The following is a 44122-nucleotide window of genomic DNA, read 5'->3' on the forward strand; positions in this document are numbered from 1 at the left end:
CCGGGGGCCCCGGGCCCCCGCGGCGGTGGTCCTGGCCGGGGCCTCCCCATCGACCGTCGGTTAACCACCCCCCTTGTGGGCCCCCCCCGCGGTCCCCCCGGGGGGCGCCGCCACCATGACCGTCGACCTGCCCTGCCGACGGACCGCCCCGCCGGCCACCTGACTGCCCCGCCAACGGCCCGCCCCGCCGACCGACGACCGGACCGGAGGCGAAGGCAGGCATCACGGCCGCGCCATCACACCGAGGGCCCCTCGAGTTCGCGCCGCCTGGCGGCCAGTGCCTTCGCGAGCACCTTGTCCCGGAACGGGTTCCCCGGGCTCAGGGCCCGCGCCACCGCCACCGCCTCGTCCAGCAGCGCCATCCGCTGCTCCGGCATGTCCCGCACCAGAGACGAGGCGCTCGCCTCCACCAGGACGTACGCCAGCTTCGACCCGTACGCCTCCGGCTCGACCCGCGTCAGGGTCCGGTAGATCCACAGCCCTTCGACGCCCCGCACCACCCGCCGGTTGGCGCTCAGCAGCATGACCCTCGCCCGCATGACGATGTCCTGATCCATCGATCCCCCTTCGCTCCGCCACCCTCCGGCCCGCCCCGTCACCCCGACGGGACAGCACGACGAACGCGCCGGCAGCCCGAATCGGGTGCCGGCACGCATGCCGGTGAGTGGATGACGACGAGTCTGCGGGCAGGGCACGGCCCGTGCCAAGGTCGAACGGACGTGGGCTCCGTCCTACCGCGAACGGCCCCCGAGCAGGCATGATGGACCTGACACTCTCCCAGGCCCCGCCCCGCGACGCGGACTTCGCCGCCCGGTCATGTCCGGCCTGCTCTCCGTCCGTACCCCTGCGCTCCGGCCGGGTGACGACGTCACGCCGGAATTCCGGGGCCTTGTGCGCTTCGGGAGAGCCGCACGCCCGGGCCGACCCCCGCCCGGCAGTGACGCCGTCCCGTCCCGTCGGGACAATAGGAGTATGGGATTCCTCGTCTTCATGACCTTGCCCGGACTGGTCATCCTGCTGACCGCGCTGTCGTTCGTCGATCAGCTCCTGCTGCGTGCGAGCAAGGCCGGCATCCTGCCCTGGCGCAACTCGGCCCGGCAGGGTCAGATCTCGGCGACCGGGTTCGAGCAACTGCACGCGAGCCTTTCGCCGGGCAAGCAGACGGAGCTCAAGGAACGCCAGTCCGCCCTGCTGCTGCGCGACGACGAGGAGGACGGGGCGCCGCCGAACCGGACGACGGTGGATCTCGACGGAGGAACCGCGGTCGTCCGGATACCGAGCGCCTCCCGCCGGTAGCCCCGCTCATGTTCCAGAGGCCGTCGAACCGACGGCCTGCCGCCGCGCGTGCATAGGATCGCCGTCATGGCGCTGCGACCCGTTCACGTGATCGTCAAGGCTCTCGACAGCTCGGCGGTCGGCCGGTTCTGGGCGGAAGCGCTCGGGTGGACCGCCTACAGCCCGGGCCTGGCCACGTACGTCGGACCTGCCGGCGGCCTCGTCTGGCCGCATCCGGTCGCCCTCGGCATCGACGTCGTTCCGGTCCCCGATCCCAAGCCGACCACGAAGAACCGTGTTCACCTCGATCTCGCCACCACCTCGGCGGCCCATCGGACGGAGCTGGTCGAGCGCCTGAGGACCCTCGGAGCGACGCCCGTCGACGTGGGCCAGGGCGACGTGCCGTGGACGGTCCTCGCCGACCCGGAGGGCAACGAGTTCTGCGTGCTGGAACCGCGGGAGGTCTACCGGGACACCGGTCCGATCGCCGCGGTGGTGGTCGACTGCGCCGATCCGCGGGCCACGGCCCGGTTCTGGGGTGAGGCGATGGACTGGACCCTGCACGAGGTGGCCGACGATCATGCGACGTTCCGCCGCGCCGACGGGGTCGGCCCGTATCTCGAGTTCCTCCGCACGCCCGACGCGAAGACCGTGCCGGACCGCGTCCACCTCGACCTGCTGCCGTACCCCGGCGACGACAAGGAGGCGGAGGTGACCCGACTGCGGGCACTCGGCGCCACCGACCTCGACGTCGGCCAGGGCGACGTGCCGTGGACGTGCCTGACCGACCCGGAGGGCCACGAGTTCTGCGTCCTCGCCCCGCACTGACCGACCGAGCTCCGCCTTCCGGCCCCTGGGTCCGGCCAGGATCAGCGGGTCAGGTGAACCGCCGAGGCCGAACACCGAGCTCATCGGCGGTGACAGCGCGGACTCCCATCGGTGCTTGGCTAAGGTGGGCGGTTCCCGGGGCGACGCTCGCCCCTGTCCGGCGGACGGTGCCGGCACGTCGTCGGGCCGGGAAACGCCCGATGTCTTGGTGAGAGCACAGGGACTGGTGTGAACGAGGTGTCACCCGCGATTCCCGCCTCGGGAGAGGAACGGCACGCCACCTGGCTGGAGCTGTTCTTCGACCTGGTCGCCGTGGCCGGCGTGGCCCAGATCGCCCATCTGCTGCACGGTGAACCCGGCGCCGCCGATCTCGGGCTGTACGTACTGCTGTTCCTGGCGTTCTGGACCGCGTGGGTCTGCTTCACGCTGTACGGGAACGTGGCGGGCGAAGGCACGCACGTCCGCACGGTGCTGGCCGCGATGTTCGGCATGGCCGTCATGGCGGCCGCCGTACCAGGCGTCCACGCGGGTGAGAACAGTCAGGCCAGGGCCCTGGCGCTCGCCTACGTGGTGATCCGGATTCTCGCCAACAGGGTCTGGCGGCACCGCCGGGAGATCCTCGTCGACTGGCCCGCCGCCCAGATGTCCCTCGGCGTGATCCCGTGGATCGTCTCGCTGTGGGCACACGAGCCCGTCCGGTACTGGCTCTGGGCGCTGGGCATCGCCCTCGACCTGTACGTCACGTTCACCGTCTCCGCGCGCGACATCATCGAGAACCGGCGGGCCCAGGACCAGGGGGAGAAAACGCCCTCGCGGCTCCGCGAGGCCGTGCTGCCCGTATCGGTGGCCGCGCCGGACGCCGGCCATCTGAGCGAACGGCTCGGCCTGTTCGTGATCATCGTGCTCGGCGAGGGTGTCGCCCAGGTGGTCGAGGCCGCGTCCGAAGCCCCCTGGAACAGACGGCTCTACGGCCTCGCCGCCGCCGCGTTCTTCCTCCTGGTCGCCCTGTGGTCGCTGTCCTTCCGACACGGTTACGCAGGGGTTCCGTACCTCACCGCGCGGTCGCTGCCGGCCCGGGCGGCGCTCCCGCTGCACTGCTTCCTGTCCGGCTGCCTGGCGGCCCTCGCGGCCGGACTGGGCGCGGCGGCCGAACACCTGGACACCCTGCCCGACAGCACACGATGGCTGTTGTGTTCGTCGCTCGCCGGGTATTTCCTGCTCACCGGGATCGCCGCGCTGCGGCAGCCCCTCGGCGCCCGCCGTTGGCTGCTGTCCGTCGTTCTGCCCTGCGGCACGGTGCCCCTGCTGATCGCGGGGGCCGGTGCCGGACTGGGGACCGTGGCCGTGGTCTGGCTGCTCGTGGCGGTCACGCTGTGGCCGACGTTCTACGAGAGCCGACGCGCGAAGCGCCTCGGGGCAAACGCCCGGCCGGGGACATGACCTCCGTGCCCGCCCTGCGAGAGCGGAGGCCAGGACGTGACCGACGCTGCGGTCGACGTCGTGCAGGGCGTTGAGGCAGAAGTTCGGGCCGTCGTACCAGTGCTCGTCGGAGGCGACGGGACCGAAGACGGTGTCGAGCATGCGCGGGGAGGAGCAGACGTCCTGGGTGCCGGGCGGAAGCGTCCCCGCGGGCGGGCCGGCGCTTGCTCACCGCGCGCATCGGCGGCGGGGCGACCCGCCGCCGGTACGAGCGGACCCGGGTCCGGCGCCGGTGATCGCCGGGGAGCCCGGGGCCCGCTCGCGTCCGCCTCCTGCCGCCGTTCGGACGACGGAGAGCGCCGGTCGGTACGACCGCGGCTCCCGCCGCGCGTCACCGGGCCGGATGCGGGAGACGACGCCTCACCAGGTGTGCGCGACGTCGATCACCAGGCGGCCGGAGAGCTGGGTCACCCGGAACGGCAGGCGGGCCCGCACCCCGAGTCCCACCTGGGTGACGCCCTCGAAGCTGGCTCCGAATTTCGCGTCCCGGAAGGTTCGGTAGCCGGTCAGGTCCACGCCCGGAAGAGGCTGTCCGCCGTGACCGGGGTAGGTCGCGACGTTGGTCTCCGGGTCGTACGAGGGAGCGGACACCAGGATCTCGATGATCGCTCCGCCGGAGACCGGTATGCGGATGCCGGACGGGTCCTGGTAGAAGGCGTCGACGTAGTGGACGGTGTACCCGATCCCCGAGGTGCCCGCGGTGGGCACGTCGAGGACCATGCGGTCGTAGCAGTCGTGCTGACCGGTCCTGATGTCGGTCAGCGACCCGTCGTCGGTGTCCGCCGCGGTCTTCGGCAGGCTGCCCCAGCCGGTCGGGCACGTGACCGCCGTCGTGGCCGCGCCCGCCGGTGTGGGCGCGGCCACGACCACGCCCACACCGGCCATCGTCAGGGCGGCCAGCACCGCCATGGATCGTCTCGTACGCATCGTTCCCCCTTGCACTCGCGGCTCTCGGTTGCCTGCCATGTACGACATGACGGTCACGGAATTGGTTGTACGGACCGCCCCGAAACGCGCTTGCCGGCTACGCGGCCCGCCTCGGCCGGTTGCTCAGAACGCCGAGTTGTCGAACCAGAGGTTCAGCAGTTCCTCGTCCCCGTCGTGGGTGACGGCCTCCGCGTCACGGCGAAGGCGGCCGTAGACGAGGAGCAACAGGTCGGCCGCGGTTCCCCGGACCGTCGCGTCGGCGGGCTCGGTCGCCGCGGCGGCCGGGTCGAGCCCGAAGCCGTCGGGGCGCAGGCGGACCAGCCAGTCACCGTCACCGTCGGTCGCCCGGAAGCGGACGGTCAGGTCGGGACCGCGCAGGTTGGCGACTCGGGGTGCGAAGGAGGTGGCGAACGGCAGGTTGACGAGGAACTCGTCGATTCCGTCGACCGCCGTCGCGCGGTCGATCGTGGGCCGCAGTCCGAGCGCCAGATCGGCGTCGACCCGGTGCAGCAGGGTCTCGAACAGCATCCGGCGCGCCCAGAAGCGGGCGTGCTGGTCGACGCCCCACGCCCACATCGGGAGGTCCGGGTCGGTGGCCGCGAAGGCCTCCGCGGCCACCGTGGCGCTCTCGGCCATCCAGTCGGCGTAACCGTCCCACCGGTCAGGAAGTCGCAGGTCCACGTCCCGAGTTCGCGGGGGCTCCTGGACACGCGCGTGCAAGAGGGCCGAGAACCAGCGCTGGACGCTGCCGGTGTGCCTGACCAGGTCCTCCAGCGTCCAGCCGGGGCAGCTCGGCACCGCGGTCGCCGCGTCGGCGTTCTCGAGCGCCGCGACGAGTCGGGCGGTCTCCACCGCGATCGCCGCACGGTGGTCGACCGGAGTCGCTTCGCCTGCGTGGCCGTCCGGGGAAATCATCACTGAGGTGCCTTTCTACGAGGGTTGGTCAGGGTGTCGAACGACTGGTCCCGCGATCGCGAGGACGCCGGAACAGGCTGATGCGCCCCGGGTGTCGGGCGGGCCTGCGCCCGACGCTCTCGGGAACCCGCCGACCGCCGAGGAGGCCGACCCCGCGCGTCCGAACCCCCTTGGCCTGCTCGGGAGTTCGGGCGAGCGGACCGATCACACGGACGTGGACTCGGTCTCGACCGACGCGAGTTCGGCGGTGTCGGGCGTGACGGACTTGCGCACCACGGGAGTACGAGGCGCGTGCGCCGCCTTGAGTCCGACGAGGGCGACGACCGCGACCAGGACGAACGCCCCTCCGGCGATGGCGAAGCTCAGCGTGAACTGGCTCTCCTGCGGGAGGGCGGGCATGCCGGCGGGCAGCGGCACGGACTTCGACGCCAGCAGCGATGTGATCACCGCGCTCGCGACGGCGCTGCCGACGGAGCGGGAGATGGAGTTGATGCCGTTGGCGATGCCGGTCTGGTGGGCCGGGACGCCGGCGACGATGAGAGCGGGCATGGCGGCGTAGCCGAAGCTGATCGCCAGACCGATGAGCATGCCCGCGCTGATGACGGAGGCGCTGGTGTCATGGGCGGCGGTCAGCCAGGTGAAGCCGAGCACTCCGAAGCAGGCACCGGCGGCCAGGGTGACGCGTGCGCCGAGCCTGCGCACCAGCACCCCGCCGAACTGGGCACCCACGAGGGAGACGAGCGTGGTCGGCAGCAGGTAGACGACGGAGGCGGCGAGCACCGAGGCGCCGAAGCCGTACCCGACGAGCTTCTCCGGCATCTGCACGAGGTACGAGACGCCGATGAACTGGGTGAACATCGCGAAGCCGAGCAGGAGTCCGGCCAGGTTGGTGAACAGAACGGGCCGGTGGACGAACATCTTCATGTCCACCATCGGTTCCTTGACCCGGCTCTCGGTGAGGACCCACACGCCCGTCATGACGAGCGCTCCGGCGAAGGCGCCGAGCGTACGGCCAGACGTCCAGCCCCACTCGTGTCCCTGCGAGATGGGCAGCAGGAGGAGCACCAGCAGCATCCCGAGGGTCAGCGCGCCCAGCCAGTCCGTCCGGCCGCCCGTCTTCGTCCGGGAGGCGGGCACCGCGAACAGGACACCCACCAGGGCGACCACGGCGAGCACGACCGCCAGCCAGAAGGGCCGGTGGTAGTCGGGGTGGGAACCCTGGGTGAGAAGGCCCGCGCCGACCAGGGCGAGTCCGCTGCCGAACGCGAGCGTGCCGCTGACCAGGGCCATCGCTCCGTGCAGCTTCTCCGGCGCGATCTCCTCGCGCAGGACGGAGAGGGCGAGCGGGAAGATCGCGGTCGCCGCCCCCTGCATCACCCGCCCGACGATCAGCCAGGTCAGCGAGGTGGTGGTGGCGGCGAGCACCGACCCGGCGATCATCACGACCAGCACACCCACGAGCGTGGGCTTCTTGCCGTGCTGGTCACCGAACCGGCCGAGCAGCGGGGTGAACACGGCGGCGGACAGCAGTGTGGCGGTGGTCACCCAGCTGACGCTCGCCGTGCTGGCCTTCAGATCGCTCTGGATCATCCCCAGGATCGGGACGACCAGGGTCTGCATCATCGAGACGACCATGGCGGCGAGCCCGAGCACCAGGACGATCCTGGTGTGCCCGGAGGGCTTCACCGACGCCGTTTGCTGTGTGTGAGACACGGAAAGTCTGCCCTAACTACTTAACAACCTCGATGCTTGAGAACTTCAAGCAATAGCTGACCGTAGCCGTCGATATTTGAGATGGTCAAACTTCCTGGCGTAGGGTGAGTCACATGACAGGAACCAGCGGTGTGGACACGGACCGGCTCATGGAGCTCCTGTCGGTCTCGCTCGGTGCCTACTACGGCGATTTCACGGTGGCCGCGGCGAGCGAGAACCTCACCGCGAGCCAGGGCAAGACGCTCAATGTGCTGCGCCGGGGACCGGCCGCGATGCGCGCCCTCGCCACCATCCTGACCTGCGACGCCTCCAACATGACGGGGATCATCGACCGGCTGGAGAAGCGCGGCCTGGTACGGCGCGAGCCGAGCCCCACCGACCGGCGCGTCAAGAACGTCGTCCTCACCGACGAAGGTGAACGCGTCATCGACGTGATCCGCGCGAAGATGCACGCCACCCGCGCCGGCCTGGACAGGCTCAGCGACGAGGAGCAGGACACCCTCTACACCCTCCTGGAACGCGCCTTCACCTCGCGGCCCGCCACTCTGCGGCCGAGCGCCTGAGCACTTCGGCACCTGAGCACCTGAGCACCTGAGCACCTGAGCACCTGAGTGTTCGCATACGGTCCATCAAGAGCAGGCCCGTACGTCGGCAGCCGTCTCCGGCCGCCGCACGGCAGGCCGCCGCCAGGGACTCGCCCCCGGGACCCGCCCCCCCGGGCGGAAAGCTCGAACTGTCGGACACGCGTGCGGCGATCAGACTCTATGATCACTCCGCCCAGCGACCGCCGCGTCCACGCACGCCTCCGAGACAGGCCGAGAAAAACATGGCGAGCACCGCCCGCAAAGCCCCCGGAACACTCGCCCGTTGCGCACAGACGGCGATAGGGGTGGCCGCCGTTGCGGACGTGTTCCGCGCGACGGCACTACGGAACCACAGACTGCATCCCTTCGATCCGTCTCTGGAATCGGGCGACGTCTCCAGGGTCTCCGCCAATCTGATGATTCTCGCGATCGTGCTGTTCCTCGTGTGGCTCGCCGCAGCCCGGAACAACGCCCAACTGCTGTCCCCCCGGAGCCCGGTCCCGACTCGGGGCTGGACGATCGGCACCTGGTTCGTCCCGGTGGTCAACCTCTTCGCACCTCGCCGGTTGGTCCTCGACATCGGGCGCGCGAGTTCCCCGTCGTGGGAGGAGAAGCGAGGCACCACGCTGGTCAACCTGTGGTGGGCCGCCTGGATCACGCATGCGCTGGTGGCCACGGGGGCGGCCCTGGTAGCCCCGAAATCGCTTGCCCTGCTCGTAGTGACCGAGGCGCTCATGATCGCGGCGGCCGTGCTGCTGGGACTCGTCATCGAGCGCATCACGGCGCTGCAGAGCGCCGCGCTCGGTACCACCGTCGTCGTCGAGCCCCTCGCCAGGACATGAGGCGAACCCTCCCGCACCCGTCGGTGGCGAGCCCGGCGGAAGCGCCGTTCCTGATGTCGGTAGAAGACGTCTTTCTCCCACAGCGGGGCAGGTTTCGCTCCCAACGGGGCGGGCTGGTCATGGCGGCGGGCCGGATCGAACGCGGCCGTGTCCGCAAGGGTGACCGGGTGGAGATCGTCGGCCCAGCCACCGGCCTGACCGCCGTCGTCGCGGACATCGAGCACTGCCGCGTGCGCATCGCGGAGGCGCGTGCGGACATGAACGTGGCCGTGCTGCTGCCAGGCAGCGTCTCGGGTGCCCTGGATCGCGGGCAGGTCCTCGCGACACCGGGTTCGATCAGCGCCCGGGTCGGCTTCACCGCCGACATCGACGTGCTGTCCGAGGAACACGGCGGCACGGAGATCGGCTCAGGCGATCGTCTCCAGTTCCACGTACGGGCCGCCGCCGTCCTGGGCACCGTCACCCTGCCCGAGGGTGCCGACGTCGTCCGGCCGCTTCACCGGGGCGAGGTGGCGGTGACGCTCGACCAGTCCGTCGCACTGGAGGAGGGCCAGTCCTTCGCGTTCCGTCACCACGGTCGCGCGGCGGGCTCCGGCGCCGTGACGCGTCTCGCCCGCTGAACTTCGCATGGCCGGCGGCGACACGAGCGCCGCCGTGAACCCCGCCCCACCCCTCCGAGGCCGGACTGCGCGGACCGTCGAGAACGGAGTGCGCCCGGCGGTCGAAATCGGAGTGCGTCGGCGGTCGCGGCCCGTGCAGACTCCCCCGCATGACCGCCGATATCGCCGTCGCCCCGTCGCAGGAGAGGGCGATGCGCCATGTCGCGGCTTCGTCCAGGGGGAACCCCCTTGCCCCCGACTTACGGGTGACGATGCACTTCCACCCTGATCGGAGCACGGGCGGCCGTCCCGTCCTGACCCGGATGGCCGACGACGGTGTCTACCGCTCGCAGTTCGTCACGGGTACCGGCAACGGTGGACTGACCGCCCACCGGGGCGGGGACCGGTGGCGCTGGGAGAGCCGCATCTTCGCCGCCGCATACGACGACGCGGCACCCGAACTGCGCCCCGTCTACGGCGCGTTGAACTACCGCCGCACCCCGGCAGGCGGCGCTCCGCGCTTCGGGTCCTCGTACTTCAGGCTGACCGCCGAGACCCTTGCGCGCACCACGTTCTGCCATCCGGACAGTTCCGCCGAGCCGTCCGCCTTCGGCGTCGCCGACCGGTGTGCGCTCGTCGGCCTCGCCGAGGCGGCGGGCCTGGACGCCCTGGACGGCCATGTCGAGGCGCACGTCCATGGGCCCGTCAGGTTCGACCGTGACGTCGAGGCCCTGGTGCTGGACCCCAGCTATCGCGGTACCGAGGTGCACGACGCGGCGCGCCGACTGCCGTGCCCCGTCGAATGGCATCCCGGCTTCCGGCTCGGCGTGGCCGAACTGCGGCGCCATCCGCACTACCGGGGCCCGGAGTACGTGGAGTTGGGGACCGAGATCGCCGTCGACGGACGGCTCACTCCCCGGGTCATCGGAGACGCCGCCCGCACCGGCCGGTACGAGCCGCAGGATCTCAAGAAGGTCTGGCACTGCCTGGCCCGGTTCGGGAACCTCGGCACCAGCTGATCCGGCGGCCACGGGCTCGATCGAGCACTTCTCCGGGTCGAGAACCACCGCCGACCAGAGATCGGCGTCACCCGTCCAGCCCAACTACGCAGGCGGGCAAGGTGGTTGAACACCTGGCGGTGCAAAACTCTTTTTCGCCAATGATTCGGTCCCCGATTGGTCTACACCTTGACTGGTACAGACCAAAGCGGTTGAGTGTGGCTCCACACCCCCCACGGCCGCCCAGGGCTGCGTGGCACCGACCCGCCGTCGGCGCGCACACGAGCCGTACAAGGCACAGCCCTGCCTCCGTCGCGGCCACGTTCCACGAAGGACTGATCCTTTGTCACAACGTCGCATGTCTTCCGTTCTGGCCGCGCTGCTCATCGCAAGCGCCGCACCGGTACTCCTGCCCGCCACCGACGCGTCCGCCGCCTCCTGCGCGAGTTACCCAGACTGGGTGGCCGGCAGGTCCTACGCCACCGGGAACGTCGTCCGGTACACGGACGGCAAGACCTACATAGCCGAGCACGACAACCCGGGCTACGACCCCACCATCAGCACCTGGTACTGGGACCCCTACTCCTGCGACAGCGGCCCGGTGAACCCGCCCGGCGGTTCCTGCCCGACCTACCCTGACTGGGTGGCCGGCAGGTCCTACGTGACCGGCAACGTCGTCCGGTACACGGACGGCAAGACCTACATAGCCGAGCACGACAACCCGGGCTACGACCCCACCATCAGCACCTGGTTCTGGGACCCGTACACCTGTGACGGCGGCGGCTCGACCAACCCCTCCGACGGCTTCGTCGTCAGCGAGGCGCAGTTCAACCAGATGTTCCCGAACCGGAACTCCTTCTACACCTACAACGGCCTGAAAGCCGCCCTGAGTTCGTTCCCCGGCTTCGCCAACACCGGCAGTGACACCGTCAAGAAGCAGGAGGCGGCGGCGTTCCTCGCCAACGTCAACCACGAGACCGGCGGCCTGGTCTACGTGGTGGAGCAGAACACCGCCAACTACTCGCACTACTGCGACTGGAGCCAGCCGTACGGCTGCCCGGCCGGCCAGTCGGCGTACTACGGACGCGGGCCGATCCAGCTCAGCTGGAACTTCAACTACAAGGCCGCGGGTGACGCGCTCGGCATCGACCTGCTGGGCAACCCCAACCTCGTCCAGACCGACGCGGCCGTCGCCTGGAAGACCGGCCTCTGGTACTGGAACACCCAGTCGGGCCCCGGCACCATGACTCCCCACAACGCGATGGTCAACAGTGCCGGATTCGGCCAGACCATCCGCAGCATCAACGGCTCGCTGGAGTGCGACGGCAGGAACCCGGCCCAGGTGCAGAGCCGCGTCGACGCCTACCAGCGCTTCACCTCGATCCTCGGCGTCACGCCGGGAGCCAACCTCTCCTGCTGAACCGGCCGAACGCCGGTCCCGGAACCGAAGGCGCGCCCCTCCCCCGGCGCGCCTTCGGCACGCGTGGAGAGCGCCCGGTCCAGGCCCCCGCGCCACACGGGCGGCGGGTGGGAGAGTGCCGTCGGGCCGGGTAGTCGTTGGGTATGAACGCATACGATTCCGACATCTCACCGGACGCACGGGCGACCTTCGGCTCGGGCACCGTCTCGACTCGATGGCTGGCCGGTCTGGGCCGCATCGAGCGGTCGACGGCCGCGGACCCCGTGATCCGGACGCTGCAGCGGGGCATCCGCTCGCTGCCGCTGGGCGGGGCCCGTGATCTGCTGCGCGGCCGGCCGCTGGGCCATCCGGCGCATCCCGTCCTGGTGCAGGTTCCGATCGGCTGCTGGCTGTCGGCCGCCGTCATGGACGTCACGCCGGCGGGGCAGCGCGCCGCGACGACCCTGACGGCCGTCGGACTGGCCGGAGTCGCCCCGGCCGCGATCGCGGGGTGGGTCGACTGGGCCGACCTGCCGCCCGAGCAGGCACGCGTCGGACTGGTCCACGCCGTCGCGAACGTGGCCGCGGTCGCGTTCTTCGCCGCGTCCCTCACGGCACGGCTCCACCACCACCCGGCCAAGGCAAGGCTGCGGTCCCTGGGCGGTCTGGCAGCGGTCGGCGTCACCGGCGCCCTGGGCGGCCACGTGGCCTACCGCCGGTCGGTGGGAGCCTGGCCGGCCACCTAGGGAGCCTGCCACCGCGGGTCCGTCACGCCGTGGCGGTGTACGCGGTGCGGCCGATGTCAGGGTGAATCAGCCTTCCGGGCGGCGTAGGCGCGGGCCGCGCGCACGCGATTGCCGCACTTGGTCGTGCACCAGCGACGGGCGCCGTGGGAGCGCAGGAACCAGCGCGGGCAGCCGTCGGCGGCGCACCCGGTGAGCAGGGCCGCGTCGGCCCCGGTGAGCAACTCGGTGGCGTCGTCGGCGAGCAGGGAGAGCGCGGCGGCGGCAGGGTTGCCGCGGTCGGGGACGTCCGCCCGGCGGGGGCCGTCGGCCGCCCAGGCGAGGCGCGGGGTGGGCGGGGCGGCGGCGAGAGCGGCGTTGAGGATGTCGAGCGCGGTGGCAGGTGGCAGTGTCCCGGCCCCGTGGGCCTCGTACAGCGCCCGCAGCCCTTCGCGCAGAGCACGCAGCCTGCCGGACTGCCGTCCGTTGAACGGGATCCGGTCGGGAAGCAGTTCGTGCCGGACGAGCCACAGATGGGCGGCCTCGGCGTCCTCCAGCAGGTCGACCTGGCCATGACTGACCGCGAACCGGGTGTTGACCAGAGCCAGCGAGAGGTAACGGTCCTCACCCGGAACGGAGGGCTGGTGCAGGAAGACGGAGCTCTCACGATCCACCTCCTCATGGTAACCCTTGCAGTTTTCCGTGAGGAAGACATACCGTTCCTCACGGAAAACATGAAGGTATTCCGTGAGAGACCGTGAGGGGTGAGGTCGCGTGACCTTGGATGTGGACGCGCTGCGCAGGGACTTCCCGATCCTGGGGCGGACACTGGACGGCGGCGCCCCGCTGGTCTACCTCGACTCCGGGGCGACCACGCAGAAGCCGCTCCAAGTCCTCGACGCCGAGCGGGACTTCTACCTCACCCGCAACGCGGCCGTACACCGCGGGGCGCACCAGCTCGCGGGTGAGGCGACCGAGGCGTACGAGGAGGCCCGGAGCACTGTCGCCCGGTTCATCGGCGCCGCCGACCACGAGGTGGTGTTCACCAAGAACACCACCGAGGGCATCAATCTCGTCGCCCACACCCTCGGCCACGCCGGCCGGATCGGTCCCGGCGACCGGATCGTGGTGACGGAGATGGAACACCACGCCAATCTGGTGCCCTGGCAGCAGCTCGCGGAACGAACCGGGGCCACGCTCGACTGGTTCGGGCTCACCGACGACGGCCGCCTCGACCTCACCCGGTCCGACGAACTGCTGGACGAACGCACCAAGGTGGTCGCCCTCACCCACCAGTCCAACGTCCTCGGCACGGTCAACCCGGTACGCGAACTGGCCGCCCGCGCCCACGCGTTCGGCGCGCTGGTCGTCGTGGACGGCGCCCAGTCCGTGCCCCACCGGCCGGTCGACGTAAGCACCCTGGGCGCGGACTTCCTGGCCTTCTCCGGGCACAAGATGCTCGGTCCGAGCGGTGTCGGCGTGCTGTGGGGCCGCGCGGATCTGCTCGCCGCGCTGCCGCCGTTCCTCACCGGCGGCTCGATGATCGAGATCGTGGAGATGGACCGCACCACGTTCCTGCCCCCGCCGCAGCGCTTCGAGGCCGGCGTGCCGATGACGGCACAGGCGGTCGGGCTGGCGGCGGCGGTCGGCTACCTCCAGGCGCTGGACATGGCGGAGGTGTCGGCGTACGAGCACACGCTCACCGCCCGCGCCCTGCTTCTGCTCGGCGAGGTACCCGGCGTACGGATCATCGGCCCGCGCGACCTCACCGACCGCGGGTCGACGGTCTCCTTCACCGTGGACGGCATCCACGCGCACGACGTGGGCCAGGTACTGGACGAGCGCGGGGTGGCGGTACGTGTCGGCCACCACTGCGCCCGGCCTCTCGCGAAGCGGTACGGCGTCGCGGCGACCACCCGGGCGAGCTTCTACGTCTACAACACACCGGCCGAGGTCGACGCCCTGGTCGAGGGTGTCCGCGCGGCTCAGAAGTACTTCGGCGACTGACCGGCGAGCACGCCCGCCCGGGCTCCGTCTCCGGCCGCGTCCGCCAGCACCTCCTCGCGCAGGGCGGCGCAACAGCCGCTGAGCAGGCGGGAGACGTGCATCTGCGAGACGCCGAGCCGCTCCGCGATGCGGCTCTGCGTCATGTCGCGGAAGAACCGCAGGTAGAGGATCGTCCGCTCGCGCTCGGGCAGCCTGGCCAGGGCGGGCTTCAGCGCCTCCCGGTCCACCACGAGGTCGAACCCGGCATCCGGTTCCCCGAGCGCGTCCGCCAGGGAGTATCCGTCGTCACCGTCGGTGAGCCGGGCGTCCAGGGACAGGGTCGTGAAGCTGTCCAGGGCCTCCAGGCCCACGCGTACGTCGTCCTCGCTCAGCTGCGCGTACTCGGCTATCTCGGCGACGCCGGGCTGCCGGTCCGCGTTCACCGGCGTCAGGTCCTTCACGGCGCCGCGTACCCGGTTGCGGGCCTCCTGGACCCGGCGGGGCACGTGCACGGCCCACATGTGGTCGCGGAAGTGGCGCTTGATCTCACCGACGATGGTCGGGACCGCGTAGCTCTCGAAGGCGTTGCCCCGGCCGGGGTCGTACCGGTCGACGGCCTTCACCAGCCCCAGAGCGGCGACCTGGGTCAGATCCTCGACGGATTCGCCCCTGCCGCGGTACTTGCCGGCGATACGCTCCGCCATCGGTATCCAGGCCTCGACGATCTCCTCGCGCAGGGCCTGCCGCTCGGGCCCGTCGGGAAGCGCCGCCAGGCGCGAGAAGGCCGCGTCGGTGTCGGGGGCGTCGTCGTGCCGACGGCGCTGCGCGGCAGTGGCAGTGGCAGTGGCAGTGGCAGTGGCAGTGGCAGTGGCAACGGTGCAGGTCATGTGCTGACAGCTCCCTCAGGGGGTTGCCGACCGGACAGAAACACCGTGGGGCGCACACACTTTTGGGACACACCCGCGGACGCTCTCACGGACGTGCCTTTTATCCGAAGCACTTGTTCTTGGAGTCCCCACCCTTTCGAACAATAAACACATACCGGCATAAAGCGACGCCGAGGAGCCGACCGGTCATGGAGCGTGACGCGAACCGGGCTTCGGCAGCCCCTGTCGTCGCGCGCACATTCCGGATCGGCCCGGGAACTGGACGGCTCCCCCGTCCGACTGCTTCACCGCACGGCCGACAGCAGGCCGTCGGAAGGACGCCGCAGCTCGGTCGTCAGCCGGGCGCCCGCCGCCTCGGACCGGGGAGCGGCGTCGCGCGCAGCCAACACAGAACGAGGTGGGACCGATGTCCGTCAACTCCGATGCCCCCGACCTGCCCGCCCCAGATGAGGCGGTCACCGACACGGACAAGGAAAGGGACGCGGACAAGGACACAGACACCGCGGCCGCGGCCGCGGCGCCCGGACCGGCGCGACAGCCCTCGGGTTTCGGGCCGTTGATGGCGCGACTGCATTTCTACGCCGGAGTCCTGGTGGCGCCGTTCCTGCTCGTCGCGGCGGTGACCGGTCTGCTCTACACCTTCACTCCCCAACTGGACGCGTTCGTCTACGACAAGGAACTCACCGTCGCGCACCCGGCCGGCACCGCCCGGCCGCTGGCCGAACAGGTGGACGCCGCGCGGGCCAGTCACCCGAAGGGCGCGCTCGTCGCCGTCCGCCCGGGAAGCGGGGAGGACACGACGCAGGTGGACTTCGCGCTGCCCGCACCGGACGAGCGGGCACACACCGTCTACGTCGACCCGTACACGGGCAAGGTCACCGGGCAGCTGACCACTTGGTACGGATCCACGCCTCTGAAGACGTGGCTGGACGACCTGCACCGCAATCTGCACCTCGGCACGGCCGGCCGGTACTACTCGGAGATCGCGGCGAGTTGGCTGTGGGTCCTCGTCCTCGGCGGCCTCGTCCTCTGGTGGCGCCGGCAGCGCCGCAACCGGACCGCACGACGCCTGCTGCTGCCCGATCTCGCCGCGAAGAAGGGCGTGCGCCGCACACGTGGTTGGCACGCGGCGACGGGCGTATGGCTCGCGATCGGCCTGCTGGCTCTCTCCGCGACCGGTCTGACCTGGTCCCGCTTCGCGGGCAGCCACTTCGGTGAGGCGCTGGACGCGCTGCGTTCGGGCACGCCAGGTGTGTCCACCGCACTGCCGGGCGCGTCCGCCGATGCGCAGGGCGGCCACCACCACGGCGGCGGAACCGCCTCCCACACCGCGCGGGGCGCGGACCCGAAGGCCATCGACGGGGTCCTCGACGTGGCCCGGCACGACGGCCTGTCGGGCCCCGTCTCCATCAGCGTGCCTCAGGACGGGGCCACCGCCTGGACGGTGTCGCAGACGCGCAATCTCTGGCCGGTCGGACGCGACAGCGTCGCCGTCGACGCCTCACGCGACAAGGTGGTCGACCGGGTGGACTTCGCCGACTGGCCCGTCCTGGCCAAGCTGACGCGTTGGGGCATCAACGCCCACATGGGCACCCTGTTCGGCCTGGTCAACCAGATTCTGCTGGCCGTGCTGGCGATCGGCCTGATCTGCGTGATCGTCTGGGGCTATCGCATGGGGTGGCAGCGGCGCCCCACCCGTGCCGGCCGCAGCGCCCTCCTCGGTACTCCGCCCGCCCGCGGTGCCTGGCGCGGCATTCCGTACGGGGCCCTGGCGGCCGGTGCCGTCACCGTCGTCGCGCTCGGCTGGGCGCTCCCCCTCTTCGGCCTCCCGCTCGCCGGGTTCCTGGCGGTCGACCTGGTCGTAGGTGCCGTGCGGCGCCGTCGTCCAGCGACACCGACGGCCGGACCCGGCTCCGCCGGCTGACCCGTACACCAGCCCCCGGGCAAGGCACTCGGCGGGGCCGCCACCTCAAGCGGCCCCGCTCACGGCCGAGTTGTCACCGGGGCCGGTCCACCCGCGCACAACCTGCTGAGGTCGCCGTGCCCTCGGCGGCACGCCAGGCCCTCTCGAACTCGGCGGCCGGATACGGCGTCCGCTTGCTCTCGCCGAGGAGACGACGGGCGAACTCCCCCATGGCCAAGGCAGCCCGAGCGTTCCGGTCGACGATCCCGGCGATCGCGCACGGTACGCCCTCGGGACGGTGCCCGGAGATCCACTCGCGCAGGAACACCTCGTACTCCGTGTCGCCGCCGGGACCCGCGGGCAGGTGGTGGCGCAGCAGATGGCGGGCGGTGTGACTGCGGTCGTAGAGGTGGTGCGCCGAGAGGAACTCCCCCTCGTTCTGCGTCAGTTCGAAGGCTGCGCTGAGCGCGAGCCCGAAGTCCGCGAAGTAGAGCTGCCGGCCGTCGGTCAGGACATTGGCGAAGTGGGCGTCGAAGTGGACGAATCCGCGCGAGCTCATGAAGGCGGTGCCGCGCGCCAGGGCCTCCTCCGCCCAGAGGTACGGCGAGCCGTCCCCGCCCTCCGGGGCGGCTGTACGGTGCTCGTGCAGCCGGTCGGCGAGGGTCCACGGGATGTGTTCCAGGAAGAGGACCAGGCAGGCCGAGGCCCGGCCGATGGCCTCCAGACGCTCCCGCACGGCGGGCGAGCCCTCCCAGTGCTCGACCGCCCCGTCGATGCCCCCGAACTCGTCGGTGAACCCTCCGGGGGGCGAGTCGGGCAGGACGCGCCAGTGGTACATCAGCGGAAAACCCTCGTACTCGTCGCCGAGCACCCAGCCGGTCGTCATGATGTGCGCGGCCAGCTCGCGCCAGGCCCCGAACCCCGCGGAGCCGACCCCGTACTGGTAGAACATCGGCAGTCCGAAGAGGTTCGCCGTGGACCGCGCGTTCTCGGGCCGCATCTCGATGTCCGTCAGCGGAACCTTCTTGACGAACACGCGTATGCCGTCGATGTCCAGTTCGGCGGACCTGCCGCCGATGCCGGACCCGAGCGGGGAGGCGGCGGCCACGGCCTCGCCGAGTCGTCGGTCGCTCAGCAGGGACAGGCGCGTGGCCACCCTCCTGTACGTGGCGAGCCGGGCGGCACGGCGCGGTTCCGGCGTGCGCATCGACGGCTCCTCGGTGCCCGGGACCAGGGCTGCGGGAATCTCTCGGACGCGGTCGAGCCTATCCGCCGGAACCGTCGCGGGATCGGGCACCTCGAAGGGGCGGGTGTCCACCTCCGGCGTCGGGCAGCGCCGCGTGGCACGTCTCCGGCAGACGGTGCCCGGGCGACTCGCAGAGTCGGCCACGTCACCCGCTGTCAAGGGCGATACTGAAGGCCCGGCAGCGGTTGCTCCTTTCCGGCCACGGGAAGTGGGCCCATCGGGAGCGGGAGGTCTGTCGTTGCCGTCCGTCAATCGTCTTGACGTCTGCGAGAGGACTGCGGGAGCGAACTGTGACAAGGACGGGAGAGCCGGCTGAGGTCGTGACCGGTGGACGGCCGGCGGCTTTGCGCGAGACAGGACTGCCGGCTGCGACGGACGCGGGGATGGACCGGTTCGCCCGGCTCGTGGCCGACGTGCTCGGCGTACCCATGGCTCTGGTGTGCCTGGTGGAGTCCTCGCGTCAGGTGTTCCCGGGCATGGTGGGACTCTCCGAGGCCTGGGCGAACGCCCGCCGGACACCGCTGACGCACTCGCTGTGCCGGCACATCGTGACCACCGGCCGGCCGCTCGTACTGACCGATGCCCGCCAGGATCCCCTGACCCGTTCGAACCCGGCCGTCCCCGACCTCGGTGTCATCGGCTACGCGGGGATGCCGCTCACCGACGGCGCCGGCCAGGTGCTGGGGTCGCTGTGCGCGATCGACAGCCGTCCGCGGGAGTGGACCGCACGTGAGCTGGAACTGCTCCAGGACCTGGCGGCGGCGTGCAGTGCGGAGCTGCGGCTGCGGATCGTCTCGCGCCACCATGAGCAGGCTCGCGCCGACGAGGCGAGGGCGCGGGCCGAGGCGGACGACGTGACCAGGCGGCATCGCGCCGCGCTGGAGCATTCCCGGTTGCTGCTGCGGGCCGCGGACGCGCTGGCCGACACCACCGGCCTGGCCGACGTCCGGGAGCAGGTGGGGAACCTGGTCAGCAGCGACCTCAAGCCCGTGTACGTAGGGCTGGTGCTGGTGGAGGGAGATACCAAGAGGCGGCTGCGGCGCATGGTCGACGTGATGGGCAGCACGCCGATGGAGCGCACGTACGAGACGTACACACTCGATGCCTCCTGGCCGACCGCGCGGGCGGCCAGGGAGAACCGGACGATCACCATCACGGACACGGCGCAGTTGAGGCGCGACTACGCGCCTGAGGCGGTCGAGGCGTTCACGACGCTGGGGCTGCAGACCGCGGTGTGCGTGCCGCTGCCGGGTACGGTCCTCCCGCTCGGCACGCTGGTGCTGGGCTGGGACCACCCCCACGAGATCGACATCGTGGAACAGGCGGTGCTCGCCTCGTTGGCCGGGTACACCGCGCGGGCCGTGGAACGGGCGCTGTTCGTGGACAACCGCGTCGACGTGGCCCGGGAGATGCAGAAGGCCCTGCTCACCGATGTGCCCTCGGTGCCGTCTCTGGACCTGGCCTCGCTGTACCGGGCGGCCGCGCGCACGGATCTGGTCGGCGGCGACTGGTACGACGCCTTCCTGTTGCCCGGCGGGGCCCAGGACGGGGAGGACTCCGCCGCACCGGACGTGCTGGTGCTGTCCATCGGCGACATCACCGGCCACGACATGCGGGCGGCCGCCCTGATGGGTCAGGTACGCAGCATGCTCCGTCAGGCCGACCTCGACCACGCGGGCGGTGGGCCCGCGCAGGCGGTCAGCGCGCTGGAACACGCCAATGCCACCCTTGGTCTCGACGCCAGCGGCACCCTCGTCCACGCCCATCTGCGCCCCTGCCGTACAGCCGAGGGGGGCAGCTGGGAGCTGACCTGGACCAACGCCGGACATCCGCCCCCACTCGTCGTACGGCCCGACGGTTCGGTCCACCGGCTGACCCGGCACGACATCATGCTCTTCCCCGGTCTGGACGCGCCGCCCCGCAGTGAGAACCGACTGGTCCTGGCACCCGGCAGCCTGCTCATGCTGTACACCGACGGGCTGGTCGAACACCCCGACGAGGACATGGACCTGACCATCGACGCGGTCGGCCGCATGCTGGCAGCCCACGCCGGCCGCCCCTTGGACGCTCTGCTGAACGAGATCACGGACCGGATGGCCGGTACCGACCCCAAGGACGACATCGCCCTGCTCGCGTTGCGTGTCCCCGCGCTCTGACGAACGACGAGGGCCGGATCCGCACATGACCATGACCCACCGGCTGTTCGGGGACCGGCCCGGCCCCCGTTTCCTCGCTTCCGGCGCAGAGGGCCCGGCCGTGCGGCGCGCAGGGCGATTCCTGCGTGAACCGCGTGTCCTGGTCGCCACGGAGCCGGACCGGACGATCTTCCCGAGTTCCGCGACGCCTTCGCCAGCGAATCGCGACGACCGGGGTCACCGCCTCCTGGAACGGGGTGGAGCGGGCGTAACACCAACGCACCTCCGCGGTTGACGGCCGTCGCGCCCGCGGTGACGGTGGGAAGGTGGAGCCCCGCCACGGCGGGGCTGGACCGCCTACTGCCGCGGGGTGAGTTCCCTGGACGGGGTGGCGACGCGGCGGAACGCGGACCCGTGGGCCTGCCGCGCGGTCTCCCCGCTGCCGCACGTCGCGATCTCGCGCCCCCAGTGCAAGGGAGCACCGCTCATGACCGAGGCCCGGCACGACCGCCCCGGACCGGACCAGCACGCCGCCTCCCGCCCGGAGGGGTCGGTGCCGCGCCACTCGGACAGCCGTCCCACGGCCCGGCCCGGCACCATCCCCGACCTGCGCCGGGTCGGCATCTCGCCCGACCACTGGTATCCGGTGGCGACCTCCCGGAAGGTGCGGCGCAACCGGACGTTCGCGGCCGTGTTCGCCGGTGAGCGGATCGTGCTGTACCGGGGGCGCGGCGGTGTCGTCCACGCGTTGGAGGACCGGTGCGCGCACCGTCAGGTGCCGCTGAGCATGGGTGTGGTCGAGGGTGACGTCCTGCGCTGCTGCTACCACGCGTGGGCCTATCGGGGCGACGGACGCATCTCGCAGATCCCGTACCTGCCCAAGGGCTGCGAGCGGCCGCCGCGCGGGGTGCGCTCGTATCCGGTCCGCGAGGCCTACGGCCTGGTGTTCGTCTTCCCTGGTGACCCGGCGCTGGCCGAGGAGGCGCCGTTCCCCTTCCTGCCCGAGTACCACTCCGCCGGACACCGCACGATGACGTTCTCCCGCACCGTGCGCTGCCACTACTCGTTCATGCACGAGAACCTGCTCGACATGAACCATCAGTTCCTGCACCGGAGCGTGCTCGGCAGGATCCGGCCGGAACTGCTCGGGTACGACACCGGGCCACGGCACGTCGAGGCGCGGTACCTCTTCGTCCCGGCCGGAGGCCGCAAGGACCGGGGTGCGGGGCTGCTGTCCGCGGAGGGGTTCGGGGGCCAGGACCGGCCCGACGTCATCACGATCCGCACCGAGTACCCGTACCAGACGCTCAGGGACGTCCCCGAGGGCAGCGAGCTTCCGGTGTTCTCGCTCTGGGCCGCCTACGTGCCGGAGGACGCCGAGCAGCGGGTCAATCACGCCTACGGCCTGCTGACGATCGCGAAGCCGTCGGTCCCGGGCGCGCTGCATCTCGCCTGGCCGCTCATCCGCCGTTTCACCGAACGTGTCTTCGCCCAGGACCGGATGGCGGTCGAGGCCGAGCAGCGTGCCTGGGACGAGCAGGGCGAGGACCACAACCACGAGGTGTTCCCGCTCATCCTCGACCTCCGCGACGTACTGCGCGCAGGCGGCGTACCGCTGCGGCCGGAGGCGGCGGCCGGATGCGCGCCGTGCGGGATGGCCGCCCCCGGACACCACACCGCCGCGCTCGCGGGCGACGCCGGTACGACGGGCCGCGCCGGACCGGCGCAGTCCGCCGGTCCGGCGGTGGAGGGCGTCGGCAGGCCCGAGTAGGTCCCGCCACGACGACGGCCCAAGCACCTACGCAGCGCACTCCGAACGAAGCCCCGGGCAGACGGGTTGTCGGCCAACGGCAGCCTTCTCCGCCTGGAGCCCCGGGGCATTGCCCACCCGTCCGGGCTGCGCCTGTCCGCTTCCGCGCTGCTGCTGCTGCGGCGGCGGCGGTGGTGGCGGTGGCGGGGGTTGGCCGCTCGGCGACGACTGATCAGTACCCGGCGGCGGCCGGCCTGCAGCCGCCGGGCGCTGACGCCCCTGGCCCACCTGCGCTGCGGTCACACCTTCGCCGAGCGCGCAGCCCGATTCCGCGCGGGCCTGCCCTCAGCCGTACCGCCGCGCGAAGTCAAAAACCAGGCTGCGGAGGAATGTCTGCTCGCACGAGGCGGACTCGCGCGGCTGGTATGCGGCCGGGCAGGTAGAAGAATCCGTTGCCGTTGTCGAGGAGCAACCCCTCATCGACGCCGTCCACGGACCAGAGATCGACCGACCCGCCGGTGTTGTTGATCTGAAGGAAGAACTCTGCTGCCTCCTCGCCCTGACAGACGAAGATCCCCTCCACCTCAGGGCGGCGGCTGCCGGCGATTCCCCGTGCGGCGCCCATCCGGGTCCAATCCAGGCCATGCTGAGCGATCGACCGTCGGTTGAGCACGGACGAAACGTGGAAGAGGTTCGGCGTATCAAACACGTCAGGAGTATAGGAGGCGGTGAGGCTTCCTCCTCAAACCTAGTCGGTCAACTCCAGGGTGAGGACGGCCTTGACGAGGCCGGTGACGCGGGTGGTGCCGCAGCGGAGCTTCCGCAGCAGGCGCCAGGGCTGGAGGGGCGTACGCCGAGGCAAGTCGGAGCCGCACGCAGCGCGGAACTCCCTCGCCCGCATGGCCTTCACGGGCAGCAGGGAAGGGACGACAGGGGAAAGGCGGGAAGCGCGAGGGCGACGCTTCCCGCCATCGCCCGGTCCCACACATGCCCTTCCCGTGTCCCACCTCACCATCCGAATGCCGGTCGCGGTCGGCCGCGCGGGCGAACTGCCCCTAGGCTGGGCGGTGCAGCTGGTTCGCCCCGTCCGCCAGGCGGGATGCGTCGTAAGAGGGAACCCGGTGGGAATCCGGGACTGCCCCGCAGCGGTGAGCGGGAACGACCGCCGTCATACGCACTGGATCCGACGTACGGGTCCGGGAAGCGACGGCCAATAGGTGTCCTCCGGCCGGAGGACGTGCCCGCGAGTCCGAAGACCTGCCCGTTGCCCGTGTGCGGACCGTTCCGCGCGCGGACATCCCGGTGACCTCGTGGGCGGGTCGGCGTACATACCAGGCGGAACGACCGTGCCTCGCCGCGCGGGATCGTGACCGCCCGGTTCGTCACCCCTTCGCGCTCGCGTCCCGTCCCGGGATCTCAGGGATTCATCTCGCGAAGGAGATCTCCGTGACCACCAAGTCCGCAGCCGCGGCAGCACGAGCCACCGTGTACGGCTACCCCCGCCAGGGCCCGAACCGGGAACTCAAGAAGGCGATCGAGGGCTACTGGAAGGACCGCGTCACCGCCGACGCCCTCCGGGACACCGCCGCCGAGCTCCGGCGGAGCAACTGGCGGCAGCTCGCCGACGTCGGCGTCCACGAGGTGCCCACCGGCGACTTCTCGTACTACGACCACGTCCTCGACACCACCGTCATGGTGGGCGCGATCCCGGAACGCCACCGCGCCGCCGTCGAGGCGGACGCCCTGGACGGCTACTTCGCGATGGCCCGCGGTACCCAGGACGTCGCTCCGCTGGAGATGACCAAGTGGTTCGACACCAACTACCACTATCTGGTACCGGAGTTGGGACCTGACACCGTCTTCGCCACGGACTCCACCAAGCAGGTCGCCGAGCTGACGGAAGCCCTCGCCCTGGGACTGACCGCCCGTCCCGTACTGGTCGGCCCCGTCACCTATCTCCTGCTCGCCAAGCCCGCCCCCGGCGTGCCCGCGGACTTCGAGCCGTTGACGCTCCTGGACCGGCTGCTTCCCGTGTACGCCGAGGTTCTCGCCGACCTGCGCGCGGCCGGCGCCGAGTGGGTGCAGCTGGACGAGCCCGCCCTCGTGCAGGATCGCACCCCGGCCGAGCTGAACGCCGCCGAGCGCGCCTACCACGAGCTCGGCGGTCTCGCCGACCGGCCGAAGCTGCTCGTCGCGTCCTACTTCGACCGCCTCGGCGACGCCCTGCCGGTGCTGGCCAAGGCGCCGGTGGACGGGCTGGCGCTGGACTTCACCGAGGCCGCCGCCTCCAACCTGGACGCCTTGGCCGCCGTCGGCGGGCTGCCCGGCAAGCGTCTGATCGCCGGCGTGGTCAACGGCCGCAACATCTGGATCAACGACCTTCAGAAGTCGCTGTCCACCCTCGGCACTCTCCTCGGGCTCGCGGACCGGGTCGATGTCGCCGCCTCCTGCTCCCTGCTGCACGTGCCGCTGGACGCCGCCGCCGAGCGGGACATCGAACCGCAGATCCTGCGCTGGCTGGCCTTCGCCCGGCAGAAGACCGCCGAGATCACCACCCTCGCCAAGGGCCTCGACCTCGGCACCGACGCCATCACCGCCGAACTCGCCGTCAACCGCGCCGAACTCGCCTCCCGCGCGGGCTCGCCGATCACGCGCGATCCGGCCGTGCGAGCCCGCGCCGAGGCCGTGACCGACGCCGACGCCCGCCGCGCCCAGCCCTACGCCGAACGCACCGCGGCCCAACGCGCCCACCTCGGGCTGCCGCTGCTGCCGACCACGACCATCGGCTCCTTCCCGCAGACCACCGAACTGCGCACCGCCCGCGCCGACCTGCGCGCCGGCCGCATCGACACGGCCGGGTACGAGGAGCGCATCAAGGCGGAGATCCAGGAGGTCGTCTCCTTCCAGGAGAAGGCCGGCCTGGACGTCCTGGTGCACGGCGAGCCCGAACGCAACGACATGGTCCAGTACTTCGCCGAGCGGCTCACCGGCTACCTCGCCACGCAGCACGGCTGGGTGCAGTCCTACGGCACGCGGTACGTCCGTCCGCCGATCCTCGCCGGCGACATCTCCCGGCCCGAGCCGATGACCGTGCGCTGGACGTCCTACGCCCAGTCGCTGAGCGACCGCCCGGTCAAGGGGATGCTCACCGGCCCCGTCACCATGCTCGCCTGGTCCTTCGTCCGCGACGACCAGCCCCTCGGCGACACCGCCCGACAGGTCGCCCTCGCCCTGCGCGACGAGGTAGACGACCTGGAGGCGGCGGGCACTTCGGTGATCCAGGTGGACGAGCCCGCACTGCGCGAGACGCTTCCTCTTCGGGCAGCCGACCGCCCGGCGTACCTGGCATGGGCGACCGAGGCGTTCCGGCTCGCCACGGCCGGAGTGCGGCCGGACACCCAGATCCACACGCACATGTGCTACGCCGAGTTCGGCGACATCGTCCAGGCCATCGACGACCTCGACGCCGACGTCATCAGCCTGGAAGCCGCCCGCTCCCACATGCAGGTCGCCCGCGAACTCGCCGCCCACGGCTACCCGCGCGAGGCCGGTCCCGGCGTGTACGACATCCACTCCCCGCGCGTCCCGAGCGCCGAGGAGGCCGCCGGCCTCCTGCGGGCCGGGCTCAAGGCCATCCCCGCCGAACGCCTGTGGGTCAACCCCGACTGCGGCCTGAAGACCCGCGCCTGGTCCGAGACCCGTGCCTCGCTGGAGAACCTGGTCGCCGCCGCGCGCACGGTCCGTGAAGAACTCTCCGCGTCCTGACAGCAGGTCCCATCGCCCGGGGGAGGACGCGGCCGCCGTCCTCCCCCGGCGCCCCGGCATCGGAGGAAGCACCCGCACATGGCTCTCGGTATCCCGAGCACACGGCACGACAGCGCAGTGTCCATTCGCGACCTGCTGGCACGAGGAGGCCGCTCCTTCTCCTTCGAATTCATGCCGCCGCGCACCGCGCAGGCCGAGGCGGGGCTCTGGACGGCGATCCGCCGACTGGAGGCCCTGTCGCCGACGTTCGTCTCGGTGACGTACGGGGCGGGCGGTTCGACGAGGGGCCGGACGGTCGACGTCACGGGCCGGATCGCGCAGGAGACCACACTCACCCCGGTCGCCCACCTCACCGCGGTCGGCCACAGCACTGCCGAACTGCGCAACATCCTCGGCCACTACGCCGACCAGGGCGTACGCAATGTTCTTGCCCTGCGCGGAGACCCGCCGGGAGACCCGCTCGGCTCCTGGACCATGCATCCGCAGGGGGTCCGGTACGCGGCGGACCTGGTCGGTCTGATCAGGGAATCCGGGAACTTCTGCGTCGGCGTCGCCGCTTTCCCCGAGCTGCATCCCCGTTCCCGTGACCGGGACGACGACATCCGCCACTTCGTCGCCAAGTGCCGGGCCGGAGCCGATTTCGCCATCACCCAGATGTTCTTCGACGTCGAGGACTACCTGCGCTTCCGGGACCTGGTGGCCGCGGCCGGCTGCGAGACACCGATCATCCCCGAGATCATGCCGGTCACCACCATCCGCTCGCTCCGGCGTATCCCCACGCTCTCCACCGCCGCCTTCCCGGCCCGGCTGGCCGAGAGCATGCTCGACGCGCAGGAAGACCCGAGAGCCGTCCGAGCACTCGGAATCGATCACGCCACCGCGATGTCCCGCCGCCTGCTCGCCGAAGGCGCTCCGGGACTGCACTTCATGACCATGAATCACTCGACGGTGACGACAGAGATCTATCAGAGCCTTGGGCTCCAGGCCTGAGCCTTCGAACACCGTTCCCGCGGGAATCCGTCGTCCCGCGCCGGTCGGCATCGTCGACATCACCGCGGCCTCGTTCTCGGACGGGAACCGGTTCCTGACCGCGCACGCGGCGGTGGCGCACGCGCGCAAGCTGTGCGCGGAGGGCGCCGACGCCATCGAACTCGGTCTTGCCACGAGTCGTCCGGGGTCACGACAGGTGCCCCCGGACGAGGAGATGAGACGGCCGGCCGATGTCATCGACGAGCTGGTCGCCGAGGGCGTTCCGGTGTCCGTCGACTCCTGTCGGCCCGCGACGCAGCGGTTCACCACCGCCCGGGGCGCCGCGTATCTCGACGACATCCAGAGGTTCGACGATCCCACCCGTTACGAGGAACTCGCCGGTACGGCCTGCCGACTTGTGGTCGTGGACCCCGTATGACGTCATGGTCCTCCGGGACACGCTCACCGTGTTCGAGGCCCTGGATCGGCGGAGCCGAGCGGTTGGTGACCAGGCGGGAGACAGGCATGCGCCGGACCCCGCCTGCTCGAGTGACGTCCGTCGACTCAATCCCGGCTCGGCACAGCGGAGTTCCGCGAGCACCTGCCCCGGCAAGGGGCACCAGGCGCGCCTTCCCTCACTGAACGCCCCCACCGGGTGCGCTCGTTCACCGCGTCTTGCGAGGCGGCGTGAACACATACAGACCGAGAATGTCGGGGCAGGGAGCGATCCCCGGACCGCCGGCGCGCACCCAGGCGACGATGTCCTCGGTCGCGTCGGGGTCGTTGACGAGTCCGAGCCAGACCGGACGGGCGCCGGCGGCCCGCGCGGCGGCCGAGGGCTGGACGACGATCACATTGGCGTGTTCGCACACGCCGAGGCAGTCCGAGACGCGTACGGGGGCGTCCTCCGCGAGCCGCTCGGTCTGACGTTCGTGATCGACTCCGGTCACCTTCGGGGTTCCGCAGCAGCAGTCCCGGCAGACGACGACGCGGCACGGCGCCGGTGTGGCGGGGGTGTTCGGGGTACGGAGCACGGGCATGCCTCGGGGGTCGGGGCTCGTACGCGGAGCCTGGCCTACGGACGTCCGCCGCGCCGGCGGCGCGGCGGTGCCAGCAGGTCTTCGGACTCGGGTTCGTCCGGCCGGGGCGCCTTCCCGGTCTCCCAGTGGCGTCGTGCCCCGCCCGTCCCCCTCACCGCTGCGCGTCAGTTCCGGATTCGCACCGGATTCCCTGGCCTCGGATGTGGCTCGACTGGCCCGACGAGGCTATCAAGCCCGCCGCGCGGTCAGTTCGTGCGCTCGGTCACGGGGAACCGGATACGCGGGCCGGCGTTCCGAGTGCGCGCGATCAACACCTCAGGCCCAACGGAAGGCTCCGACGAGACCGAGGCCAACCCGAAGATCCTCGCGGCGCTGTCGCCGTACGCGGACGGGAACCACTCCTTCTTCAGCCGAAGAAAGTCAGCCACGACGGCGGGATTGCCAACCGATCACGCACGCGTGTGCCTCGCTGCACCCCCACCAGGCTCAGCCACGCCATCGCTCGTCCACCAGTGCATGCCTCGACGGCCGATCCGGGACGACGACGCCTGCCAGCCATCAGCTTGGGAAGCTGCGGGCATTTGCAACCGATTCGTTCGCCGGCCTGGGTGAACAGCCGGGGCGCGCTCTCGTCGGGGCTTGGCTGCTTTCATCGTGATTCCCCGCTGTTCCCCACTCGATCTGGTGCGGTTGTGGTGCGAGCCTCACACAGGCAGAGGTAACGCTCGTGGGGCCTCTTGTCAGTGCTCATGATTAGGGTCTCAGACACGCGGCCGGCTTCCGAGGTGTCCAGCTCTGTAGAGCAGCTGCATCCCCGGCTTTGTATGGGGGCGGCCCGGGTACGACCCGGGACCTAACCAACGGTCGGGCTTCGTCGATGGCCAAGGAGAGACCTGCCGGCGCCGGCCGCGCACCCAGTACGCCAGTGCCGCGGGAGCAGGCACTGCTCTCCAACTGTGTTGGTGGGCTCTTGGACCGGGTGCGAGGGCTTCGGGGTAGCGTGCGAGCTCGGAGGTAATCGTGGCGCTTTTCTATGAGGGCCTGACCTACGAAGATCTCGTCGACTGGGCTGGCGGGCAGGGAGTGACCCGGGCCAAGCGGTCTGCCGTGGGCGACTGGCGGATACCGGACGCGGACAAGGCGGTCCTCATGGAGGTCGGCATTCCCCATACAGAGGACACACCGCTCACCCGAGTGTGTTTCCAGGAAAGCTTCCAGCCGTCACTGCCGACCACTGATGGACGAATGCTCTACCTCGTGGCGGAGAGGCAGCTCTCGGACCTCCCGGACGGTGCCCTGACATCCTCGTGGGCCATAGAGCCGGATACCGGAACCGTCTACTACGTTCAACCGGACGGCGAGCCGTGGTTCGCCAACTCCTCCGTCGTCCTCTGGGTGCAGTGCCTGCACCACTACGGGCTGCGGGTCGACACCTGCGACCTGCTCCTCAACGCCGACGACCATGAGGAAGACGCCGTCCTGGCCGAATTGGAAGAACTGGCGGCCGAACTGGAGGAATGCGACCCCCCGGCGTTCGCGGGGTACCAGGGATACATCTGGGCCGAGTTCCTGGGCCGCTGGCTGTGGTGACGGGGACCAAGCCTGAGGGCGGCACGCCTCACCTCAGCTTGGGAAGCTGAGGTTTCCTGGCGGCGGTTGCTGCGCTGATCTGCGGCGGAGTGGTGCTGGAGCCCGGGTCGTCTCTGGGGTCAGTCCCCGCTGTTCCCCGTGGTTCCCCGCGGGATCTGGCACGCGAATGGCACGGTCTCTTCGCCTCGGACGTCCCTTGGCGAAGCTGTGCGATGGAGCGTCTGAGTCTCAGCCGACGGCAGTCAGCCGCGATGGTGGGTCGGTCGACTGTGTGCCTCCCCGTACCGCTGCCAGCCTGAGCCAGGCTATCCGGCGGTCGACCGGCTCAAGCCTCGACGATAAATGCACATGGGTGGCGCCTTGCACGATGACCTCTTCGTCTCGCGGCAGCTTGACCGACACGGGCGCCTCGGCGAGGCACCCGCTACCTTCACCGACCATCTGCCAACGTTCGTGTTCGCTGCCGGTGTGTCAGTGTTGTCAGGTAGTCGCCGCTTGCCTCCGTGCCCCGGATCCTCCGGTTCGGTCGCGGCACCCGACCGGGTGCGGTCTCGGTGAGGCGCACGAACGTCCAGGCGACCGCCATGGCCCATGGCCGGGGCGGTCGCGCGTCTCCACCGTACCGAATATGACGAACTGTCATAATGCGTCACATTCTGTCAGTCCGGTCGAGAGGATTGCTGTGACTAGCTGTCAAGCCGTGAGGGGGGTGGGCGTGCAGGAGGCCCTCCCGTCGTCGGCGCCGCCTGATCTTCGAGTGCGTCGCTCGTGGTGGGATGGGTTGCTGCGGGCGCTGGGGGCAGGTCTCGTCGTAGTGGCCGGCCTGGCCCTGCCCATGGTGGCCCCGCAGCCCGCCCAGGCCGTGCCGCCCGGCACCTACGCCTACGTCACCAACTTCAACGCCAACACGGTGTCGGTGATCAACAGAGCGACGAACACGGTGGCGGTCACGGTTCCCGTCGGCGCTGCGCCGTGGGAAGTGGCGGTGTCGCCGAACGGCACCCGCGCCTACGTGACCAACCGCGCCGATGACACGGTGTCCGTGATCAACACCGCGACCGACACGGTCGTCGCCACCGTCCCCGTCGGCCTTGAGCCCCTGGGGGTGGCGGTGTCGCCGGACGGCACCCGCGCCTACGTCACCAACTTCAGCGCCGACACGGTGTCCGTGATCAAGACGAACACGAACACGGTCGTCGCCACCATCCCCGTCGGTGACGCTCCCATCGGGGTGGCGGTGTCGCCGAACGGTACCCGCGCCTACGTCACCAATTCCGACGCCAACACGGTGTCCGTGATCAAAACGGCGACGAACACGGTCGTCGCCACCATCCCCGTCGGCGCCTTCCCGTTCGGGGTGGCGGTGTCGCCGAACGGTACCCGCGCCTACGTCACCAATTTCAACGCCGACACGGTGTCCGTGATCAAGACGAACACGAACACGGTCGTCGCCACCATCCCCGTCGGCGATGCGCCCCAGGGGGTGGCGGTGTCGCCGAACGGCACCCGCGCCTACGTCATCAACGCCGACGCCGACACGGTGTCCGTGATCAAAACGGCGACGAACACGGTCGGCGCCACCATCCCTGTCGGCGATGCACCCCGAGAGGTGGCGGTGTCGCCGAACGGCACCCGCGCCTACGTCACCAACGCCAACGCCGACACGGTGTCCGTGATCAACACCGCCACCAACACCGTCGTGGCCACCATCCCCGTCGGCGACCTCCCGTTCGGGGTGGCGATCGGGGTCGTGCCCTGCCCAGGCCACGGCAAGCCGGGTCACGGAAAGTCAGGCCACGACCGGCCAACCACGGCCACCGTCCTGGCCCCCGGTAACTGCACACCGGCATGACGAACGCCCCGGCGCCGGCCGCCCACCCTCGGACCACCGACGCCGGGGCACCCCGTGACCACGCAACCCCACACCACGGCCCGCCGGCCCAAGCCTCCGCCGACCCTTCGCACCCAATCGGACCACCGATCAGACCGCGCTACGTGACTCACTTGCCTGAACGGCCGAACTCGCGCTGACCTGCACGTTCTCTTGGCAACCCCAGATAATCATCGCGCTGCACGGCAAGGTCCCCGGAACGTGATCGACCCGGGGCCTTATCCGATGCGCTCCCGGCAGGATTCGAACCTCGGCACCCGCTTTAGGAGTTCGAGCCAGGCCCGCTCTGGCTGAGGTCGGTGCCCGGTGCGGCGGCCGGACAGAGACGCTGGTGTTCGCCCCTGTCCGGCGTCGTTGATGAAGCTCCTATAGGCGTCAAGCGGTTGGGGTGAGCGGCTTCGGTGGGGTGTGTTGGCAGGTGAGGTACTTGTAGACCTCGCGGGCGATGAAGCGTTTGAGGCAGCGCAGGATGTCCTTCTTGGACATGCCTTCGGCGGTGCGGCGGGCTACGTATGCCTGGGTGCGTTGGTCGTGGCGCATGCGGACCAGCGCGATCATGTGGAGTGCGTGGTTGGCCCGGCGGTCGCCGCCGCGATTGAGGCGGTGTCTGTTGGTGCGGCCCGAGCTGGCCGGGACCGGTGCCGCTGCGCACAGGTGGGCGAAGGACGCTTCCGAGGTGAGCCGTTCGGGGTTGTCACCTGCGGTGATCAGAAGCTGGGCGGCGGTCTCGATCCCCACGCCGGGTAATGCGACCAGCTCAGGTGCTGCTTCGGTCATCAGTGTCTGCAGTTCGGCATCGGCATCGTTGATCTCCGCGGTCAGGTATTGATGACGGCGGGCGAGGCGCCGCAGGGCGACCTTGGCTGCGCAGGCGGGTTCGCTGGTCCGCGTGCCGGGGCGGGAGCGGGCCAGGTGCTTGATCAGCTGGGCAGGAGGCAGGGTGCGCAGCTGTTCGCGGACCTCGCCGGGCGCGGTGATGATGAGGCTGCGGATCTGGTTGATGATCTGGGTGCGGGCCTTGACGGCGGAGCGGCGGACCACGCGCAGGGTGCGTATGGCCTCCACGATGCCGTCGCGGGCCTTGGGGATCCCGCCGGCCCGGCCGGTGAGGACGGCGGTTGCGGCGGCGTAGGCGTCGATGGGGTCGGACTTGCCGCCTGCCCTGCGGGCCCGGCGGTCGGGGCGGTCCACCTCGATGACGGTGATCTGGTTGTCCTGCAGGTACCGGGCGAGTTCGCTGCCGTAGGCCCCGGTTCCCTCGACGCCGACGGCGATCACCTCTCCATAAGAGCAGAGCCAGCCCAGCAGCCGGTGATAGCCGTCGGGGGTGGTGGGAAAGGCCTGGGTGGCAAGGTGCCGGCCGATGGAATCGATCACGGCGGCCTGATGGAAGTCGGTGTGGGTGTCGACGCCGCCGATCACCGCTGTCTCGTCTGCCATGCTGAGGATGCTGTCCTTCCGTGCGGTGCATGAGGGGATGGCACGCGCCGGTCGGGCGGGAGGACAAGACTGTGATGGGACCTTTGGCCGGGCTCCTATGAGGTCACAAACGCCCGACCGGCCGCGTGCAGGGCGGCACCGCCCGAAACGGCCGACAAATCATCAACAGGACAGCAAGCGTCGGTCAGACGGAGGGTCAGACCCCTCGGACGGCACCATTTACATCCTCACAGTCACCCGTGGATGTCAGCCAGTGAGGAGCTTTGGGTACGGGCACGGTTCCAGGCCGCCATAGAGCCCGTCAGACCACCTCCACCAGATGTGCCGGCTGTCGCATGCCGAGACCACGCGGCAGACTCGCTGACCGTCCTCCTCGCGCTTGCTGAGAACCATGGCGCCAACCGTGAGGCAACCATCGCACTGTGGGCAGGACAGCGGTTCTTCGTCCGACATGGCGCGGAGCATACGGGGTTCAAGCCATCAGCTTGGGAAGCTGATGTGACCTCAGGCTTGGTGACGGACTGACCTGGGGCGGAAGGGCGTTCATGCCTGGTGAAGGGTCCTCTGGTTCCCCGGTGTTCCCCTCGGTTCCCCGTGCGATCTGGCACGCGTCTGGCACGGGACCTGTCACTGACCACAGGGCGATGTCGGTGTGGTCGGACACAATGCGCGCCATGAGTGATCACTATGAACTCGTCTTCTCCTCCTTCCTCCGCGACGACACGCCGGCCTCGGTTCTGGCGGCCCTGCGTTGGCATATGGGTATGGACGACGAAGATCCGGAAGACCTGGACCGAAACGATCATCCGTACCCGTTGCTCCTCCCGGGCCAGAGCCCGCTTCCCGGCGGCGACAACGTGTCCCTGCGCCGTTCGGTGCCGGAGTTCACGTCATCGGGGACGCAGTGCGGGTGGGAGCTGTTCGTACGCATCTACTGGGTCGATGACCTCACGCTCCACCTCGACGCGCTGCTCCAGCTGATCGCTCCTCACGTCGCGGGGCGGGGTTACGGCGGCTACATACGCGACGTGCATGACACCGAGGTGGAGACCTTCAAGTTCCATGACGGCACGTACGATCCCGTCGTGATCTAAGACGGTAAATTTCGCCATCAATGGCGAGAAACACCCCATCTTGCCTGACGGCTACCCCTCGGGGGAAACCTGTTCGGCGGGGGCCTTTGACCTGCGGCTCTACGGCTGATCTCGGTGGTCCACCTGTCACGGTCAGTCGCCACCGGTCGTCCTCGGCCCCCTCGGACGGCCCAGGGACGGCCCAGCGCTGGCGCACTCGACCGACTGCGGCACCACCGCTACCTGCAAGGCTGGCCCTGTGCCCCACTTCCTGCGCGGTCGATGAGATCCAGTAGTCTCCCGCTGTCCCGGAGGGGGGCCAATGAATCGCAGGGTGCGGGACGCAGTTCTGTCGGTGGTTGCTGCAGTTGTCCTCCTCGGCTTGGCCTACCAGCAGAAGCTGTTCGTGTCGGCAGAGCCCGCTTCATCAGGCTCCGTGAGTGTCATGGCACTGAGTGGAGGCGGGTTCTCCGACGGCAACGAGTGTGGAGTCAAGGGCTTCCACCACTTCGCGCTGCCCGCAGACGCCTCCTCACCGCCGTCCCCCGACACCCCGCAGGTCGGTCCGCAGCTCGTCCTCGGCGCCTACGGATACCAGCAGATGTCCGACGGCCCGGGTCACTTCACCATCCAGCTTCTCTTCGCACCCCGCGGGAAACAGTCGCTGGTCCTGTCCCGGACGCTAGGGACGGACGGAGTCGCGGTGGAGATCGAGGGTCCGCACGGACTGGTAGGCGGCGCGCACGGGCTGCCGGTCACCTGGAACCATCCCACGGCCACCAATCGCGACAACGCGATGTCCATCGACGCGGTTGGTGGTGGAAGCGCTGAGGTCTCTCTGCCGGTACAGGCCCTGTGCCCCGGCTACCAGGGCGCCAGTGTCATGAAGAAACTTCTGGCACCGATCGACTCCAGGAATACGATCACAGGGCAGCCGGCCTACACCCTGACCGTGTCCGTCTCCGACCCAGGTATCGGAGAGCTACGCAAAACGGCCCGCTCTGCGGTCAGCGGCGACCTGCTCAGCGCCAACAACCTCATGCCGCTCGACAAACCGATCACCCGCCCTTGAGGGAGCCCTCCAGGAAATTGCCGGGCCTCTGGTCTCGGTCTCTGCGTGAGGCGGGTGACGAGAATCGAACTCGCGCTCTCAGCCTGGGAAGCTGCGCGCACTTGCGGTCGATTCGCCTACTGGCCTGGGCGAACATCCAGAACAAAGCACCCTCGGACCGACCTCTCCATACCGTGAGTCCCCGCGGTTCCCCGCCCGATCCGGTGCGCAAGTGGTGCGGCAGCGGGCGGGGCTTCGGTCGCCTGCCTCAGTCGTTCTCGCCTGGCGACTCCGACTCGCTGTCCCCGCCATACAGGTCGCCACGGAGACGAGCCTTAGCTGCTTCGAGTCGTGCGCCGTAGTCGGGCATGAAGAGCTCGCTCAGCGTCTTGTCCAACGTTCCCGAGATCGCATAGACCGGTGACCAGACGGCTCGGTCACGGATGATCCCCGCAAGGTCATCGGACTTGAACATCACCTGGTAGAGCCAGTCAGACAGTACGAACGCTTGATCGCGCGTGAGTCTGATGGTGATCGCGTCCACTTCTTCCACAGTCTCAACTTAGCTGCCTCAGCCAGCCATACCCCTGGTGCAACCGCAGCCGGAGATCAACACGTTCTCCAACTTATGGCTCTCGGCATGACCTCTTCGTCCCGAACTCTCGGCGGGAAGGTCATTGACGGTTCTCGGGCTGCTCAATCAGCCGTGGACGGTTTTTGAGGTGCAGCCTCGGGTGCTGAGGTTGCTGTACTTCCGTGCTGTACAGGTTCGGTTTCCCGGCGGGCGCTGGCGAGGTTGTTGCGGCTGATCAGGGTGGATGGATGGGTGTGGCCCAGGACCTGCTGACGTTGGGCGAGGGTGGTTTCGTACAGGGGAATGGCCCGGTCTAGATCTCCTACTGAGTCGCTGACTGCCGCGAACGGACATTTTGAAAACCGTCGTGGCAGTGGTGGCACCGTGGGTTCAAGTCCCACACTCTCCGCTCAGGTCAACGAATGCGCTGCTCAGAACGGGGTGCCTCGGTCTCGAGGCGCCCCGTTTCTCTTGTGCCTGTCTCAGCTCGTACCGCCGATGCCCCGTTGTGGATCAGCGCATGTGGACCAGGCGTGGACCAAGGAGCCTCGTCCTGCCGTTCACGGCATCGGCCGGCCCTTGGAGCGCATGAGGAGGAGGGCGATGTCGTCGGTCTGTGGGGACGCGAGTCGCACGACCGCGTCGGCGAGGTGGTCCACATCGCTGCATTCCGCGGCCGCGATGTGGCCGGCCAGAGCGGCGGTGGATTCGGCGATGTCGATGCCGGGCTTTTCGACGAGTCCGTCGGTGTAGAAGGCGAGTACGGATTCGGGCGGGAAGGGCACGGTGATCGCCGGGTAGTCGGCGGCCGCGTCGATTCCCAGGAGCAGCCCCGGAGGCACGTCGAGCACTTCTGCGTGTCCTGGGAGTGTCCGCAGGATCGGCGGAGGATGGCCCGCGGAGGCCACCGAGAGCAGCTGCTCGTGCAGGTCGATTTGGGCGTAGACGCAGCTGACGAACAACCCTGGGTCAAGGTCGGTGATCACCTTGTTGGTGCGGGCGAGGACCTCGCCGGGCCGGGGGCCGGCGGTGGCGTGGACCGCTGTGCGGGCCTGGCCCATGAGAGCGGCGGCGGCGACGTTGTGCCCTTGCACGTCGCCGATGACGGCTCCGACGGTGCCGTCGTCGAGGAGGAGTACGTCGTAGAAGTCGCCCCCTGCGTCCATTCCGCGGGTCGCCGGTAGGTACCGGGCGGCGAGGTCCAGGTCGGCTACGTGCGGCAGCGTGGCGGCAGCAGGTTTTCCTGGAGGGTGCGTGCGAGGGTGTGCTCCAGGTCGTACAGGCGGGCCCGGTCGAGGGCGTGCGCCACCAGCCCGGCCAGGGAGACCAGCGCGGCGCGCTCGTCGCCGGGGAACGTTCTGGGGTGTTCGTACCCGAGCACGCAGGAGCCGATGACGGTGCCGGACGCGAGCAGCGGCAGGACGGCCCAGGCGTTGCTGCCTGATGACGATGTGAAACCGGGCGCGATCCGGCGTGCTTCTTCCAGCGAGGAGAGGAAGTGCGGCTGTGTGGACAGCAGGACGTGGGTGATGAGCCGGCTGCTGAAGCCCGTGGAAGTCAGAGCGGTGGTGTCGGATTCCCCGAACACGTCCGGGTCCAACGCGGTGCTGCCGATGAGCCGCAGGCGCTCCCCCTCGGCCAGGAAGAAGGCCACGAAGTCGGCCTCGAAGACCGGCGCGATCTGGCAGCAGACCTGGTCGGCGATGTCACGTGTCCCGCGTGCCTCGGCGAGGGCGGTGGCCAGGTAGAGCATCTGGTGCATACGGCCCGCGCGCGGCGACATCTCCACGGGCTCCGGCAGCGAGCTGGGTGTACTCAGCAGCCCGTCGCAGAGCTCGACCCGCATGGTGGTACTGCCGGCATCGGGGTAGAGCTGGATGCGCAGCAGGGCGTCGGGCGGGCGGCACACCAGCAGGGAGGTCGGCTTCCGGCTCGCCGTTGCGGCTCGGACCTCATCCTCCAGATGAGCTTCCCGCAGCCAGGGCATGGCAGCCCAGAGTGTGGTGCCCAGCAGTTCTGAGGCACTGCTGTCCAGGAACTTCGCCGCCTTCTGGCTCATGAAGGTGATCCGGTCGTCACGATCCAGGCAGACGACTCCCTCGGGCAAGCGTTCGGCCAAGGTTGCTGCGGTCAGGTCTTCGCCATGCGCGGGGGCATGAAGCGGTGGGCGCTGGAGATTCCTGGGCCGCGGGCGGACGGCCCAGGTGAGGTCGGCATCGGCAGCTTTGTCTATGATCCGGCCGAGTTGGCGGCCGGCCGCCTCCAGGCGGTCACGCTGCCCGGCCGCGAGGCGTTTGTGGTCCTGGGTTCCCCAGAAGAGCAGGATGGCGCCCCAGGCTGTCTCGTCGCCCATCAACGGTATGGCGGCCGCCGCGCAATATTGTGGGGCGGTGAGAGCTATCCGTGGGTAGCGGGTGGCCAGCTCTTCCCAGCTGTCCAGCTCAACGGCACAGCCGTTCCTCACCGCGTCCGTGACCGGCATCGGGCTTGGCCGCATGAGCCGGGAACGGTGCGGCACCGCACCCGTCGGCAGTCCGGTCTGCGCGTGCAGACAGAGCGTCCGCTTGTCCGGTGCGAGGACGTACAGCGCCCCTGCGGCTGCTGCAGCCCCTTGAACGGCTTGCAGCAGGCTGTTGTCCAGCTCTTCGAACGCGTCCTTCGGGCTGAGACCAAGCGCGTCCCCGCCATCCGGCCACGATTCCTGCCGAACCGCCGACCATTTATGCCGGTCGCGTCGCCGGGAGCGCCTCGCCGTCACTGTTCAATCGTAGTTCTGCATAACACCGCGTGCCTTCCCCGCGCGCGAGTTGCACGCCGGGAGGTCGACCGGAGTGCGCAGCTGAGGCCGTTGACGAGGTGGGCAGCGGCCTGCGCATATCCGGGGGCGGCCGTGGTGGCGTCTTCAGGCCTTGAGCTGTGGGGAGCCGCGAGCATGAGCCATGTACGACGGTTGTGGGCTGCCCCGGCAGCCGCCGCTGCCAGTCGGCGGTGCTTGGGGATTTACCTCTCGCTGGGCAGGTGCGGGTTGCTAGGTTTTGGCCCAGGCGCAGATGCTGGTCAGGGCAGCTAGTGCTCTGACCGGGAAGGTTCGCCGGGGCCAGCTCGATCAGTCCGATCGTGCTGCTTCCCACCGCCATGAGGTTTGGCGAGGGAGGCCGTCGAGGTCCCTGCGGCCGGTGCACCAGAGAAGTACCTGGGTGGGGTCTCCGGGCGGGGCGGCGGGGAAGAGCCGTTTGAGTACGGCTGCGTTCAGCGATGCTGGTGGTAACCAGTTCACGGACAATCCTTGCGTGATGTCGTGGGTGTGCAGCAGGGTTTCGGCGACGCCCATGGCTGCGAACCCCTCGGGGTCGCACGGACCCCAGTGCCAGGCACGCAAGGTTGGGTCGGCTGCGGCCAACGCGCTGCTGAGTAGCCTGCCGCAGGCGGTGGCGGCTTGGAGCACCTCAGCCGGTGAGGCGGTGGGGCGGATGTTTAGGTCGAAGGGAAGGTAGGCGTCGGCGGGCTGTGCTGCCAACTGTCCTGCGTAGGCCAGCAGGTCATGGCCGATGTGCGCTGCTGTTTGCCAGCAGGTCCATTCGAGCGGCCCCGCCGGCACTGTCCAGTCCTTTGCGGTATGGGGGCTGAGCACCCGCAGCATCTCTGCCACGGCGGCGTCGACGTCCTGATGGTCCATGCGGAGCTCCTTGCGGTTCGTGCTATGCGACTGGGCTGTGCCGGTAGTCGTTCGATCACGCTGCCAGGCACCTGGCACGTCCGCCCCAGCGGATGCCCTTCTCGCTGCGGATGCGGGCGCGTTCTTTGCGCTGGGCGGCGAGGACGTCGGGGTGGCGTGCGTTGGCGTTGCGCCAGCGCAGGTAGCGGTGCAGGGCCCGGGTTTGCGCGGGGTGGCTGCGGTGGTGGGAGTTGGCGAGGGTGAACTGCCGCAGCGGGCTGAAGTGCGCCTCGATCGGGTTGGCCCAGGAGGCGTAGGTCGGGGTGAAGCACAGCTCGACCTTGTTCTTCTTCGCCCAGCGGCGGATGTCCGTGCCGGTGTGGGCGGAGAGATTGTCCAGAATGATGTAGATCGGGGCGCCGTCGGGCCGGGCCTCGCGGATCGACTTCAAGGCGGCGAGGCTGTTGACGGTGCCTTTGCGGCGGCGGTTGACGCCCCACAGCCGGTCGTCGCCGACGGAGTAACAGCCGTGGAAGTAGGTGACGCCGTGGGTGCGGTGGTAGGTCGCCGGCAGGCGGTCGGGCTTGCCCTGCTTCGCCCAGCAGGAGCCTGCGGTGGGCCTGATCCCGAGAGGGCCGAACTCGTCGAAGGCGAAGACCCGGTCCGGGAAGCGGTCCAGCACCTGCTCGATCCGGGCGAGCTTGGCCTCGCGGCCTGGGTCGGGTGATTCCTTCCAGGTCTTGGTGCGCTGGAAGGTGACGCCGCGGCGCCGGAGCAGGCACCGTAAAGCTTCTCGGCCGATGCGGATGACGCGTCCGCGCACGCGGCGCAGGTAGGCGGCGAGTTTACGGATCGACCAGCGGGTGAAGGGCTGGCCGAGCTTGGTGGGGCGGGTGATGGCCGTCTGGATGACGAAGTCCTCGTCGTCATCGCTGAGCAGGCGGGGACGGCCTCCCGCCCATCGAGGGTCCAGGCAGGCCAGGCCGATCTCGTTGAACCGGTGGATGACGTCCCGGACGGTGTCCTCGTCGGCCTGGACCAACTGGGCGATCACCGGAACGCGGTTCCCGCCGGCGGACACCAGCAGCATCATCGCCCGGCGATAGCGCACCGAACTGGTACTGCCCCGCCGCACGATCTGTTGCAGTTTCTGCCCTTCCTGATCGGTCAGTCTGCGCACGCGCACAGGCTCGGCCACTCACGCCTCCCAGCGGTCAGAACGGACGTTGCCGCACATCCAACCGCCCCGACTACCGACCCGGCGAACCTTGCCGGTCAGAGCACTAGCGCCCGCGGTCTGTAAATCTGCCGGCTTCGCCTTCCCAGGTTCGAATCCTGACGCCGCCGCCCTAGCGGGAATCGGCCCCTGACCAGCAAGGGCGCTTTTTAGGGGCCGTTCTCGTTCTCTGCTCACGTCAGTGTCCGCTAGTCCCCGGTGCTTCCCACGCGTTCTGGCACGGTCGTAGCATGCGCCGTGAGCTTGATCATGCAGTCGATTGAGCCTCAGCCCTCTCGATGCGAACTATGGGCACGGAGGTTACTGAAGGCTGACGCGAAGCCCGGACGGGCCGTTGAGGGTATATGCGGTTGGTCCTGGCCGGGGTGGATGCTTGTACTCCCCTGCTGTACTGCTCAGGGGCCTATGGCCACTACCAGGCTCCCTTGCTGATCCGGCGAAGGTGCACGGCTCCGGCAGTCCAGCTTGCGACCAGCAGCGCAGCGGCGGACTCAAGCATGGGGACGTAAGGGTCCCCATCCAGGATCATTCCGGCGAGGTAGAGCGTCGCGTGAAAGCACCCCAGCGCAAAAAGGCACACCGAGGCCCTACCTAGACGGCTGTGGCCTGCTGATTTTGCTCGCGCCTGATCATTCTGCATGCCGCCCATCATGAGCGTGATCAAGTCATATGACTAGATCCCTACAGTTGTCGTGACCTGGGCCGAAGGTAGCTCGCGTGGTCGGAGTGTACTGGTGCGGGTCGGCGGGGCGTCGTTCATAGGTCGGGAAGGCGCCGCACTGGGCACAGGATTTAAACCTGTGGCCTCATCCTTATCAGGTCGATTCCGAGGGCTCGATTGCCTTCGCTTTCCCCTGCCGGCCGCAGGATAAACAGTCGTGAGGGTCCGGTGTTGGCCGTCGAGGTTCGCGCTTGTTGGTGTCAGTCGCTGATGTCAGCCCACCGCGACGGTCTTTACAGGCGGGACTCTCCACCGGTAGGGATCCCCAGTTTGGGCATGGAGCAGCACGGCACTCAAGATTAAATAAGGCGGGTATTATTACCGGTTTCGCCGCCGTTGATCGGCTGCTGAAGAATGGAAACCTGACTCTCATCACTATCTCGAAAGATTCGCTCTACGCGCTCGACAAATTTAGCAAGTCGCACATCCTCATCATTGTACGGTGCTGAGTGAGTACGGTATAGCGTGAGCTCAACTTCGAGGCGTGATCTGAAATCCATTATCGAGAGCATCTGCTCGCGGTAGCCCGTCACCTGCAGCGATCCCTCGATTATCGCGCTAACACCTCCCAAGGCAGCGATTCCCCAGCGTGGTATTGGCGTTGCGGCAGCCACAACCACGCCAGTCGAGAAGGCAAGCGAGCAGATGCGCGAGCGATAGTAGATACGTTCTCGACGGAAGGCTTTCTTTCGAGCCCACGCTAAGGCGGACTCCACTTTTCCCAGAAACCACTGTTCCGGATCTGTCAAGCTCTCTGGTTCTTCCATGACCCCACCCATGATTCGCGTGTGAATGCATGCAGACTGTCGGGATCTTGCGATCTCGTCAACGGTCTCTTGCTGAGGTCTGCGAGCCCACCTCCTCCACCACTCACCCCGGCTCCCACCCCGTCTGCCGTCGCCCCACATACCGTGGAGCGGGCGTGGTTCAGGGCGTCAAGGTGGAGCGCCCTGCCGGATGAACGACTGTGAGGATTGGTCGTGGCTGCTCGGCTCCGCCTGGGTCGACGGCGTACGGGATGGGGGCACCCCACGCACACCGCGACGGACCCGCGGCCCGAAACGGCGCCCCGTCCATCCCGGTGCCGGCCGATCCCCAGCCGGAGGCACAGCCTTGTAAGGGCGGATGTGGTCGGTAGTGAAGGCGCCCAGGTCAGTCCGGCTGTAGCGGCAGTCCAAGCGAACGGCGCATCTCGACCGCAGCAAGCCGTCGTTGACCGTGGTTGACCGCACGATGTGGCACGGCTGTGGCACGGGGACGTCTTCGTCCCAAATTATGGGCGGGCTAGTCGGGTCTGCTGGGCCGGTCACTTGGGCGTCTGGGGTCGATGCCAGTTGGCTCCGGTCACGGGCGTTGCTGGACTCCGCTGCTGTACAGCCACGGGGGTGAGCCGATTCGCATCTGGTCCCTGTGAACCAAGGCATCCGCCAAGCTGATCAGCCCGGTTCGGAGCAGGGCGCTCCCGTCGGGCAGAGGGAGTTCACGGCCTTCGTGAGCGGCTCCGTCATGTCCGTGCCGGGCGGTGAGTACACGATGATCGCGTACGGTGTACCGTCGGCGGCCTGGAAACGGTGGTCGATGGTCCTAGTAGCCCCGTACTGCTTGCTGTCGTAGCGGTAGCTGAACTCCGTCCAGTTGGCACCGGTCCGCCGGCCGAGGTAGTGGTAGCCCTTGAGTCCCTCTGCGATGGACTGAGCCTGTGCGGAGGACTCCGTCGCGGAAATCTCCTTGACCTCGAACACCATCAACCTGTCCAGGCCGTTCGGGGCCGTATAGGTGACAACGGGTTGTAGCTTCCCTTGCGTCTCCTCGCGTGCCCATCCTCGAGGGATGCTGATCACGTAGCCAGCCGGGTCATTAACCTTGTGGTAAACAGCATCGACCGACGTGGCAGGTGTCGCGACCCCCGGAACAGGTGGCAGCAAACGCGAAACGCCGAAACCTACGGCCAATGCGAGCAGGGTCACAAATGCGAGGCCAGCACCACGCCACCAACTCCCGCGGTTCGGTGGAGCGGTCCCGATGTCGACGACTGTCTCCATGTCGTAGAAGATCGTTGACGTCGGTGCTGGTGTCAGGCCCTCGGTCTGTTTCGTCTCTGTGGTGACTCCGCAAGTCACTGGCATGTCAAGCAGGGAAGCCACGTACCTTCGCCACAGCGTCGCGTTCCGCTGCCGCCCATACTCGATCAGCAACTCTGCGGATTCGACGTTGGTATCCGTCAGTGACGCCCAGTACCGTCGTGCCAGCCTGCTCACGGCTCGATCACCTCCGCGCCGCCCGGCGGAACACCGACGTGCTCGGCCGAGGCCTCGACCGGCTCGGGACCGGAGTATCCACCCCCGAACACTGCCTGCACGGTGCGCGCGCTGCCTAACTGGCGCAGCAACGCTGGCGCCGTGGCTCCCACAGCGACTGTGGCCAAGGCTCCCGTTACTTGTGGGGAGAAAATCCATCCGGCCGCGGCGCCGAGGGATAGACGAGTCACGGCTGCCAGCATGTCGGACGGGGGATCGACGTATTTGTCGAGCCGCGGAAGTTGCTTCCGCCGCTTATTCCCTGCCAAGGCGCGATGCCGAGCCGTCTGCCATGCCGCTATCCGGCCATAGAGGACGACGATCTCCACGACAAGGCCACCCAGTGCGCCGTATGTGATGGACATCGTCCACTCCATGGCCGCTCCCCCCCTCGGCGATGGCGCCGTATAGCTCAGTTAAGAATTTCAGACAGGTGGGTCGATCGGGGCGAAGTTGGCATAAGAGCCCCGTGGGCCCTCTGGTGATCTTCAGCGCTGCCCCATGCCAGCGCCATCCCACCCGGGTCGATCACAGGGAGGGTCTGGTGCAGGTTCGGGTGACAGGTTCGGTCACGCGGCCTGGAGGGCCGGTGCGATCATGACGGTCTCGAATTCGACGGGGGTCAGTCGGC

General features: G+C 69.4%; 39 protein-coding genes, 1 pseudogene and 2 riboswitches. Of the genes and pseudogenes, 20 read left to right on the plus strand and 20 right to left on the minus strand.

From position 1 onward, the window contains the following. Nucleotides 1-236 precede the first annotated feature (236 nt). Nucleotides 237-557 (minus strand): hypothetical protein, encoded by a 321-nt coding sequence (locus ACH4S8_RS43280; protein ID WP_398404521.1) that lies wholly within the window; start codon nucleotides 555-557, stop codon nucleotides 237-239. 415 nt (nucleotides 558-972) lie between these two features. Here ACH4S8_RS43280 and ACH4S8_RS43285 point away from each other — a divergent pair, with 415 nt between their 5' ends. The 3 genes from ACH4S8_RS43285 (at nucleotide 973) to ACH4S8_RS43295 (ending at nucleotide 3543) form a co-directional block, all read left to right on the plus strand. Next, a complete protein-coding gene (locus ACH4S8_RS43285) occupies nucleotides 973-1296 on the plus strand; it encodes a DUF6191 domain-containing protein (protein WP_398404522.1) in 324 nt (107 codons plus the stop codon). Between the two features lie 66 nt (nucleotides 1297-1362). Continuing rightward, nucleotides 1363-2103: a VOC family protein gene (locus tag ACH4S8_RS43290; protein WP_398404524.1), complete on the plus strand. Its 741-nt coding sequence runs from the start codon at nucleotides 1363-1365 to the stop codon at nucleotides 2101-2103. A 228-nt stretch (nucleotides 2104-2331) separates the two neighbouring features. Next, entirely contained in the window at nucleotides 2332-3543 is a 1212-nt protein-coding gene (locus tag ACH4S8_RS43295; RefSeq protein WP_398404526.1) for a low temperature requirement protein A, read from the plus strand. 399 nt (nucleotides 3544-3942) lie between these two features. Here the strand turns inward: ACH4S8_RS43295 and ACH4S8_RS43300 are convergent, their stop codons facing one another. The 3 genes from ACH4S8_RS43300 to ACH4S8_RS43310 all read right to left on the minus strand — a co-directional run bounded on the left by ACH4S8_RS43300 (nucleotide 3943) and on the right by ACH4S8_RS43310 (nucleotide 7137). Next, entirely contained in the window at nucleotides 3943-4509 is a 567-nt protein-coding gene (locus ACH4S8_RS43300; protein ID WP_398404528.1) for a hypothetical protein, read from the minus strand. Nucleotides 4510-4632: 123 nt separating this feature from the next. Further along, on the minus strand, nucleotides 4633-5424 hold the full coding sequence (locus tag ACH4S8_RS43305) for a maleylpyruvate isomerase family mycothiol-dependent enzyme (protein WP_398404530.1): 792 nt from the start codon (nucleotides 5422-5424) through the stop codon (nucleotides 4633-4635). Nucleotides 5425-5628: 204 nt separating this feature from the next. Continuing rightward, complete coding sequence (locus ACH4S8_RS43310; RefSeq protein ID WP_398404532.1) at nucleotides 5629-7137, minus strand: MFS transporter; 1509 nt, start codon at nucleotides 7135-7137, stop codon at nucleotides 5629-5631. Nucleotides 7138-7250: 113 nt separating this feature from the next. Between ACH4S8_RS43310 and ACH4S8_RS43315 the strand changes: the two genes are divergently transcribed. The 6 genes from ACH4S8_RS43315 (at nucleotide 7251) to ACH4S8_RS43340 (ending at nucleotide 12305) form a co-directional block, all read left to right on the plus strand. Continuing rightward, complete coding sequence (locus tag ACH4S8_RS43315) at nucleotides 7251-7700, plus strand: MarR family winged helix-turn-helix transcriptional regulator (protein ID WP_398404534.1); 450 nt, start codon at nucleotides 7251-7253, stop codon at nucleotides 7698-7700. Between the two features lie 263 nt (nucleotides 7701-7963). Beyond that, entirely contained in the window at nucleotides 7964-8563 is a 600-nt protein-coding gene (locus ACH4S8_RS43320) for a DUF4328 domain-containing protein (protein WP_398404536.1), read from the plus strand. A 119-nt stretch (nucleotides 8564-8682) separates the two neighbouring features. Continuing rightward, complete coding sequence (locus ACH4S8_RS43325; RefSeq protein WP_398404538.1) at nucleotides 8683-9183, plus strand: hypothetical protein; 501 nt, start codon at nucleotides 8683-8685, stop codon at nucleotides 9181-9183. Nucleotides 9184-9332: 149 nt separating this feature from the next. Further along, complete coding sequence (locus ACH4S8_RS43330; RefSeq protein WP_398404540.1) at nucleotides 9333-10181, plus strand: DUF3626 domain-containing protein; 849 nt, start codon at nucleotides 9333-9335, stop codon at nucleotides 10179-10181. 322 nt (nucleotides 10182-10503) lie between these two features. After that, nucleotides 10504-11580, plus strand: a complete 1077-nt coding sequence (locus tag ACH4S8_RS43335) for a glycoside hydrolase family 19 protein (RefSeq protein ID WP_398404542.1) — start codon at nucleotides 10504-10506, stop codon at nucleotides 11578-11580. Nucleotides 11581-11723: 143 nt separating this feature from the next. Beyond that, nucleotides 11724-12305 (plus strand): DUF2231 domain-containing protein, encoded by a 582-nt coding sequence (locus tag ACH4S8_RS43340; protein WP_398404544.1) that lies wholly within the window; start codon nucleotides 11724-11726, stop codon nucleotides 12303-12305. 56 nt (nucleotides 12306-12361) lie between these two features. Here the strand turns inward: ACH4S8_RS43340 and ACH4S8_RS43345 are convergent, their stop codons facing one another. Continuing rightward, on the minus strand, nucleotides 12362-12955 hold the full coding sequence (locus ACH4S8_RS43345; RefSeq protein ID WP_398404546.1) for an ABATE domain-containing protein: 594 nt from the start codon (nucleotides 12953-12955) through the stop codon (nucleotides 12362-12364). 100 nt (nucleotides 12956-13055) lie between these two features. On the opposite strand from ACH4S8_RS43345, the gene ACH4S8_RS43350 reads away from it, so the two are divergent. Further along, nucleotides 13056-14288 carry a cysteine desulfurase gene (locus tag ACH4S8_RS43350; RefSeq protein ID WP_398404548.1) on the plus strand — a complete coding sequence of 411 codons (1233 nt, stop codon included), beginning with the start codon at nucleotides 13056-13058 and terminating at the stop codon, nucleotides 14286-14288. Here the strand turns inward: ACH4S8_RS43350 and ACH4S8_RS43355 are convergent. Then, entirely contained in the window at nucleotides 14267-15154 is an 888-nt protein-coding gene (locus ACH4S8_RS43355; protein WP_398404550.1) for an RNA polymerase sigma factor SigF, read from the minus strand. The two genes, ACH4S8_RS43350 and ACH4S8_RS43355, sit on opposite strands and share 22 nt — an antisense overlap. Nucleotides 15155-15560: 406 nt before the next feature. Between ACH4S8_RS43355 and ACH4S8_RS43360 the strand changes: the two genes are divergently transcribed. After that, complete coding sequence (locus ACH4S8_RS43360) at nucleotides 15561-17078, plus strand: PepSY-associated TM helix domain-containing protein (RefSeq protein ID WP_398404552.1); 1518 nt, start codon at nucleotides 15561-15563, stop codon at nucleotides 17076-17078. A 73-nt stretch (nucleotides 17079-17151) separates the two neighbouring features. On the opposite strand, the gene ACH4S8_RS43365 is transcribed toward ACH4S8_RS43360, so the two are convergent. Further along, complete coding sequence (locus tag ACH4S8_RS43365) at nucleotides 17152-18264, minus strand: protein kinase family protein (RefSeq protein ID WP_398404554.1); 1113 nt, start codon at nucleotides 18262-18264, stop codon at nucleotides 17152-17154. 422 nt (nucleotides 18265-18686) lie between these two features. Here ACH4S8_RS43365 and ACH4S8_RS43370 point away from each other — a divergent pair, with 422 nt between their 5' ends. Further along, nucleotides 18687-20459 carry a GAF domain-containing SpoIIE family protein phosphatase gene (locus tag ACH4S8_RS43370; RefSeq protein WP_398404556.1) on the plus strand — a complete coding sequence of 591 codons (1773 nt, stop codon included), beginning with the start codon at nucleotides 18687-18689 and terminating at the stop codon, nucleotides 20457-20459. Nucleotides 20460-20925: 466 nt separating this feature from the next. Further along, nucleotides 20926-22209: a Rieske 2Fe-2S domain-containing protein gene (locus tag ACH4S8_RS43375; protein WP_398404596.1), complete on the plus strand. Its 1284-nt coding sequence runs from the start codon at nucleotides 20926-20928 to the stop codon at nucleotides 22207-22209. 346 nt (nucleotides 22210-22555) lie between these two features. On the opposite strand, the gene ACH4S8_RS43380 is transcribed toward ACH4S8_RS43375, so the two are convergent. Together ACH4S8_RS43380 and ACH4S8_RS43385 are read right to left on the minus strand one after the other, a co-directional pair. Beyond that, nucleotides 22556-22897: a hypothetical protein gene (locus tag ACH4S8_RS43380; protein ID WP_398404558.1), complete on the minus strand. Its 342-nt coding sequence runs from the start codon at nucleotides 22895-22897 to the stop codon at nucleotides 22556-22558. Between the two features lie 39 nt (nucleotides 22898-22936). Then, a pseudogene (locus ACH4S8_RS43385) lies at nucleotides 22937-23032 on the minus strand (IS5/IS1182 family transposase); the annotation flags it as partial. A gap of 213 nt (nucleotides 23033-23245) precedes the next feature. After that, a riboswitch (cobalamin riboswitch) is annotated at nucleotides 23246-23468 on the plus strand. 166 nt (nucleotides 23469-23634) lie between these two features. Here ACH4S8_RS43385 and metE point away from each other — a divergent pair. From metE to ACH4S8_RS43400, 3 genes are all read left to right on the plus strand, one after another. Further along, nucleotides 23635-25953, plus strand: coding sequence for a 5-methyltetrahydropteroyltriglutamate--homocysteine S-methyltransferase (gene metE, locus ACH4S8_RS43390; protein WP_398404560.1), 2319 nt, complete (start codon nucleotides 23635-23637; stop codon nucleotides 25951-25953). A gap of 78 nt (nucleotides 25954-26031) precedes the next feature. Then, nucleotides 26032-26943, plus strand: a complete 912-nt coding sequence (gene metF, locus ACH4S8_RS43395; RefSeq protein WP_398404562.1) for a methylenetetrahydrofolate reductase [NAD(P)H] — start codon at nucleotides 26032-26034, stop codon at nucleotides 26941-26943. Beyond that, nucleotides 26927-27361, plus strand: a complete 435-nt coding sequence (locus ACH4S8_RS43400; RefSeq protein WP_398404564.1) for a dihydropteroate synthase — start codon at nucleotides 26927-26929, stop codon at nucleotides 27359-27361. The genes metF and ACH4S8_RS43400 overlap by 17 nt, the downstream gene beginning before the upstream one ends. Before the next feature lie 226 nt (nucleotides 27362-27587). Here the strand turns inward: ACH4S8_RS43400 and ACH4S8_RS43405 are convergent, their stop codons facing one another. Beyond that, nucleotides 27588-27962 (minus strand): (2Fe-2S) ferredoxin domain-containing protein, encoded by a 375-nt coding sequence (locus tag ACH4S8_RS43405; RefSeq protein ID WP_398404566.1) that lies wholly within the window; start codon nucleotides 27960-27962, stop codon nucleotides 27588-27590. 54 nt (nucleotides 27963-28016) lie between these two features. Then, a riboswitch (cobalamin riboswitch) is annotated at nucleotides 28017-28193 on the minus strand. A gap of 789 nt (nucleotides 28194-28982) precedes the next feature. Between ACH4S8_RS43405 and ACH4S8_RS43410 the strand changes: the two genes are divergently transcribed. Together ACH4S8_RS43410 and ACH4S8_RS43415 are read left to right on the plus strand one after the other, a co-directional pair. Continuing rightward, nucleotides 28983-29552, plus strand: a complete 570-nt coding sequence (locus tag ACH4S8_RS43410; RefSeq protein ID WP_398404568.1) for an SUKH-4 family immunity protein — start codon at nucleotides 28983-28985, stop codon at nucleotides 29550-29552. Nucleotides 29553-30333: 781 nt separating this feature from the next. After that, on the plus strand, nucleotides 30334-31404 hold the full coding sequence (locus ACH4S8_RS43415) for a beta-propeller fold lactonase family protein (RefSeq protein ID WP_398404570.1): 1071 nt from the start codon (nucleotides 30334-30336) through the stop codon (nucleotides 31402-31404). A gap of 414 nt (nucleotides 31405-31818) precedes the next feature. Here ACH4S8_RS43415 and ACH4S8_RS43420 read toward each other — a convergent pair whose 3' ends face one another. Continuing rightward, nucleotides 31819-32883, minus strand: coding sequence for an IS110 family transposase (locus tag ACH4S8_RS43420; protein WP_398404572.1), 1065 nt, complete (start codon nucleotides 32881-32883; stop codon nucleotides 31819-31821). A 674-nt stretch (nucleotides 32884-33557) separates the two neighbouring features. Here ACH4S8_RS43420 and ACH4S8_RS43425 point away from each other — a divergent pair. Together ACH4S8_RS43425 and ACH4S8_RS43430 are read left to right on the plus strand one after the other, a co-directional pair. Then, nucleotides 33558-33977, plus strand: coding sequence for a hypothetical protein (locus ACH4S8_RS43425; protein WP_398404574.1), 420 nt, complete (start codon nucleotides 33558-33560; stop codon nucleotides 33975-33977). A gap of 424 nt (nucleotides 33978-34401) precedes the next feature. Further along, a complete protein-coding gene (locus tag ACH4S8_RS43430; RefSeq protein WP_398404576.1) occupies nucleotides 34402-35028 on the plus strand; it encodes a hypothetical protein in 627 nt (208 codons plus the stop codon). Between the two features lie 247 nt (nucleotides 35029-35275). Here the strand turns inward: ACH4S8_RS43430 and ACH4S8_RS43435 are convergent, their stop codons facing one another. From ACH4S8_RS43435 to ACH4S8_RS43475, 9 genes are all read right to left on the minus strand, one after another. Beyond that, the gene (locus ACH4S8_RS43435) at nucleotides 35276-35560 is read right to left on the minus strand and encodes a hypothetical protein (protein WP_398404578.1); all 285 of its coding nucleotides are present in this window, start codon (nucleotides 35558-35560) and stop codon (nucleotides 35276-35278) included. Between the two features lie 143 nt (nucleotides 35561-35703). Further along, nucleotides 35704-35982 carry a tetratricopeptide repeat protein gene (locus ACH4S8_RS43440; protein ID WP_398404580.1) on the minus strand — a complete coding sequence of 93 codons (279 nt, stop codon included), beginning with the start codon at nucleotides 35980-35982 and terminating at the stop codon, nucleotides 35704-35706. A 159-nt stretch (nucleotides 35983-36141) separates the two neighbouring features. Beyond that, nucleotides 36142-36747, minus strand: a complete 606-nt coding sequence (locus ACH4S8_RS43445) for a PP2C family protein-serine/threonine phosphatase (protein WP_398404582.1) — start codon at nucleotides 36745-36747, stop codon at nucleotides 36142-36144. Nucleotides 36748-36791: 44 nt separating this feature from the next. Continuing rightward, complete coding sequence (locus ACH4S8_RS43450; protein WP_398404584.1) at nucleotides 36792-38339, minus strand: GAF domain-containing protein; 1548 nt, start codon at nucleotides 38337-38339, stop codon at nucleotides 36792-36794. A gap of 348 nt (nucleotides 38340-38687) precedes the next feature. After that, on the minus strand, nucleotides 38688-39257 hold the full coding sequence (locus tag ACH4S8_RS43455; protein ID WP_398404586.1) for a maleylpyruvate isomerase N-terminal domain-containing protein: 570 nt from the start codon (nucleotides 39255-39257) through the stop codon (nucleotides 38688-38690). 55 nt (nucleotides 39258-39312) lie between these two features. Next, nucleotides 39313-40434, minus strand: a complete 1122-nt coding sequence (locus tag ACH4S8_RS43460) for an IS630 family transposase (protein WP_398404588.1) — start codon at nucleotides 40432-40434, stop codon at nucleotides 39313-39315. A gap of 1059 nt (nucleotides 40435-41493) precedes the next feature. After that, a complete protein-coding gene (locus tag ACH4S8_RS43465; RefSeq protein WP_398404590.1) occupies nucleotides 41494-41961 on the minus strand; it encodes a DUF4231 domain-containing protein in 468 nt (155 codons plus the stop codon). A 669-nt stretch (nucleotides 41962-42630) separates the two neighbouring features. Further along, a complete protein-coding gene (locus ACH4S8_RS43470; protein WP_398404592.1) occupies nucleotides 42631-43452 on the minus strand; it encodes a hypothetical protein in 822 nt (273 codons plus the stop codon). Next, nucleotides 43449-43868, minus strand: coding sequence for a hypothetical protein (locus ACH4S8_RS43475; protein ID WP_398404594.1), 420 nt, complete (start codon nucleotides 43866-43868; stop codon nucleotides 43449-43451). Before ACH4S8_RS43475 ends, ACH4S8_RS43470 begins: the two co-directional genes overlap by 4 nt. Between the last annotated feature and the right edge of the window lie 254 nt (nucleotides 43869-44122).

This window comes from Streptomyces sp. NPDC021080 (assembly GCF_044333225.1).
Classification (GTDB): Bacteria; Actinomycetota; Actinomycetes; order Streptomycetales; family Streptomycetaceae; genus Streptomyces.

Excerpts from the sequence above, each read along its gene's own strand:
- ACH4S8_RS43280 (WP_398404521.1), bottom strand. The coding sequence starts at position 557 with ATGGATCAGGACATCGTCATGCGGGCGAGGGTCATGCTGCTGAGCGCC.
- ACH4S8_RS43285 (WP_398404522.1), top strand. The coding sequence starts at position 973 with ATGGGATTCCTCGTCTTCATGACCTTGCCCGGACTGGTCATCCTGCTG.
- ACH4S8_RS43290 (WP_398404524.1), top strand. The coding sequence starts at position 1,363 with ATGGCGCTGCGACCCGTTCACGTGATCGTCAAGGCTCTCGACAGCTCG.
- ACH4S8_RS43300 (WP_398404528.1), bottom strand. The coding sequence starts at position 4,509 with ATGCGTACGAGACGATCCATGGCGGTGCTGGCCGCCCTGACGATGGCC.
- ACH4S8_RS43305 (WP_398404530.1), bottom strand. The coding sequence starts at position 5,424 with ATGATTTCCCCGGACGGCCACGCAGGCGAAGCGACTCCGGTCGACCAC.
- ACH4S8_RS43315 (WP_398404534.1), top strand. The coding sequence starts at position 7,251 with ATGACAGGAACCAGCGGTGTGGACACGGACCGGCTCATGGAGCTCCTG.
- ACH4S8_RS43320 (WP_398404536.1), top strand. The coding sequence starts at position 7,964 with ATGGCGAGCACCGCCCGCAAAGCCCCCGGAACACTCGCCCGTTGCGCA.
- ACH4S8_RS43325 (WP_398404538.1), top strand. The coding sequence starts at position 8,683 with ATGGCGGCGGGCCGGATCGAACGCGGCCGTGTCCGCAAGGGTGACCGG.
- ACH4S8_RS43330 (WP_398404540.1), top strand. The coding sequence starts at position 9,333 with ATGACCGCCGATATCGCCGTCGCCCCGTCGCAGGAGAGGGCGATGCGC.
- ACH4S8_RS43340 (WP_398404544.1), top strand. The coding sequence starts at position 11,724 with ATGAACGCATACGATTCCGACATCTCACCGGACGCACGGGCGACCTTC.
- ACH4S8_RS43355 (WP_398404550.1), bottom strand. The coding sequence starts at position 15,154 with ATGACCTGCACCGTTGCCACTGCCACTGCCACTGCCACTGCCACTGCC.
- ACH4S8_RS43360 (WP_398404552.1), top strand. The coding sequence starts at position 15,561 with ATGTCCGTCAACTCCGATGCCCCCGACCTGCCCGCCCCAGATGAGGCG.
- ACH4S8_RS43365 (WP_398404554.1), bottom strand. The coding sequence starts at position 18,264 with ATGCGCACGCCGGAACCGCGCCGTGCCGCCCGGCTCGCCACGTACAGG.
- ACH4S8_RS43370 (WP_398404556.1), top strand. The coding sequence starts at position 18,687 with ATGGACCGGTTCGCCCGGCTCGTGGCCGACGTGCTCGGCGTACCCATG.
- ACH4S8_RS43375 (WP_398404596.1), top strand. The coding sequence starts at position 20,926 with ATGACCGAGGCCCGGCACGACCGCCCCGGACCGGACCAGCACGCCGCC.
- metF (WP_398404562.1), top strand. The coding sequence starts at position 26,032 with ATGGCTCTCGGTATCCCGAGCACACGGCACGACAGCGCAGTGTCCATT.
- ACH4S8_RS43405 (WP_398404566.1), bottom strand. The coding sequence starts at position 27,962 with ATGCCCGTGCTCCGTACCCCGAACACCCCCGCCACACCGGCGCCGTGC.
- ACH4S8_RS43420 (WP_398404572.1), bottom strand. The coding sequence starts at position 32,883 with ATGGCAGACGAGACAGCGGTGATCGGCGGCGTCGACACCCACACCGAC.
- ACH4S8_RS43425 (WP_398404574.1), top strand. The coding sequence starts at position 33,558 with ATGAGTGATCACTATGAACTCGTCTTCTCCTCCTTCCTCCGCGACGAC.
- ACH4S8_RS43430 (WP_398404576.1), top strand. The coding sequence starts at position 34,402 with ATGGCACTGAGTGGAGGCGGGTTCTCCGACGGCAACGAGTGTGGAGTC.
- ACH4S8_RS43445 (WP_398404582.1), bottom strand. The coding sequence starts at position 36,747 with ATGGACGCAGGGGGCGACTTCTACGACGTACTCCTCCTCGACGACGGC.
- ACH4S8_RS43455 (WP_398404586.1), bottom strand. The coding sequence starts at position 39,257 with ATGGACCATCAGGACGTCGACGCCGCCGTGGCAGAGATGCTGCGGGTG.
- ACH4S8_RS43465 (WP_398404590.1), bottom strand. The coding sequence starts at position 41,961 with ATGGAAGAACCAGAGAGCTTGACAGATCCGGAACAGTGGTTTCTGGGA.
- ACH4S8_RS43475 (WP_398404594.1), bottom strand. The coding sequence starts at position 43,868 with ATGGAGTGGACGATGTCCATCACATACGGCGCACTGGGTGGCCTTGTC.